Source organism: Edaphobacter aggregans DSM 19364 (genome assembly GCF_000745965.1).
GTDB classification, from domain to species: Bacteria; Acidobacteriota; Terriglobia; order Terriglobales; family Acidobacteriaceae; genus Edaphobacter; species Edaphobacter aggregans.
In genome coordinates this window covers 539,970-595,367 of the sequence record NZ_JQKI01000001.1, presented here as the reverse complement: position 1 = coordinate 595,367, position 55,398 = coordinate 539,970, and the positions used below count along the sequence as shown (strand labels likewise).

The following is a 55,398-nucleotide window of genomic DNA, read 5'->3' as shown; positions in this document are numbered from 1 at the left end:
TCCTTGTTTTTGTGGCGGAGGGCGTGGGAGATCTCGAAGGCTTCGAGGCAGGCGATACGGTTTTTGGCCTCCTGCCAGAGGGGCTTGAGGTCGGGGGAGTTGACGCGGTACTTGCCCTGGATCTGCTTGACCATGAGCTCGGAGTCGGAGACGACGCGGAGGCGGAGGTGGTTGTGGGCGAGGGCATACTCGAGGACGGCGAGGAGGCCGGAGTACTCGGCGTAGTTGTTGGTGCGGATCCCGAGGAACTCGCTCAACTCGGCGAGGGGCTCGCCGGAGGGGCCGGTGAGGACGGCGCCGTAGCCGGAGGGGCCGGGGTTGCCACGTGCTCCTCCGTCGCAGTGGGCGGTGACCCAGCCGGGGTCTTTCGCGGAGGCTCTGGGCAAGGAAGTGTCGGCGAAGAGGCTAGGGGAGGTGGAGCGGGGGGACATGATGGTGATTATAGGGATTAGGGATTAGGTTTGTTTCTTCGGTCGCCGGGCCATAGCCGGGCGTCGTGCAGGATGCGGAGGATCTGCACGGTACCGCGTGTGATGCGATAGGCGACGATGTACGGCGTGCGGCGAATGACCAACTCGCGTGTGCCTTCGACGCGGCCCGGACGGCCTATTTCGGGGAACCTTACCAGTTCTTTGATCTGGTTGCGGATGCGGTCGTCTGAGGTGATGGCGGCCTGCGGACTCTCTGTTTCCAGCTAGTCGAAGATAGCTTCGCGATCAAGCTGCGCCAGGAACGACCACTCGATTCTCGCCAACTAACGCGCCTTGCGCAGTGCGGCTGCACGGCGGCCGGCGAAGTGGGTTTCGACTTTTTCCTGAGGAATTGCTGGACGCTTGTCTTCGAGCGCCTCCTGTACCTTGGCGCGGAACCAGGCGTCATGGGCGGCGTCGCTGGCCAGGGCGAAGGGAAGAGCGCCTTCGTTTGCGGTGCGGGTGAGCAGGATGCGAACGGCCTCGGAGACGGTGATACCCAGTTCTTCGAGTACGGCTGCTGCGCGCTCCTTCACGTCAGGATCGATGCGTGTCTGTACCAGTGCGTTCGCAGGCATGGGAAACTCCTTCTGCATATTGTAATGCAGATGAAATACAGGATGAGTCGCTGGCATCTGAGCGTGTTTCACACGGATTTGACACTTTTGGGGCATGCGGGAGACACGCTGCTTACCTTCCGGGGTGGGGTGGGTCTATCTGGTTGTAAGAGTTGTTCTGGGCTCCGGAGTCAGAACTATGGATGCTGAAGCACTTGGGATGATCCACGGCGGGGAGTTGGTCACAGGGCCCCTTACTCCGCGCGGGCGGCGACCCAGCCCTTTTTCGCTGGGATTGCGTGACGGAGCGTCAGTTGGATCGCAGATGGGGGCGGTAGAATCGTTGCCAGCGATGGCGAAGGCAGCGACCCAACCCGGCTCCAGAGGCGGCAAGCTGACGCAGGCCCAGCTTGAGGCTCGCGCGCAGCAGCGCATCGAGGACGATGAGCTGATCCGTGAGGCCCAGAAGGGCAATCGCGGGGCGTTCGATTCGCTGGTGCGGCGATACGACCAGAGCGTGCTGCGGCTGGCGCTGCACATGCTGGGCAACGAGCAGGACGCCCAGGACGTGCACCAGGAAGCGTTCATCAAGGCCTATCGCCACCTGGGCAACTTCCGGTTCGAGTGCAGCTTTTATACGTGGCTGTACCGCATTGTGACGAACCTGTGCCTGGACCAGCTGCGGAGGCGCAAGAGCCGCAGGGAAGATCCGGCGACGGTGGTTGACGCAAGCGGGGATGAGATGGACCTGCTGGCAAACATCTCCGACGAACGGGCGATGTCGAACCCGGCGCGGGAGCTGGAGCGGAAGAGGATGGCCGAGCGGATTCACGAGGCGCTCGACAAGCTGACGCCGCGGGAGCGGATGGTCTTTGAGCTGAAGCACTACCAGGGGCTGAAACTGAGAACGATCGGCGAGATGTTGAACACGACGGAAGAGACGGCGAAGAACACGCTGTTCCGGGCCACGAGGAAGCTGCGGGCCAACCTGACGGAGCTGCGGGGAAGTTAGAAGCGGGGAAGTCAGAGAGAAGAGAATCGACGACGGGCAGACGGTACAGACCCGAGCGAAGAGCAGGACATTTGAGGCTGGTTGAGGTAGCAGAAATGAAGTGTGAGATGGCTAGAGACAATGTGATCCTGGCGTACTACGGCGAGCTGCCGGACGAACTGGCAGGGCCGTTGGAACAGCACCTGATGACCTGTGAGGAATGCCAGGAGGAGCTCAGGTCGATTCAGGCCTTGGAGCTCCCCCTGGCGGCCTTTCCGGTCGTCGAGCCTTCGCCCAATCTACTGGCGCAGTCGAGGATGCAGCTCGACGAGGCGCTGGACGCCATACCGCCACATGGATTCCTGACGCAGGTGAGGACGAACTTCTTCGCGTGGATGAGTCATGTGCGGACAGCGCCGGCGCTGGCGACGCTGCTGGTGGGCGTCGGATTTATCGGCGGGAATTTTCTGAATCGCTACCAGGTGGCGCACGAGCCGCGGCCGAAGTTGGGCCCAACGTACACCAATTCGACGGAGAGCGTGATTGCGAACGTGACCGGAATTGAGCGCACGCCGAACTCGGAGCTGGTGCAGGTTCACTACAACAAGATCGTTCCCGAGACCAAGGAAGGCTCGCTGGACTCGCCGGAGATCCGTGACCTGCTGATGAAGGGAGCCCTGGCGCCGGCGCAGGGGATTCGCGCCCAGTCGGTGAGCATGTTGGCGAACGAGTGCAAGGCGGGGCATGAGTGCGCGGCGAGCGAGGACGGCAAGGGAGTGCGCGGGGCGCTGATGGTCTCGCTGCGCTACGACAAGGACTCGGGCGTGCGTTTGAACGCGCTGGAGGGCCTGGAGCCTTACGTGAGCGAGGACCTGAGGGTTCGCGACGCTGTGCTGGAGTCGCTGGCTCACGACCCCGACGCGAATGTGCGGAGGGCGGCGGTCGATCTGCTGACTCCGGTGCAGCACGATTCGAGCGTGCGGCAGGTTCTGCGTCAGGTCTCGACGCAGGACGATAACCCCTATATCCGCACCGTGAGCTACAACGCTCTGCAGGGCTCGGACTCGATCCAGTAGCGCTTTGAGGCTCGTTTTCGCACGCAAGCAGAGATTCCTATGAGGTCGGCGATGATGCACCACGAATCGACGGAGTGCAGGAGAAGGCACGGCAGATCGTTTGGCGTAGTGGTTCTCGCGGCGGCGGTGGTCTTTCCGGTGGGCACAAGACTGTATGCGCAGTCCGGCGCAGTATGGAGCGGCACGCCCGCGTTGCTGGGCGGGGGGATGAGCAGCCGCAGCACGCAGGGATACCTGGGGGTGAATCTGCGGGACGTGAGCGGGGACCAGGTGGCTGCGCTGAAGCTGAAAGAGGCACGGGGCGCAGAGATTGTGGGCGTGGACCACGATGGCCCGGCGTGCAAGGCAGGCCTCAAGGTGCATGACGTGATCCTGCAGATGAACGGCCAGATGATTGAGAGTGAGGAGCAGCTGCGGCGGATGCTGCGCGAGACTCCTGCAGGCCGGCAGGTGAGCTTTGTGGTGAGCCGCGACGGCCAGCAGCGGACGGTCTCGGCGCAGATGGCCAACCGCGAAGAGGTGGAGCGGCAGGCGTGGGAGAAGCACTATACGGTGCCTGAGCCTGAGAGCTCGTCGGCCTTTACTCCGCGCGGCGGCAACTCGTTCTTCAAGTTGCCGCCTTCGGCAGCTGCCACGGGCGCGGTGAAGGGAACGCGCAGCCTGCTGGGAACGACGATGCTGGTCAGCTCGTCGTACACGGGAGCGAAGCTTGAGGTGATGGGGCCACAGCTGGCGGAGTTCTTTGGAGCGCAGGGAAGCGCGGGGCTGCTGGTTCGCCATGTCGATCCGAACACGCCGGCGGCGCATGCCGGAATGAAAGCGGGCGATGTCGTGGTGAAGGTGAACTCGATGCCGGTAACGAGCGGCACCGAGTGGACGAAGACGATCCACGAGAACCGCGGCAAGGAAGTGACGGTGGTGGTGCTGCGCGACCGCAAGGAGCAGACCCTGACGATGACTCCGGACTCGAAGAAGCGTTCGAGCGTGGAGCCGGGGATGGACCTGGAGGAGTTCTTCGGGGACTCGGACCAGGCCCAGCAGACGCGCGCGACGCTGGCGGAGCTGCAGCCGATGTTCGATGCCATGGCAGCGCGGATGCGGCAGCGGCTGGAAGAGGTTCGCATGACTCCGGAGATGGAGCAGATGATTGCGAAGCTGGATGCGTGGTCGTCGAACCCGGAGTTCCAGCACGAGATGGAGATGGCGCGACGCCAGGTGCAGGCTGCGGCTGACGCAGCGCGACTGCGGATGGACTCGCCGGAGTTTCGTCAGAAGATGGAAGAGCTGCGGTGCCAGATGCGGGACATGATGCGTCTGAACTAGCCCGCATTGCAGCTGAACTAGCCTGCGTAAACATTCTGCAAAAACTATCCTGTCCGCGCTTGACAGCTAGCAGCACTGCGGAGCAATCTGGCTTCGCATCAGGAGATCGCCTGCACGTGGACGCGTTGCTGTTGCGTCGTGTGCGCGGCGATCCCTTTTGTTCGGCCCCATCTGGTTCCAAATAACAATCTGCGTATACATAAACAGTTTCCGGGCCCCTTTTATTCCGAAAAGGAGACGTCCATGAGGCATCTTGCAGGTAAGGTCCTGACACTGGCAGGACTGGCTGTTCTTCTCGCTGGCATTCAACACAAGGCGCAGGCGAACGACGATTGGTTTCTTGGCAGCGATCAAAGCCGCATCGCGATCGGGTTCAAGATTGCGCCGGTGCCGCTGCATCTGGGGCACAGAGACCCGAGGCTCGTGGGCCTGGGCAGCTACCTGGTGAACGCGATGGGCGGCTGCAACGACTGCCACACGAACCCCTCGTACGCCGAGGGCGGCGATCCCTTCAAGGGTCAGAAGAAGGTGGTCAATGCGAAGAATTATCTCGCGGGAGGGCAGGCGTTTGGTCCGTTCATCTCGCGCAACCTGACTCCGGAGGGGCCGAAGGGACTTCCCGCGGGTCTGACCTTTGGGGAGTTCAAAAAGGTCATCCGCACGGGAGTCGACCCCGAGCAGCTTCATCCGCAGATCAGCCCGCTGCTGCAGGTGATGCCGTGGCCAACGTATCAGGACATGAGCGACAACGACCTGAGGGCGATCTACGAGTATCTGAGTTCGATTCCGCCTGCGACGCCCGGGTCCTGAGGCTGGGGCGCTGCAGGGTTGACAAAATGACGGATAGAGAGTGCCTCCGGAGGCGCGAGGGCATGGTGTGTGCATGGTCCGATCGCCGGGTTCGATATACTGAAACCTGACTATGTCCTCTGTTTCCATTGCAATTCCCAGGCGCCGGATGAGCGCACGGCGGCGCTGGAAGGCGGCTGTGCGCAAGGTGCGCGAACTGGCCTCGATCGGCCGCGCGCTGGTTTCTACCGGGCATCCGTACATGGCGCAGATTGTTCCCATGCGGCGGTGCAATCTGTCGTGCACGTACTGCAACGAGTATGACGACTTCTCGGACCCGGTGCCGCTGGACGAGATGCTGCGCCGCATCGACCATCTGGGAAGGCTCGGGACGAGCGTGATTACGATCTCGGGTGGCGAGCCGCTGCTGCATCCTGAGCTTGATCAGATCATCGCGAGGATTCGCAGGACAGGCGCGATTGCCGGCATGATCACGAACGGCTACCTGCTGATGCCAGACCGCATTCAGCGGCTGAACAGGGCGGGGCTGGATCACATGCAGATCTCGATCGACAACGTGATGCCGGACGCCGTGTCGAAGAAGAGCCTGAAGGTTCTGGACAAGAAGCTGCAGATGCTGGCCGAGCACGCGGAGTTTCACGTGAACATCAACTCGGTGGTGGGCGGAGGCATCGCGAACCCGGATGATGCTCGCGTGGTGAGCGAGCGTGCGCTGGGGCTGGGCTTCAGCTCGACGATCGGGATCATCCACGACGGCGGCGGACAGCTGAAGCCGCTGGGCGACGCCGAGCGCGTGGTGTGGGACAAGGTTCGCAACATGACGCGGCGCAGCTACTCGCGCTTCAACCACTTTCAGGAAGCGATTGCGAACGGCGAGACGAACGACTGGCGCTGCCGAGCGGGTGGGCGGTATCTGTACGTCTGCGAGAACGGACTGGTGCACTACTGCAGCCAGCAGCGCGGATATCCCGCGGTTCCGCTGGCCGAGTACACGACCGCCGATGTGAAGCGCGAGTTTGTTACCGAGAAGGGCTGCGCTCCGGGCTGTACGATCAGCTGCGTGCACCAGGTGAGCTACATCGATCACTGGCGCGCGCCGCAGAGTGACTCGGTGACTCCGGGCGGTTCGCACAAAGCAGGCGAGCCCAAGACCCGCGAGCAGGAGCTGGTGCAGATCCAGTAGGGCGTTGTGGAGGCGTGATGAGCGCTCGTCGTTTCTTGGCCGCAGTGCTGGTGTCGGTGGCTTTGAGCAGCTATGCGGTGTCGCAGGCCGCTCCGGCGCAGACGCAGCAACGCCAGGCGAGCAAGCCTTACACGGGCGACCTCTCGATCTTCGAGCATCCGGACCGCGACAAGAAGCTTCAGATCGACCGCGTGATGGACCTGCTGGGAATCACGGCGGGAAAGAACGTCGGCGATATCGGCGCGGGCTCGGGCTGGTTTACGGTGCGGGCTTCGAAGCGCGTGGGAGCGACGGGCGCGGTGCTGGCCGAGGACATCAATCCGCTGGCGATCGAGTACATCGGCAAGCGCGTGGTGAAGGAGAACCTGACCAATGTGCGCACGGTGCTGGGCCAGCCGGACGATCCGATGCTGCCCGCGGGCAGCGTGAATGCGGTACTGCTGCTGAAGGTCTACCACGAGATCGCGCATCCGGTGGAGTTCATGAAGAAGCTGAAGCCTGCGCTGCGCGAGGGCGCACGAGTCGGCATCATCGACAAGAACGGCAATGGCGCGAACCACGGCGTGAATCATGAGGTCGTCGAGAGGGAGATGGGCGAGGCGGGCTTTCGGCTGTCGGCGACGTACGACTTTACGAAGGCGGATGGTCAGGATTACTTCATGATCTTTGTCGTGAAGTAGGTCCGATTGACTACACAGGAACGCCCTGTCTGCATTTTTATAATTATACTTTTTACAGTATATACCCTTTGAGGTATAACAAAGGGAGTTTCGTTAGACCACGAAGCGAGGGCTTTTGTAGACCACAGAAGGAAGGAGCCTGCAATGAAGACCGAGAGATTCGTTTCAACGGAGCTTGATGAAGTTCAAAGTAGAGCTGGCCGACGAGTTTGTGCCGGAGCTGGAGTCGTTGTCTCCCGAGGTCCAGGACGAAGCGGCGGCCATGATTCGTCTTCTGCAGGAATTCGGGCCACAGCTTGGCAGGCCACGAGCTGATACGCTAAAGGGCTCCAAGCATGCAAATATGAAGGAGTTGCGATTTGACGCTGATGGCGGCGTCTGGCGTATCGCTTTCGCATTCGATCCGATCCGCAGTGCCATTCTCCTTGTCGCCGGAGACAAATCGGGTGGCAGCCAGAAGAGGTTCTACCGCGAGCTGATCCGCAAGGCAGATCAGAGGTTTGACGCACACCTGAAGCGCGTCAGTAAGGTTCGAGAGAAACATGCCAAAAAACGCAAATGAGTTCATTGGCGCTTTACCCGCCGCGCGACGCCGAAAGATCGAACGTCGTGCCCAGCAGCTGATTCGTGAAGAGATGACTTTGCAGGAGCTTCGACGAGCTCGAAAAAAGACGCAGGCAGAGCTGGCCAATAGTCTTGGGATTGCACAGAAGCAGATCTCAAAACTTGAAGAGCGCACGGACATGCACATCTCTACGTTGCGAAGAACGGTTGAGGCAATGGGCGGCCGGCTGACTCTCGTGGCTGAATTTCCAGATCGTCAGCCTGTGTCGCTTTCCGGCATTACGACTCAAGATGTGGTTGCACAGCCGTCGTTTCTGTCCAAGCCATCACACCGCAAGGGCGTGTCGAGAGGCGCTGCAGGTCATCCAAAATCTGGCGGAACAAAGACGAGACTTCGTGCGTGACTGAAGGTGACTGCGTTCCACCAAAGCCCGGTCTTATCCTGAGAGTTATGTCTACAAGATTTTTGTCGTCCGTGATGTTGTCGGCGGTGCTGCTTGCACCGCGAGTTGGCCACGCGGAGCAGCCGGTGAAGCTTCCGAGCTGGTCGCAGCAGATTGCGCTTCGCGAGGGGTGGCTCGCGAAGCGGCACGAGATGATTCTGCCGATGATGCGGCGGCACAACATCGACATGTGGGTGGTGGTGAACGAGGAGTTTCACAACGATCCGCTGACGGAGTACATCGCTCCGCCGCGGCCGTATACGGGCAACCGCGACATCTTTGTGTTTATCGATACAGGAACGGCGCTGCGTAAGGTTGCGATCACGGGGTATGCGGAAGAGAACGTGAACCGGTTCTTCGACGAAGAGGACGACCCGAAGCCGGCGGACCAGCAGCTTGCGGCGCTGTATCAGCAGTATCATCCGAAGCGGATCGGACTCTCGATTGACGCGAAGCGCGGCGTCCAACGCTCGCTGACGCGGGACAGCTATCAGTTCCTGGCGAAGAGCATGGGCGGCGATGCGGAGAGCCACTTTGTGAGCGCGGCAGACCTGATCGAGGAGTACTCGGACACGCGGTTGCCGGAGGAGTTTGAGACGTACAGGATGCTGGTTGCGATGACCGATCAGATCACGCGACGGGCGTTCTCGAACGAGGTGATTCATCCGGGGAAGACGACGGTCGGCGATGTGCGGCGGTGGCTGTATGACGCGATGGGGAACGCGGGCGTGACAACGTGGTTCCAGCAGGACATTCGCGTGCAGCGCAAGGGATCGACGAATGGGATGTCGCGCGGGTTTCTGGGTGTTGCGCCGGAGAGCACGGTGATTGAGCCGGGCGACCTCCTGCATGTGGACTTCGGGATTACGGCGATGGGCTTCAGCACGGACTGGCAGAAGATGGCGTATGTTCTGCGGCCGGGCGAGAAGGATGTCCCTGCGGGGTTGAAGCAGGCGCTCAAGAATACGAATGCGCTGCAAGAGGAACTGATGACGGACTCGCGGCCGGGGAAGCTGGCGGGCGAGGTCTACAACGAGATTATGGCGGCGATGACGAAGCGCGGCATCGAGGCGAAGGTGTACAGCCATCCGATCGGCTTTCAGGGGCACGGGTTGGGCGCGGCGCTGGATTATCGCGCGGCGCTGCAGGGCGCGAGCGAGGGAAAGCGGCTGAGGAAGGGATCGTATCTATCGATCGAGCTGAATACGACGACTGCGGTTCCGGAGTGGGGCGGGCAGAAGGTCTTCGTGATGGAGGAGGATGATGCTTATCTCACAGAGGAAGGCTTCAGGACGTTTCTTCCGCGGCAGACGAGCTTTTATCTGATCAGGCCTTCCTGAAAACGTTCAAAAAGCCAGCAGGCCCGGCCAAAGGCTGGGCCTCTCTGTTTCGGAACAGGGCGCAAAACAGAAGTACCCACCTAACTCTATTCTTCCGAAGACTTTGCACAAAAAGTAGGGGAGGGGCCACCCGCCGGAGCCGTCACAAAACTCTCGGAGAAATCACGGCGAGACCCTAAAATAGGTTCGCTGTCCCGACAGATGAAACGCTCCGCAAAAGTCACTGCGCCACTGCTCGCCTCCGTCGCCCTCGCCATCACCACCGGCTGCCGCAAGCCGGAGATGCAGCGCTGCGTCGACGAGAACAACAAAGTAGTCGACGACAAACTCTGCGCCAACCAGCCCCAGGCGGGAGGCCAGACCCAGAACCTCAACGGCCCCGGCTACGTCCCCTACATCCCCCTCTACCACTACTACTACGGTGGCTGGGGAGGCTACGGTCTTGGCACTCTCGCCGGCGGAGGCAGCACGACCCCGGCAGAGGGCCACAGTTACATCAACTCAAGCGGAGTCCGCACCGGAACCGTCCGCGGAGGCTTCGGACGCTCGATGTCCTCCGGCGGCTCCAGCGGAGCAGGAGAATAATGCAGCGCCTCCCCATCACCCCACGCGACGACTGGCAGGACAAAGTCTCCTCCCAGGGACTCACCTTCCACTCCCCCCAGCCCGAGGACTCCGACGCTCCCAAACCCGATCGCCCCTACTGGGACGAGACCGCCTGCTACGAGTTCACCGCCCGCGAGATCGAAACCCTCGAGGCCGCCGGCAACACCCTCCAGCAGATGTGCCTCGAGGCCGCCCAGCACATCATCGACAAGAAACGCTACGCCGAGCTAGCCATCCCTCCCGCCGCCATCCCCGCCATCGAGTGGGCCTGGAACGCCGAGCCGCCCGCCATCTACGGCCGCTTCGACATCGCCTACGACGGCCAAGGCCCACCGAAGCTCCTCGAGTACAACGCCGACACTCCCACCTCGCTGCTCGAGGCCGCCGTCATCCAGTGGTCCTGGCTCGAAGAACAGTTTCCCAACGACGACCAGTTCAACTCGATCCACGAAAAGCTGATCGCCAAGTGGCAGGATGTCGCCCCTTACCTCTCGAAGCCCATCTACTTCGCCGGCCTCGACAACGCCGAAGACCAGCTCACTCTCGCCTACCTCCGCGACACCGCCGACCAGGCCGGCCTCCCCACCCTCTCCATCTGGATGGAAGAGATCGGCTGGAACGCCGATCGCCAGGCCTTCGTCGACCCCGACGAGAACCAGATCTTCTCCCTCTTCAAGCTCTACCCTTGGGAGATGATGCTCACCGAGGAGTTCGGCCCCGCCGCGCTCGACACCTACCAATCCATGCGCTGGATCGAGCCCATCTGGAAGATGCTCCTCTCTAACAAGGGCCTGCTCCCCATCCTCTGGGACCTCAACCCCAATCACGATCTCCTCCTCGAGGCCCACTTCGAGGGCGCCTCCAGCTCACCGCGCAGCTACATCCGTAAGCCGCTCCTCTCCCGCGAGGGAGCCAACATCACCGTCGTCCGCGACGGCCAGACCGTCGCCTCCAGCGGCGGCCCCTACACCGGCCCCGCCATCCTCCAGGCCCTCGCCCCCACGAGCAGCTTCCCCGACAACCGCATCGACAAGCGCATCCCGGGCGCCCCCCGCCACCCCGTCCTCGGCCTCTGGATGGTCGACCAGGAGTGCTGCGGCCTGGGAATCCGTGAGTCCGGCGACCTGATCACCGATAATCTCAGCTCCTTCGTCCCACACTACTTCCGCTGATGCGCCGGGAAGCTTCGACAGCCGCCGCCCGCTAGCCATCGAGCCTTTGCTTGCCACATCCCTGCTCCCGCTAGAATAGAAGGCACATGAAGATCGTTCTCGCTGAAAAAGTCTCCCCTGCCACCCTCGCCGTCTTCCAGCAGGAGCCCGGCTGGAAGATCGTCACGCCGGATCAGATCAAGAACGGCCTCGCCGCCGAGCTGGCTGACGCCGACGCGCTCGTCGTCCGCTCCGCCGTCCAGGCCGACGCCCAACTGCTCGAGTCCGCGCCGAAGCTCCGCATCATCGGCCGCGCCGGCGTAGGCGTCGACAACATCGACACCGACGCCGCCACGCGCCGCGGCATCGTCGTCATGAACACCCCCGGAGCCAACGCCATCGCTGTCGCCGAGCTCACTGTGGGCCTCATGATCTCGCTCGCCCGCGCCATCCCCCGCGCCAACTCGACTATGCACGCGGCCAAGTGGGAGAAGAAGACGCTGCAGGGACAGGAGCTTCGCGGCAAGACGCTCGGCATCGTCGGCCTCGGACGCATCGGCCTTGAGGTCGCTCGCCGCGCACGCAGCTTCGGCATGGAGCTGATCGGCTACGATCCCTTCATCGCGCCCGTGGTTGCGCGCGAGAATAACGTCACCCTCGTCCCCATCGACGAGATCTTCCGCCGCTCCGACTACCTGTCGCTGCATGTGGGTCTGACGCCTCAGACCGAGGGCCTCATCAACGCCACCTCGCTCGCCGTCATGAAGAAGGGCGTCCGCATCATCAACTGCGCCCGCGGCGAGCTCATCGTCGAGCAGGCGCTCGCAGACGCACTCAAAAGCGGCCACGTCGGCGGCGCTGCCCTTGACGTCTTCCACCAGGAGCCGCTCAAGGAATCGCCCTTCTTCGAGCTCGACAACGTCATCCTCTCGCCACACATCGCCGGCTCCACCGACGAGGCCCAGGAGGCCATCGGCATCCAGCTCGCCCGCCAGGTGCGCGACTACCTCAAGCTCGGCGTCGTGCAGAACGCCGTCAACCTGCCCTCGCTCACCCACGAGGAGTACACCGAGATCTCGCCCTACATCGAGATGGCCGAGCGGCTCGGTCGCTTCCTCTCGCACGCCACGCCGGGCAACCTCGAAAACATCCAGATCAGCTACACCGGCCGCCTTGCCACCGGCAAGACCGACCTCGTTCGCAACGCCGCGCTTGCCGGCATCTTCGCCGGCTCTGAGGGCAACGGCGAGACGCGCAGCACCGCCAATCGCATCAACGCCGCCGCCATCGCGGAGGAGCGCGGCATCCGCGTTCAGGAGGACAAGAAGGAGTTCACGACCGGCGGCGCAGGCTCCGTGCTCAAGCTCGTCCTACACTCGTCTGAAGGCGATGCTTCCGCCTCGGCCACCGTGCTGCATGGCAACTCGCCGCGCCTGCTGACCTACGACGGCATCGACATCGAGGCTCCGCTTACCGGAACGCTGGTCGCCATCCGCAATCACGACGTCCCCGGCGTCATCGGCCGCATCGGCACCATCCTGGGCGACAACGCGGTCAACATCGCCAACTTCGCCCTCGGCCGCGCGCACGATCCCGCACGCGAAGCCAAGTCGCAGCGCGTACCGCAGGGACAGGCGCTCGCTGTCGTGCAGATCGACGTGCCTAACGCCGCGGTCGCCAACGCCGCCGTCGCCGCGCTGCGCAAGGTCGAGGCCATCGCCAGCGTCCGCCTCGTCGAACTGGGAAAGCTGTAAGGCCTATACTCTGAAAGCCTTGCGCTCACTGCGGACGCAGGGCTTCTTGCATCCGGCCCAGCCTTTCTCGAATCCAGGCTTTTGAGAATCGAAGCCTTTTACAATTGAATCAGGGAAGGCCGCGCGGGCCGCCGCCGCCCATGAAATCTATCGACCAGGAACCACCCGCCTATGCCGCTCTACGAATACGAATGCACCGAATGCCACGAACGCACCGAGAAAATCCAGAAGTTCTCCGACCCTGAGATCACCGTCTGTCCCCACTGCAGCGGACATCTCGAGCGCGTCCTCTCGGCTCCGGCAGTCACCTTCAAGGGAGGCGGCTGGTACGCCGACGGCTACGGCAACCCAAAGCCAAAGTCCAGCGACAGCAAATCTTCCTCATCGACCAGCGCCTCAAACACTCCCGCAACGCCCGCCGCCTCCACTCCCGCCCCCGCAGCGGCCTCTTCCTCTTCCGACAAGTAAGCCTTACAAATGAAAACGTCACGATGCAAGAGCTCTCCCGCTCACGCATCGTGACGCAAATCTAGCTCTTTTTGGGCGGAGGAGGAACCTTCTTCCCCTCCTTGCGGGCCTCCGAGAGCCCGATTGCGATCGCCTGTTTGCGGCTCGTCACCTTCTTGCCGCTGCGTCCGCTCTTCAGCTTGCCGCGCTTCATCTCGTGCATCTCGCGCTCAACGTTCTTGCCCGCTGAAGGACTGTACTTTCGGCTCGACTTCTTCGCCGTCTTCTTCGACGGGGCTTTTTTGCTCGTGCTCTTCTTCGCAGCCTTCCTCTTGATTGCCTTCTTCGCGGTTGCCTTCTTCGTTGCCATAACTATCCTCCCACCAGATTCAGAAGGCACGAATCATCGCAGGAGTTGCATCACAACACGGCCATAAACCTCGCATCAGTGGGCAGCGCGTCTGCGCCTCCACAGCACGAGCCACGCAAGCAGCAGCACCGCCGCTGCTGCCAGTGCACGCAGGATCATCCTTCGCATCCACGTCGGCGTGCGCTCGAGCGAGCCATCGTCCCATGCCGCCTTCACCCGCGTCAGATCCTGCGCCAGCCCCGGAACCGTGATCGAATTGAAGTCGTCCGCCGGCAGCGAGCCGAAGATCCTCTCCGGCGCCGGCGCTCCGCCCTCGTAGTCCTTGGGAATCGCGGCCATCATCGCGTTCACCTCCGCATCGCGCGGATCGTCGAACAGCGCAATATCCGCCGTATTCGGAAACAGCGTGTCGTGTCCCGTCATCTTCTTCTCGATCGCCGCCACGCCATCCTGGCAGACGCCTAGCGGATAGTACCCGCCAAATGGAAGATCGGGCCGCCGCATATGCTGATGCAGAAACGCGACGACCATCTTCCCCACCAGCCGCGTCACCTCTATCGCATCCTTGTCGCGATACGTGTGCGCATGACGTCCCAGCACCCAGGCCTGGTCCTGTGTATCCATCGTGCGGAACTCGCTCTTGCCGTCAATCCCGAAGTACCAGCTCACATTCGCATTGATGCCGGGCTTATCTTTCGGAGCCCGGATCTCCCACTCATACTCCGCATGGCTCACCGGAACCAGCAGCGAGCGCTTCGTGCCAGGAATCGCAATCTGCGAGTCCATCCAGAACGGCATCATCACGTCCTCGGCTATATCGGAGCCACGGCGCGTGAAGTGGAAGTGCCCGAAGTTCGCAAAGTAGCGCGCGTCGTAGACCACCACGCTGTGCCCGCTCGCCATCAACGCCTCAATCAGCTGCTCCGGCGTCGCCGACTCGTGCCCGCCGATCTTCGCCTTCACCGCAGCCGCTCCACTCAGCGCATTCGCGCTCAGCCGGTTCAGCGCATCCGCCATGCGCTGGCTCTCCGCACGCATCGGCGCAAGCGTCGGATTCGGTCCATCGCCGCGCACCACGCCCGCGCCCATATCGCTCACGATCCCCTCCGTCGTGAACCCCGGCAGCGTCGAAGGCTTATCCAGATCCACCACCTCAGCCTTCTCTAGTGTGTAAGGACCCAGGTCGATGAACGGCTTCACGCGCTCCGTCGTGATCGTTCCCGTCTCCAGCGGAGGATGCTCGTCCCCTCCCTGATTCACGTTGGCGCTGTCGTCCTTCTTCGCGACGTAGCGCCCTGCGAGTTTCACCGTCGGGTTGATCCCCGCCAGCGTCCACCCTGGAAACCGGTCCAGCCCCTGCCAGTCCTTGCCCAGGATCAGCTCGCGAAGCTGGCTGATCAGCTTCGGCGACATCAGCGCCGGCCCTTGCTTGTCGCCACCCAGCCTCGCCAGCAGCCCATCGACAAATCCCGGCGTCGCCGACAGCTCGCGCATCATCCCGGCCAGCAGGATCGTATTCGGCGGCATTGGCTCTTCGGGAACCACGTAGGCCTGATCTCCCTTGCACCCAATCAGCGCCAACGATACTACCGCACTCCAAGCCACCGCCCGCACAGACGACACACGCATTCGCATCCGCCCATTAAACCCCAGGCAGTTCCGCACGCCTAACTTGTTTCGTCACGAATGAGCCGTCCCGAGCATGCACCGTCCCGGAACACGCGCATACAACGCCGACGCTACCGCAGCCCGCGCAGCCTCCGGCACGCCTCTTCCAGGTCTTCGTCCTTCTTCGCGAAGCAGAACCGCAGCAGGTCCTCGCCCTTTCCCGCGCGAAAGAACGCCGAGCCCGCCACTGCCGCCACGCCGGTCTTCTTCAGCAGCGACCGCGATCTCTCGGCCGCGTTTGTTCCCTCCAGCACGTGCTCCAGACCGGCCGTAGAAGCCAGCACGTAGTACGCTCCATCCGGAACATGCGGCGTCATGCCCGCGTCCTTGAGAGCGCTCAGGATCATCGTGCGCTTCACCTCGTGCTCCAGCGCCAGCCGCGCATAGAACGTCTGTCCCAGCTGCTCGATTCCATCCGCCACGCCATGCTGAAACGGCGAAGGCGCGCACACATACAGCAGGTCGTGGAAGTACCCGATCGCCCCAACCCACTTCGCGTCGGCGATCACATATCCAATCCTCCATCCTGTCACCGAGAAGGTCTTCGAGTAGCCCGACATCACAATCGTCCGCTCCCGCATCCCCTCGATCACCGCCGGCGAGACATGCTTCGCGTCGCCGTACACAAAGTGCTCGTAGATCTCGTCCGTCAGCACAAACAGGTCATGCTCACGAGCCACCTCGGCCAGCGCCTCCAGCTCCGCGCGCGTAAAGATCTTCCCCGCGGGATTCGACGGCGTATTTACCACGACTGCGCGCGTCTTCGGTGTAATCGCCGCACGCACGCGATCGACGTTCAGCTTCCAGTCCGGCCCTTCCAGCTCCACCGCGACGGGCACAACACGCAGCGAGCGGAGCGTCCCCACGTGATACCCGTAGAACGGCTCAAAGAGCAGAACCTCATCGCCTGGATCGAACAGCGCCATCGCGACCGCATGAAACGCGCCCGTCGCTCCGCTCGTCACCAGCACCTCGCGCTCGGGGTCGACCACCAGACCCTGCATCCGCTCCGTCTTCTCCGCGATCGCGCGCCTGAGCCGGGGAATCCCATCGAGGCGCGTATAGATGTTGTGCCCATCTCGGATCGCCTTGATCGCGCCCTCGGCCACAACGTCCGGAACCTCCGTGTCGCAGACACCCTGCGCGAGGTTCACGCCGCCGACGCGATCGCTCTCCACGGTCATGGCGCGAATCTCCGACTGCACCACACGAGGAGCCAGCTCGCTCAACCCAAGCCCACGTCCCTTCGCCGCCTCAGCCTGCACCATAGCGCCCTCCATCCAGAGTGCTTCTATCTTACGTCCGCCGGGGCCGAGGTCGTTCTTTACCGCACCACAAATGCTCGTCATTCTGCCCCTGAGCGAAGTCGAAGGGGAAGAACCCCCGCATTTTGCTCGCGCGCCACAAATGCAAGCGCCTGTTATCCTCACCCAAATGCGCCACGTACTCTTAGCCGCAACCCTCGCGATCCCCACCACCGCAAACGCGCAGTTCCAGATCCAGGACTCGCATACGACCGCGAGCCTCCGCGGAATCCACTCCATCGGCAACGGAGTCGCATGGGCCAGCGGAACCGAAGGCACGGTTCTCCGCACCACTGATGACGGCGCAACCTGGCAGCGCTGCACCACTCCTCCCGACGCCGAAAAACTGGACTTCCGCGGAATCCAGGCCTTCGACCAGAACACCGCCATCGTCATGTCCTCCGGCAAAGGTGACCTCTCTCGCCTCTACAAAACTACCGATGGCTGCAAAACATGGAAGCTTGTCTTCACCAACCCGGACAAAGAAGGCTTCTGGGACGCTATTCAGTTTAGTAGCCGTGATAACGGAGTGCTGCTTGGTGATCCCGTCGATAACATTTTTGTCATAATGATTACTTTCGACGGCGGCTTGAAATGGGAGAGGCAAACGCTGAGAGCCACTGAAGATATCAACGGAGAGAGTGTCTTTGCGGCAAGTAACTCCAGTCTATTGCTGACGCACTACGCCGGATATCGAAGGTTCTGCACAGGCGGGCGCGGCGGTCCGCGTCTTATTTCATTCGTAGCTAGCCTCTCCAATGACACTCCCAACTATGAACCCGATAACTTCAAGCTTCATTACTTCCGCGGCCTAAACGCAGAGCGGTTTCAAACAAAAACTCCATCATTTGAATCTAGCGGCTGTTTTTCAATCGCAAGCGATGATCGGTTCGGCACGACTGTAGCTGTTGGAGGTAACTATCAGCAGCCAAACGATCGTGACGATACAGCATGGACAACTGCTTCTATGAGTCTGCGGGCGTCAGATTGGTCTATTTTTCATCCGGCCCAAACCCCACCGCACGGGTACCGCAGCGCCGTAGCCTACGACTCCACCAGCAAAACCTGGATCACCGTAGGTCCCAACGGAACCGACATCTCCCGCGACGACGGCCGCAACTGGACCGCGCTCAAACCTGGCGTACAGGACGCGCCCGACGCCGACAAGAACTGGAATGCTCTCTCGCTGCCCTTCGTCGTCGGTCCCAAAGGCCGCATCGGCAAGCTCCGTCCCGAAGCCCTCAAACCGTGAGCGGCTCAGGGTAATGTCGGCTAGCCGACATAGTCGGCCATCTCCCGTAAATAGATCTCCGTGTAGTCCAGATAATTCTGTGCGTACTTCAGGATCATCTTCCGGTCTTCGTCACCGAGCGTTTTTCTGATCTTGCCCGGAACGCCTGCGACGAGGGAGTTCGGCGGAATCACCATCTGCTCCGGAATGACTGCGCCCGCGGCGATGATCGAGCCCTCGCCTACGCGGGCGTTATTCAGGATCACCGCGCCAATTCCGACCAGCACAGCGTCCTCAAGCACACATCCGTGAACGGTGGCGTTGTGCCCGATCGTGACCATCTCGCCGACGATCACCGGATAGAGATTCCGCATTCCGTGCAGCACGGCGCAGTCCTGAACGTTCGACCTCGCGCCCAGGCGGATCGCGTTCACGTCTCCGCGCAGCACGGCGTTCATCCAGACGCTCGAGTGCTCGCCCAGCTCGACATCGCCGATCAGCTGTGCCGACGGATCGACGTAGCAGCTCTCGCGTACCAACGGCGTCTTGCCCTGATAACTCCTGATCATTCCCCGATTCTAAGCCCTGCTCTCCGGGTGCTTTCGGATCCGGCTTCCCACCGCTTCGACGCCACGCCCTCACGGGCCGCGCCCAGCGTCCAGAAGCTCGTCGCCGTGACCGAAGGAAAGTCTAAGGAAAATCTCAGTAGTTCCCCAAGAGACCCTCCCCCCCGGGGGTGTGTTTCGCTAAATTATCTACTTTCAATGTTTTATGCGTTTCCAACAGGATAAAGTATTGAAAGCAGAGGAGTTACAGGTAAAAATCTTGATTCGGAAAGACTTATCGGGGCAGCTATCCCATGACCGGCTAAGCTGGCCTAAATTTTCCCCACTGATTTAAGTATAGCAATTTCAAGTAATTAATCGGCACTTTTATGTTGCTGATAATAGGATAGTTGCACGATTTTGCTCTTGACAAAGGATTGTTGGGTGATTCTCGTGCAATTTTTCTTCCACCCGCAGCCAACCCCGCGCAAGTGGGAGTATTCTGATAGATATCCCTCTCAGGGAATGTTTGGAGGTGTTTTTTCTTGGCAGAGGTTCGAGTTCAGGAAGGCGAACCCCTTGAGAATGCTCTGCGCCGTTTCAAGCGCAAGGTGCAGACCGAAGACATCATCAAGGAAGTAAAGCGTCATTCCTTTTATCTGAAGCCGGGCGAAAAGAAGCGTGTAAAAGAAGCGCTCGCCCGCAAGCGCAATCGCAAGAAGGTCCGTAAGGAGCAGGACTAAAATCACAGCTCCAAACCAGGAGCGGCCATCTCTCCGACACGCATCGAGAGGTGGCCGCACAAAGCCAGCGACGGACTCCCGCTGTCGGCTGGCAGGTGGCGAACCTGAAGAGCAGGTTCGGCTTCGCCGCAGGTTGTCGTGAACCACTCCGCCTTGAAAGCGGCCCGGGCCCCCATTTAACAATCCGAGAAGCACAAACCTCGACAGGTTGATCGCTCGACAGGATAACGACGAACTGCTGAGCGCCCCAGCCTGTCCCGCAGAGACACGGGAGAAGCGGCTATGGAATTTGTGGATCGTCTATTGACCTGCGCAGACTGTGGTGGAGAGTTCATCTTTACCGCCGGAGAACAACTCTTCTTCTTCGATAAGCAATTCAAGAACGACCCGAAGCGCTGCAAGCCCTGCAAGTCGAAGCGCGCCGGAACGGCTGCTCGTGCCGCGGGCGCAGGACCTGCGGCGGCCGGCATCTCGCGCACCGAGACCAGGACCACCTGCTCGGAGTGCGGCATCGAGACCACCGTCCCCTTCAAGCCGACGCAGGGTCGGCCGGTTCTCTGCCGGGCCTGCTTCCAGGGCAAGCGTGTTGCTGTCCCCGAAGGGATGGCCGCGACGACCGCGCTGGTTCCCACGGAAACCGGGACGACCGCGCTGGCCGCCATGGCGTCAGCAGCCGATCTCCCGCCCATTACCCCGGGGATCATGAACGCTGCCGTTCGCGCGCAGCAGGTCTGACTCCAGCGGTTCGCCGTCGTCTCCTGCTCCGAGTAGGATGAGGAGGATGACGGATCGCCTCTTGATTGCTCCTCCTGAAGCTGCCGATTTGGTGCGCGCACGCACCGGGCTCGGCAGCTTCGAGCTGACTATCTGCACGGATGGAACCTACCGACTGGACGGCGGAGCGATGTTCGGCGTCGTCCCCAAGACGCTGTGGCAGAAGCGCGCCCCGGCGGACGAGCAGAACCGCATCCTGCTCGGACTGAACACGGTCGTCGTCCGCACCGGCCGGCACGTGGTGGTCATCGAGACAGGTATCGGCAACAAGCAGAACGAGAAGATGCGCGAGGTCCACCAGAATCAGGAGCTGCTGCCGCAGTCGCTCGCCGCCGCTGGAGTGCGGCCCGAGGAGGTCGACGTCGTCATCAACACGCACCTGCACTTCGACCACTGCGGCTGGAACACGACGCTCCACTCGGACGGCTCGGTGACGCCGACCTTCCCCAATGCGCGCTACTTCGCCCACCGGGGCGAGGTGGAGCACGGACACATGCAGTACGAACGCGACCGCGTCAGCTATTTGTCGCCCAACTACGATCCCCTGATCGAGAACGGCCAGATGACGCTGCTGACGACGGAAGGCATCGCGCAAAATCCGGAGATCGTGCCGGGCATCTCGGTCGAACTCTTCCCCGGGCACACGCGCCAGCTGATAGGGGTGCACATCGAGGCACGATCGCACGGCGGGGCGGCTGAGCACGCCTGCTACATCTCGGACCTGATCCCCACGACGGCGCACCTGGATCCGCCGTGGGTGATGGGGTACGACCTCGATCCGCTGGAGTCGATTGCGCAGCGCAAGCGCTTCTATCAGCGCGCGATTCCGGAGAGGTGGCTGGTTCTCTTCACGCACGACCACCAGACGCCGATGGCGCGGATCGAGCTAAACGACAAGGGGAAGCCGGTCGCCACAAGAGTGTGACCAGCGGCCGTGCGGTTCCGGATGTCGTGGATTAGAGTGAGAGAGCTGGTTTCGCAGCGCTCGTGAGATTGCACGTTGAGGTTCAGTCGAATGTGCCGAAACATCAGAATGCTCTTTAACTTCGATCCTCCGGTGACGGAGACGGAGGTTCGCAACGCCTCGTTGCAGTTTGTGAGGAAGATCAGCGGCTTCAACAAGCCTTCGAAGGCAAACGAAGCGGCGTTTGCGGCGGCCGTCGATGAGATTGCGGCAGTCTCGATGAAGCTGCTGACGTTACTGGAGACGACTGCGCCGCCAAAGAACCGCGAGGAAGAGGCCGCGAAGGCGAAGGCTCGCAGCGCCCTGCGGTATCAGAGCTAAGGCCGGATGATCAAGAAAGAAGGCTTCGGTAGACCTCTCGACGCAGTTGCAGTAGAATCCGTGGACACCACCGTCTGCGCAGTATGGCCCCTCGATTGCAATAGATCCGAACCATAAGGAGCGTTTTTAATGAAGAAGCCTCTACTAGCAGCGTTCGTATTTAGCGGGGTCGTAATGGCGGCCCATATCCCGGCGATGGCACAGGACGCCGCACAACAACCGGCGCAGAGCCAGAACACCCAGGCCACCGTCGATCAGAACATCGAGCTGATGCGAAAAGATATCCGTTCGCAGAAGAAGCAGCTGATCGCGGCCAATGTGCCGCTCACCGACGCCGAAGCGCAGGTGTTCTGGCCCGTGTACGACCAGTACACTGCCGATCTGACAAAGATCCATGATGGAAGAGTCGCTCTGATCAAGGAATACGCCCAGGGCTACGATACGATGACCGACGCCCAGGCAGATAACTGGATCAGCCGTGTCCTGAAGATGGACGCAGATGCAGCAGCTCTGCGGATGAAGTACCAGCCCAGCTTCCGCAAGATCCTGCCGGCGAAGAAAGCCGCTCTTTATGAGCAGGTGGAGCGTCAGGCGCAGATGATGATTGACACGCAGCTCGCCATACAGGTTCCGCTGGTCCAGCCATAGCGGACGATACGGCAAAACGAAGAGCCCTGCCAAAGCAGGGCTCTTCGTTTTTGCATTGATGCGATCGAGGTTACGCGATCGCGATGGGCTCGATCGAGACGAAGCGGCCGTGCTGGCCGCGATCCTGGAACTTGACCACGCCGTCGACCTTGGCGAAGAGGGTGTCGTCCTTGCCGCGGCCGACGTTGGCGCCGGGCTTCAGCGGGGTTCCGCGCTGCCGAACCAGGATGGAGCCGCCGGTGACGGTCTGGCCGCCGAAGCGCTTTACGCCGAGTCGCTGCGCGTTTGAGTCGCGGCCGTTTTTGGAAGAACCTAAACCTTTTTTATGTGCCATTTCGATTGCCTCGTTTTCGCGCCGCCGCTTATGCGTTGCGCTTGAAATCTAAAATCTGAACCTGTGCGCCGCGCTTACTTCAGCGACCGGCCGTTGACCAGAATGTCGTTGATCTTGACCTCGACGAAGTTCTGGCGGTGACCCTGCATCTTCTTGTACTGCTTCTTGCGCTTCAGCTTGAAGACGAGAATCTTGTCGCCGCGGCCCTCGCCAACGACCGACGCCGTGACCTTGGCGCCCGAGAGATCGCTCTCGAACTTGCCCTCGGAGCCGGAGACGGCGAGGACGTCGGAGAACTCAACCGAGCCGTCCTGATGGGCGGTGGTCTCGATCTTCAGGGTGTCGCCGGGAGCGACCTTATACTGCTTGCCGCCGGTGCGGATAACTGCGTACATGGCTCTAAAACCTCTAGCGTGCGCTATGGAGCGCTGACCGCTTCCTTCATGAATTGTGCTGCATAGGGGCGCAACAAGAGCGGTGTTCAGGCCGGTCAAAACAGGACTGCTCATCGGCTCGGCCCGGAGTCCCTGATGGGAGACACACTGGCTGCAGCGCCAAACTTAATGAGTTTACCGTGTTTTTGGGTTCAGGGTCAACGATTCGCCTCCTGGAGAATGGGAAACAGACGATTTGCATAGGCCACCCAAAAAACTGGACGGCCATATGTCACTGAGAATCAGCGAGATATGCTGCTCCTGGCCGGGCGTTGTTCGCCACCTGTTCGTAGATATCCTGTGCGCTCGGGCGCGCGAAGGCGGCGTAACGTAAATCGCTGCGTTGACTTTCTTTTCAGTCTGGCGATGATGCGCCGGTTGATGCAGGGGCCGACGCAGGGCGGCTCACTGGCAGCGCGACTGTTCGCGGCGGAGTATCAGCAACGACAGGAAGTTCGATAGGAGTGCGTGGTCTATTCAGCGCCTTGTGCGCCGCTTGCAGCAGTACGGAGGAGTCATCGTCGCCAAGCTGCCAGATCATGAGGCCACCGAGGCCGGCGTCTCGCGCATAGCTGGCCTTGAAGCCGACCGACACAGGATCGTCGTAGGTCCAGAAGGCGTCGCCGTCAAAGAGCCACGGCGCCTGCGAGACCTTGTCGCGGTAGACGGTGGAGCTGCCGATGATGCTCTGGATGTAGCGGTAGGGCCGATCGCCGTGAATTCCCTGCCCTTCCTGAAAGAGGCCGTCGGCGTCCTCCGGCACCTGGTGCCAACCGTAGGCATAGAAGGGCACGCCCATCAGCAGCTTCGACGTGGGCACTCCGGCCTGATGCCATGAGGCGATGGAGCGTTCGACGGTGCCGCCGCGGAACTCTGGCGTTGCCGAGAGCGGAGCAAGGAGGCCCGTGGTTCCGCTCCAGGGACCGATGAAGTCGTAGGTCATCACGCCGACCTGATCGACCAGCCCAGCGACAGCCGCGGTGTCGACCCCGCCATACATGTGCGGCGTGTGTCCGACCGCAATCGTGAGCCGAAGACCCGGACGAACAGCGTCCATCTGGCGGCGAAACTCATTGAGCAGCTCGATGAAGTTCTCGGCATCGGCGTCGTGCGGGTACTCCCAATCGACGTCGATGCCATCGAACAGGCGCGGAGCCTTGATGCCCGGGGCGAGATTTCCTTTGATGAAGATGTCGATGCACGAGGCGACGAAGGCCTTGCGGTTCTCGGGCTGCGCATCGTTCGCGAAGTCCGCGGCGCGCCCTTCGAGCGAGATGAGTACGCGAAGGTGCGGATACCTGCGCTTGAGCAGCTGAACCTGATGCATGTAGCCGCGAAAGGGTCTTGATGGCGAGTCCGCGACACCGTTGACGCTCTGCTTCGCGGTAAAGCGGAAGTTCAGGTCGGCATTGGGATCGGCAACCGAACAGCGGCCGTTGGTGACGAAGCCCTGGGCGTAGTTGATCTGGTCGACGAGCGGCGCCTTGCCGCCGGGCGAGATGAGGTCCTTCACAAGGTACGGCTCGTCGTCGTAGAGCGCCCACTGTGGAAAGTACCCAACGAGCGTGGGACGAGGAGCAGACGAGGTCTTGCTCTGTGCGTGGGACGGCGGAGCACCGTACGCCGCGAGGAAAAGAAGCGCGAGGCAGAGTCTCAGCAAACGTCCCATGCATTTGAGAGACGCCGCACAGTCGTTTTGGATGCCCGGCTCCGCTGGTTTCCCGCGGGATTTCGCCGTGCTGCAATAATGCGCTGCGTTTTTCAACGAGGCGAAATCCGATTGCCCGGCTTGGTAGAATCGACGTAAATATGTCGACCGCCACTGCGCTCTCGCCGGAGATTCTTGCCAAGTACCAGCCCGTCATCGGGCTTGAGGTTCACGTCCAGCTCCTTACGGAGTCGAAGGCTTTCTGCGGCTGCGTGAACCAGTACGGTGGCGAGCCGAACACGCACGTCTGCCCGACGTGCCTCGGGCTTCCCGGCGCTCTGCCGGTGCTGAACCGCAAGGCGGTCGAGTACGCCGTGCTCGCGGCGAAGGCGATTAACTGCGAGATTCGCGAGACCAGCATCTTCGCGCGCAAGAATTACTTCTACCCGGACTCGCCCAAGGGCTACCAGATCTCGCAGTTCGACAAGCCGATCGCCGAGCACGGCTGGATAGAGGTTTCCGCCTTCGACGAGAGCGGCGCGCCCATCACCAAGCGCATCGGCGTCACGCGCCTGCACATGGAAGAGGACGCGGGCAAGAGCATCCATGACGGCTTTGCGGACTCCATCAATCGCACCTACATCGACCTGAACCGCTGCGGCACGCCGCTGGTCGAGATCGTTTCCGAGCCCGACCTGCGCACTGCCGACGAGGTCTTCGAGTACCTCACGCGGCTCAAGGAGATATTGCTCTACACCGGCGTCAGCGACTGCAACATGGAAGAGGGTTCGCTGCGTTGTGACGCGAATGTGAGCGTGATGCTCAAAGGCGCGAAGCAGTTTGGAACCAAGGCCGAGGTGAAGAACGTCAACAGCTTCCGCTTCATCCGCGCCGCGGTGGAGTACGAGATCGAGCGTCAGATCGGGGTCCTCGAAGAGGGCGGCCGCGTCGTGCAGGAGTCGCGCCTGTGGAACTCGAGCGAGGGGCGGACGTACTCGATGCGCTCGAAGGAGCAGGCGCATGACTACCGCTACTTCCCGGAGCCCGATCTTCCGCCGCTCGTCGTGGGCGCGGAGTGGCAGGCCGAGATCATCAAGATGCTGCCCGAGCTTCCTGAGACGCGCCGGGCACGCATGATCGCCGACTATGGGCTGAACGAGCAGGACGCAGCGACCATCACGGCGACGCGCGACTTCGCCGACCGCTTCGAGACGGCAGCGAAGAAGGCGAAGTCGCCGAAGCGCGTGGCGTCGATCCTGCTCTCTGAGATCACGATGCGCCTCCGTGCTGCGGAGTTGAGCGACCATCAGTCGCCTGTCTCGCTCGACGGCATCGTCATGGCTGCGGACCTGATGGAGGACGGAACCATCAGCTCGAAGCAGCTGAAGCAGCTGCTCGATGCAAGCTTCGCCGAGAGCAAGGACTTCCCCGAGATCTACGAGCGCGACAAGCCGCAGCAGATCTCCGACGCCGGAGCGATTGAGAAGATGATCGACGAGGTCATCGCTGCAAATCCGAAGCAGGTGGAGCAGTATCGCGGCGGCAAGAAGACCGTCGCCGCCTTCTTCGTGGGCCAGGTGATGCGGCTGTCGAAGGGACAGGCGAACCCTGCTCTGCTGAACGAGCTGGTGACGAAGAAGCTCGACGCCTGAGCCTCACGCACCGGCTGCCAAAGCCGGTTCCGTGCCGAACTGCGGCGGAAGCGCGTCGCGATAACCCTCGTAGACTCGCGTAAAGACAGCATCCCAGCTACATGTCAGCGCGTAGGCGCGCGCGGCGGCGCGCATCTGCGTAAGACGATCTCGATCCCGTGCCAGCGTCGCGATCACCGAAGCAAAGCCTGCATCGGGCGCGATGAAGCCTGTCTCGCCCTCGCGGACGATGTACTTTGGTCCGCCCGAGGGGGTGACCACTGCGGGGACGCCGCTCGAGAGCGCCTCGAGGACGACGTTGCCGAAGGTATCGGTGTGCGAGGGGAAGACGAGCAGGTCCATGTTGGCGTAGGCCTGGGCGAGCGTCGCGCCGCGCAGCACTCCGGCGAAGTCAGCGCGGGTGAGTGAGGCGCGCAGCGCGGCCTCTTCGCTGCCATGGCCGACGATGAGGAAGCGGAAGTCCATGATGCCCAGGGCGAGCAGCTCGCGCGCGATCTTCGCGAGAAGCGAAACGTTTTTCTCAACAGAGAGCCGGCCGACGTAGCCGAGCACCAGCGTGTGGTTGTCGTCGGCGCGCGTGCGGTGTTGCGGTGAAAACTGCGCGGTGTCGACGCCGCGCTGCATCAGGTGGCAGGGCCGTCCCGTGGTGCGCTCGAGCATCGTGCACAGCTCCTGGTTGGGCGCGAAGAGAACGCGGGCCAGCGAGTAGAAGCGCGAGGTCGCCCAGAGCGCGCCATCCTCGACGCTCTGGGCGAGCGTGGCGGCAGATCGCGCTGCGAGGTGCCGCGTGAGCCAGTCGAGGCGGCGGGCAGCGTACTCGTGAACGTTGGTGTGCCACGAGGCCGCCAGAGGAACGCCCTGCCGCCAGGCAAAGTAGGCGCCGAATATCCCCAGCTCGCTGGGGCCGGTGATGTGAATCAGGTCGGGCCGGAAGCGCGCAAGCTCGCGCTCGATGCCGTTGGCGTGGCGCCAGAAGAGCGGGTCGAAGTCGAGGTCCTTCTCCATGCGGATGGAGACGCGGGAGCGGCGAAGCTCAAGCGTGCCAAGCTGCTCGGTCTGCTCAAACGTCTGCACGCGCGTTCCGGCGCGGACGCAGAGAAACGGCAGGCCATGGCGCTGGGCGTAGGCGACGAAGTTGCGGCTGGTATGCGCGACGCCGTTGACTTCGTGGAAGGAGTCGGGCAGGTAGGCGACGCGCGGCGCGGTCATGGCAACTACTTTACTTGAGGCTGTGGTGTCTGCAATGGGTCAAATTTCATCGCGGTATTTTTCGATGGCGAGCAGGACGAGCTGCGAGCGGGTGCGCACACCGGTCTTCGAGAAGAGCTGCTGGAGAGTTGCTTTGACGGCGCTCTCGGAGACGCCGAACTCGGCGGCTATTTCTTTGTTGGCCTTGCCTTGCAGGAGGAGGCGCATGGTGGAGCGCTCGCGCTCGGTGAAGCGCGGGAGCTCGGGTGGCTGTCCGGCGGCGACGATGGCCTGCAGGTACTCCTGATCGATAAGGACGCGACCGGCGGCGACTTCGAAGATTGCGCGGTGGAGGTCTTCTGGCGTGTTCTGCTTGTGGAAGATTCCCGAGATTCCCATACGGATGAGGCGAAGGGCGTCGGCGTCGGGAAGGCCGGCGGTGACAAGCAGCACGCGGCCCGTGAATCCTCGCTCACGAAGCGCGCCCATGAACTGCGTCGCGGTCTCGCTGCCGAGATCGTAGTCCAGGCTGAGGAGGTCAGGGGCGGTGGAGAGGATCTCGCTGAGCGCGGCGGAGGGATTGCCGCTCTGGCCGACCACTTCAAGGGCGGGGTCAGCCGCGAGCAGGCGCAGTAGGCCCTCACGGAAGAGCGCGTGGTCGTCGAGCAGATACATTCGGACCGGAGTTGTGGCGGTGTTTAGTGAGCTCATGAGGGCACGCTCACTTCATCGTCGACATCGGCGGTGGCGAGTCGAAGCACGACCTCGAAGCAGCCACCGTCTTCAACGAGGACGTAGCGCAGGTCGCCGCCGAAGCTTTTGGCCATGGCGCGGGAGACGTAGAGGCCGAGGCCGGAGCCGCCGCTGTCGTGGCCGGGACGAAAGGCCTGGAAGAGTATGGATGGATTGCGGACGCCGTGGCCGGTGTCGGAGATGCGGACAACGGCGAAGGCATCTTCAACGCGGGGCTCAACGATGAGTTGCCTTCGGTCGGAGTGCTCGACGGCCCGGAGGGCGTTCTGCGAGAGGTTGAGCATGATCTGCAGGAGGCCGTGGCGGTCGGCCTGGACGAGCGGGAAGAAGGGATCGATACGCCAGACGACCTCGCCGCCAGCTTCGCGCCAGTCCTGTCCGATGATGACGCGAAGCTCGTCGGCGAGATCGGCGAGGTCGACGGGAGCGAGCTGGGCGCGGCTCTGGTTGCGCAGGTCGAAGGTGGAGATGTGTCCGAGGCCGGAGACAAGCTTGCGCATGGCTTCGAAGTCATCGTCGCCGGCGAGGCTGGTGTGCTTTTCGAGATTCTGCTGAACGACGGCGATGGCGGCGCAGAGGTTACGGATCTCGTGGGAGACGGCTCCCGCGAAGACGCGGTTCTGGTGCACGAGGTCTTCATAGTGTGCCTGCTCGCGCTCGCGGACCTCGTCGGAGATGTCGACGACAATTGCGGCAAGGCGGCGGCCTTCTCCCTTGCCATAGATGGAAAACCAGGTCGCCGCGGGAAAGTGCGAGTTGTCGGCGCGCCGGGCCCAGGTGTGGGCCTGGGTGCGGATACCGCTGATCTCTTCGGGCAGGCGAAGGGCATCATCGAACATCGGCACAAGATCGCGTACCTGTCTGCCGGTGAGACCTGAGCCATTGGCGGCAAAGATCTCTTCCGCCGCGGCGTTGGCGGCGAGGATCTCTCCCAGCGCGCCTACGGTCAGGATTGCGGCGGGGCTGCTCTCGGCGAGTTGGCGAAGCTGCTCTTGAGCGTTGCGGCGCAGCGACTGTTCGAAGCGGAGGCGAGCGTAGTGGGCGAGCATGACGCGGCGCGATTCCGTGACCTGGTAGATGAGCAGACCGCAGCCGGTGTAGGCGATGGTGGCCATCACGAAGCGGAGCGTGTGTTCCAGCTGGGTCTCGTCGGCCGTGAAGAGGCCGCGGGTGTATGCGCAGAAGACGGCGGCAACTACGATTTGCGGACGTGTGAGCACGGAGCCGGCGATCATGACCGGGAAGACGTAGAGGATTCCGAGTGAGAAGTCGAAGTCGTAGCGCCACTCCAGCAAGACGAGGATCGCGACGATGGAGATACCAAGGAGCAGCATCCGGGGCTTGCTCGCCGTTAGTTTGCGCACGCGATTGCTCAAACGTATGCGGCGTCTTCGTCGGCGTGCTTCGGGTGTGGGCATCCTTACTACATTAGACGCAAAGCTATCGCAAGGCGCCACGAATGGCCGAAAGATAGGCTGCGCGATGTCGTTCGGTCATCGCCAAAGACAATCTGCAAGATAGGACGCGATTGCGGGGGATTGCCGCTCTAATCGCCATGGAGGGATTGAGAGCATGATCGTCCGCGACCGCATACCGCTGAAACGAATCTGGCCCTATGCGTGGAAGCGGCTACTGATCCTGCTGGTGTTCGACTGCACGATTGCAGTGATCTACTCGGTCTTTCACCATCAGTGGATCTCGTTGAACGGGCTGCCGATCGCTCCGCTGGCTTCGGCTCTGACGATCTTTCTCGCCTTTCGGACGAATGCTGCTTATGCGCGATGGTGGGAGGCGCGGAGTCTGTGGGGCTCGCTGATCAACACCTCGCGCTCGCTGGCGCGGCAGTTCCTGACGATGATCGAAGACGAGCCTGCGGTTGAGGGCAGGGTGTCCATCCGGCAGCAGCTGGTGCTGAACCAGATCGCCTTTGCGCATGCGCTGCGTTGCCATCTGCGGAGGCAAACTCCGTTTCCTGAGCTGGTGTGCGTGCTGGGAGAGGAGGCTACGGCTCGTCTGCGCAGCTACGCGAATGTTCCCGCAGCGATCCTGATGACGATGGGCAACCTTCTGCGCGAGGCGCACCAGAAGACGCTGCTCGATACGTTTCGGTGGACTGCGATCGATGAGAACCTCAATGCGCTCGCGAATATCCAGGGCGCGTGCGAGCGCATCAAGAACACCCCGCTGCCGCGGCAATTCGACTATCTTCCGCGCGTGCTGGTGGATGTCTTCTGCTGGCTGCTTCCGCTGGCCGTTGTGGAGGACCTGGGGTTGATGACCCCGCTGGCTTCGACGCTGATCTCATTCACGTTTATCGCGGCCGATCTGATGAGCCGCGAGATTGCGAATCCGTTCGACAACACGATTCACGACACGCCGATGACCGCGCTCTCAAGGACGATCGAGCTGAACCTTCGCGAGCAGATGCAGTTCGACGAGCGGCCGCTGCCACAGCCGGTTCCGTGGCCGCGGCTGCGCGATGTGCAGCCGGTCGACGGCTTTGTATTTTGACTTTTCCAACAGGAGATATCCAACATGCTGGACCGCACCGTTCATATCGTCTTTGCTACGAACTTCTCTGATGCCTGCCACTCAGCGATTCCCGCGGTGGCGCGATGGGTTGACCAGCTTGGCTGCCGGCTGACGATCCTGCATGTATACGACTCGCGGCGAGGGTTGTATCGCGATGCGCGCAGCCGGCTTGAGTCGTTCTTTGCGGAGGCGGACAACTATCCGAACTGCGATCGTCTGCTGCTTGATGGCGATCCGGCCCAGGAGATCGCGAGCTTCTGCGAGAACATGCGAGACACGCTTCTCCTGCTGCCCCCATCGGACCAGTCGGGATTGCCGCGACCGTGGCATCGCTCGCTACGGGCGAAGCTGATAGAGCAGCTGCCGATCCCTGTCTGGACGCTGGGAAGGACGCTGGTCGGCGAGCCGATTCCGGCGGGAGCGAAGCACCTGGCCGCGCTGGTGAGCAGCCCGGAGGAGGGAACGTCGCATCTTCGCTACGGAGCGCGCTATGCGGCGGCGACGAACGCGATACTGCACCTGATTCACGTGATTCCGAACGTCGATGAAGGCTCGTTGACCCACCCGCTGCGCAGCGCCGGTCCGCTGGGCGAGGAGTATGCCGAGGCGTGGATGCAGGACATCACGGCATCGCTGGAGTCCGCGCCGAAGATCGACCTGCACATGGAGCAGGGACCGGTGCGCCGGCTGCTGCCGCAGCTTTTCGAGCGGACTGGGGCGGACATGCTGCTGGTGAGCCGCCAGGCGGCGTGCGAGCCTCAGCTGCTGCGGGGGCCGGTCGTCAACCCGATCTTCCGGCGCCTGAGCGCGGGCATCCTCTCGGTCCCGCTGACTCCGGAGGTCGCGTCGCAGACGAAGCTTGGCGCGCTCAACCCTGGCTTCGTGCGAGCCTCGTAACCAGACTCAGGCGTCCTGTTTTGCCAATGCGGCGCGCATCTTGGCGGAGTCGTCCCAGGCCAGACGAAGCGTCCCGGAGAGCGGCGCCGCTCCCATCATCCGGACCGAGTGGATGAGGGCGCTGACCCAGACCGGGGCCCGCTTGGCCTCGGAGGCCCAAAGCTCTGAGAGCGGCCGAATGTTGCCGCTGGCGTCCGGGTGGTAGACCCGCTGGTCCCAGCGTTGCGTGCCCTCGGGAAAGTGCGGGTAGTCGTGGATGGCGTCGAGCGTGGACTGCAGGATGCGGTGCTTCCAGGGCTCGGCGTACTGCGGCATATAGAGGACGTGGCTCTGGCGCTCGCGGCGCACCTCGTTGACGAATTCCGTGAAGCTGGTCGCGCGCGTCAGGTTGACGTTCGCGTTGGGCTCGACGCCGTGGCGGTCGCCGCCCGAGATGACGAGCTGGTTCCACTTGCCGGCAAGCGTCGCGGCCTCGCGGTTCTCCTTCCAGTCGCGCAGACCGTTCAACTCCAGCGCGTGGATGTACTGCCCGTAGACGGCGAGGAACTCGTTCACCAGCACCTCGTGCCGCGCGTGGCCCACGCGATAGAGGTCCCAGATGGGGTGGTTGAAGACGATCATCACCTGCGGAATCTCGTCGAGCTCGGCGAGGATCTCGCGCAGCATTCCCGGAGCGCGCTCGGCCACGGGGATCGCCGTGAAAGCGCGCATCCGCTCCATCCACTCGATGCCAGTGGCCGAGGGAAGATTGTGGACGCCGATGTGGAAGGCGCTCTCGTAGAACGGCACGGTCCACTCGACCGAGACCGGAATATGGCGCGCCGACGGCACCGTGCGCAGCAGCAGAGGAGCGTTGATGTCGTCGTGGTCGGTAATGGAGACCAGCGCCGGAAGCTGCAGGCGGTCCTCGATCTGCTTGCTCTCGAGGTCGAAGGCAAGGCGCGGCGTCAGCGGTGGAGTCCAGTAGCTGTGTGCGTAGTCGGGACGGATGCCGGAGAGGCGATGCGACCGGCCCTCAGCCCAGCGCATGATCGGCTGCAGAAAGCCCCAGTCGCGCGAGAGCTCAGCGATGAAGTCCAGTGTCTCGTGGGATTGGTTGGTGTGACTGTGCAGTGAAACGCCGGTCGTGAAGCCCTTGGCGGCCTCGGGTTCGCGCCACAGATACGAGATAGTGGACTGGCTCATTCGCCCTCCGGGTTGTCTTAGCCTGCTCGGGGGCAGTATGAGGGCGAAATGTGACGAGGCGATGACTGCACCGAGAATGAGGCTTCAATATTTGCAAGCCGAGGTGACTTAGTAGGTTACAGACCCTGCCAGAAGGCTTAGCACGGATCGCTACGATGACACGGATTAAAGAGAGATGAATGAAGGCGAAGATCCAGACTGCGCCTGACGGTCAGGACCACTTCAACGCTGTTGATTATTACCTTGCTCTGAAGATCGGTGCGACCAGTGTCGATCCGTGCCAAGCCTCAAAAAACTTCACCGGGTCGAAGCGATATCCGGACCCATCATCTCCTGCGCCGTCGGTGCGGGGTCGTGCGGGATGTTGGCATCGGCGGCCGTGCGGCGGGCGCGCTCCTGCTGCTGCGCCCGCTCGTAGTCGGAGTTGAGGTGGTTCTCCGTGAGCCCCGCTTTGAGGATGTCGAAGGCCTGCTGGGGCGTATCGGCGTAGTGCAACAGTCCGAGGTCTCCGGGCGCAATGGCTCCCTTCTCGGCAAGCACGTCGAGATTGATGACGCTCTTCCAGTAGGGCGTTCCATAGATGACGACCGTGATCTTCTTCGCCAGCTTGTGCGTCTGCGCCAGTGTCAGGATCTCGAACATCTCGTCGAGCGTGCCGAAGCCTCCCGGAAAGATCACCAGCGCCTTCGCCAGGTAGACGAGCCAGTACTTGCGCATGAAGAAGTAGTGGAAGTCGAAGTTGAGCGAGGGCGTAACGTAAGGATTCGGCTGCTGCTCGAAGGGGAGTTTGATGTTCAGGCCGATCGTCTTCGCGCCTGCCTCGTAGGCTCCGCGATTGGCGGCCTCCATGATGCCGGGGCCTCCGCCCGAGGTGATGACGAAGCGGTGACGCGGTCCGGGCAGCGACTTGGCCCACGTCGCGAGCATGTTCGCCAGCTCACGCGCGTCCTCGTAGTAGGCAGCCATCTCGATGGCCGCTCCGGCGAGGCGCAGACGGGCTCCGGTCGCCTTACCGTGCTCCACCTCTTCGAGCGAGGCGGGCTGCTCGGCCGCAGGCTCGCGCGAGCCGGTGTTGGCCAGCAGCTCGAAGTTCGCCGCAGCAACATCGAGAGCGCGGAAGCGTGCCGAGCCGAAGAAGACGATCGTGTCCTGGATGCGCTCGCGACGGAAGCGCGAGAGCGGCTCCTGATACTCGGAAAGGATGCGCAGAATGCGGCCGTCGGGCGAGCCGAGGAAGTCATCATTCCGGTAGGCGAGCGGAGCGTTGGGAAGAGCCTCAGGAGTTGGGGGCACAGCCGGATTCTTGGAGTCGGTTGCCATTGTTCGCGGTCCTTAGAATGTTCGACGCGTCAACCGCGATAGTCGCGATAGTGCACGGCCTCGGAGATGCCGATCCAGATATCCAGCAGCCCCAGCCCGGAGATCATACCGCGGACCGCTCCGTTGTGCAGGATGGCCGCCAGCGTTGGATGGGAGAGGATGAAGAGGTTCTGGTCCCAGATGCGCGGCCACCACGGCAGCACCATCACCAGCACACCCAGGTACACGCAGAACAGCACCAGCACGAAGAGCGAGAGTCGCTGCAGCCAGACAGGAGTCGCACGCCGGGTCGCGTCAGGGCCGCTCGGGGGAGGAGGCAACACAGTGGGTTCGTGATCCGGGAAAAGTTGTGGCTCGCCTGTCATCAAACTCTCAAGATTGACCTTAGCAGAGCGATACGCCGTTGTCTCGCCCCACCACGTCCACGCCAGATGGCAACGCCGCGCCGCCAACTCCCGCAGTGGTGCTAGTGACTGCAACGCAAAAAGGAGAGCCAGGGACCGAAGTCCCTTGGCTCTCAATGCCGATGACGCACCTTTCTTTACTGCTGATTTCCCTGAACCTGGTCGGTTGCGACCGGGAACAGGTATCCGAAGAGGCCGTTGGTGCCCTGGTTGGGGCCGGCCGTGAAGTACAGCTCCGACGCCGGAGCCTCGTCCGGGTCGTAGCTGTTCGGTGTTGCGCTGTTGGCAAAGCTGATCGACCATATGCCGTTGATCGAGAGCGGCTTTCCGTTCACATCCTGGAGCAAGCCCTCGAACTTGCCCGTGTCGAGGTCGTAGGCCGAGATGAAGCCCGCCGACTGCGTGGTTCCGCCGGCGGAGAAGTTCGAGACCAGCAGCCGATGGCTGAACTTACCGAAGTCCAGCGGCGCCAGTGCAACGCCCCACGGCGCGTTCAGCCAGTCGCCGTGCTCGAGCCTGCGCAGCAGCTTGCCCTTTGAAGAGTAGATATCGACGAAGCCAAGCCCAGGCCCCGGCGTCTCAAACGGATCGCCGGCAAAGTGCAGCGCATACGTGACGACGATGTCGTTGCCGATCGCCTGCACGTTGAAGGGAACGTAGTTGCGCGGCAGACGCTCGTCCGTAAAGGGCTTCTCGTTGCCGCCAAAGAAATCGTCGAAGTCATGATCGTGGTCGCGGACGGCCTTCAGCTGCACTGGCTGAAAGCTGCTGTCGAAGACGTCGATACGCCCCTTGAGGAAGTTGGCGACGTAGAGATAGCGCTTGTCGTCGATGAAGGCCGAGGTAAGTCCCGTAAAGCTCTCGGAGCCGTCCTTCGTGTGAACCACAGTAACTGCATTGGTGGATGGGCCGGGAACGTTAGGCGTGTTGCCCACGGTCGGGTTCCACGCTGCAATGCTGCCGTCGAGCGTGGCGAAGATAAACGCCGCAGTCTTGCCCGGAGCGGCAGGAAAGTCGGTCGTGTTGCTGTTGGGAATCACCCCCGTCGGAGTGCCGTTGGGGAAGGTTGGATCGTTGGGGTCGTTCTTCGGGATCTTGACCACGAGCCCCTGCTTGGCTCCGGCCCCGTTGTAGAGGGTCGCTACTCCAGTGCCCTCGTCGGAGACCCACCAGAAGCTGCCCGCGCTGCGGGCCAGGCCCCAGCCGTTGATAAGTTGTGGATCAGGTGATTCGGCGGCGCCGGGAACGTTGGCGTCGAGGTTGACCTGCTCGTAGCGCTGTGCAAAGGCGGCGGACGATAACGATAAAGCAAGCGTTATGCCTGCTGCCATTCTCGGAGATACGTTCATTGTGTTGCTCCTTATGCTGGTTTGCCCCGCGGGCCCAGGGAGCGCCGCGCCGCAGGATGTGCCGCTGCGGCGCTCGGAACCAACAGCAGACGGGGAGGGCTGCGCTGAATCCTCGGTCAGCGTAGGTCGCGCAACGAGGCAACGTGTCAGGGCGTTGTCATCGCAAGGTCAAAAAAGATTAAGGTGTGACGAAGATGCGAAAATAGGGATAAATGCTGCAACTGATCTCGGCCGGCAAACGCTTCGGCCAAAAACTGCTATTTGAAGACGTGAACTGGCTGATTACGCCGGACGAGCGCACCGGCCTCGTCGGCGGCAACGGCACGGGCAAGTCGACGCTGCTCAAAGTCCTCGGCGGCATCGAGTCGCTGGACTACGGCGAGCTGACGCGCGTGCGCGGCACCACGATCGGCTACCTGCCGCAGGACGGCCTCGCGATGCGTGGTAAGACAGTCTTCGAAGAGTGCCTGTCGGTGTTCGATCACTTGTACGCGCTCGAGAAGGAGTCCATCGAGCTGACACACACGCTCTCCGAGGCCGATCCGAAGTCGAAGGAGTACTTAGCAGCTGCGGAGCGCTACTCCGACATCGCCGACCAGCTTCACGTTCACGACATCTACACGCTCGACTCGCAGGTGGGAGCCGTGCTCGGCGGCCTTGGCTTCACGAAGGAAGACTGGGAGCGCAAGACGGAGGAGTTCTCCGGCGGCTGGCAGATGCGCATCGCGCTCGCAAAGCTGCTGCTGCAGAAGCCCTCACTGCTGCTGCTCGACGAGCCCACCAACCACCTGGACCTCGAGAGCCGCAACTGGCTCGAGCAGTACCTGCACGACTACCCCAACGCCTTCATCCTCATCTCGCACGACCGCTACTTCCTCGACGTCACGGTCAACAAGACCGTCGAGATCTGGAACAAGCGCATGCACACGTATCACGGCAACTATGAGAAGTACGTGCAGCAGAAGGAAGAGCGACGCACACAGCTGATGAACGCGTACAAGAACCAGCGCGAGCGCATCGAGGCGCTTGAGGCCTTCATCAATCGCTTCCGCTACCAGGCCACCAAGGCCAAGCAAGTGCAGTCGCGCATCAAGGAGCTCGAAAAGATCGAGCGCATCGAGGTCCCCGAGGAAGAGTCGACGATCCACTTCACCATCCCGCAGCCACCCGCCTCGGGCCGCACCGTCATCGAGGCGCACAACCTCACGAAGGTCTATCCCACGCCCGACGGCAAGCAGAAGACCATCCTCGACAACCTCAACTTCACCATCGAGCGCGGTGACCGCATCGCTCTTGTCGGCGCGAACGGCGCGGGCAAATCGACGCTCATCCGCCTCCTCAGCGAACAGGAGGCTCCCACCTCGGGAGCCGTGCGCTACGGCCACAACGCGCTCGTCGACTTCTTCGCGCAGGACCAGTACAAGGTCCTCGACCCCAACGCCGTCATGCTCGACGACATCGCCGGCGCCGCCCCCAAAGTCCCCGTGGTCGAACTACGCTCGCTCCTCGGCTGCTTCATGTTCTCCGGCGACGACGTCTTCAAGAAGCTCGGCGTGCTCTCCGGTGGCGAGCGCAACCGCTACGCCATGGCGAAGATGCTCGTCTCGCCTTCGAACATGCTGCTGCTCGACGAGCCGACCAACCACCTCGACCTCCGCGCGAAGGACGTGCTGCTCGACGCCATCCGCAACTTCACCGGCACGGTCCTCTTCGTCTCGCACGACCGCTACTTCATCGACGGCCTCGCCACACGCGTCTTCGAGGTCGAAGACAGGCGCGTCCACATCTACCCCGGCAACTACGAGGACTACCTCTGGCGCAAACAGGGCGGCCCCGAGAAGGTAAAAGCCTCCCTCACCGCCGACCTCAAAGCTCCGCCCGCTCCCGCGCCCATCGTCGAAGCCCCACCTGTCGTTGAAGTCCCCGCCGTGGCCTCCGCTCCGACCAAGCGCGTCAATCCCATCAAGCTCAAACAGATGGAAGACCGCCTCAAGTTCGCCGAAGAAGAGATCCCACGCCTGGAATCAGAGATTGCCGCAGCTGAGGAGCGTTTGGGTAACTTCACCTCTGCGGAGCAATCGCAAAAAGACGCCGAGACACTCGATCGCCTGCGCGGCGAGCGCACGACCTTGTTAGCCGAGTGGGAAGAACTGGCAATGGCGTTGGAAGAGCAGCGGGCGTGAGTTTGAACAGCGCTCTTCAGGGAGCTATAAGCAAGACTTCGCGGTACCGATCGGTCCTCGGTAAGAGCGCTAGACACTCATTGAGAATAAGTCGTCAATCTTCGGTTTGCCGACCAACCGAGAGTGACTCGAAACGAAACGCCTGACTCCGCGAGCCAGGCGTGCACCTCAGTCCGCGACCATCAACTCCCCCGGCACAATGGGACGCGTCCGCGGCAGCGCCCCGCGATATGCCGCCAGCCCCATCAGCAGCAGCGCACCCACAAACACACACAGCTTCACGATGTTCGCCGTTCGTGTCGGTGGCAGTATCTGCCATAGTGCCAGCAGCAGCGTCTGCGCTACCGTCACCGCCCAAACCGAGCCGTAGAAGTACCGCCTCTCCGTGCCTTCGCCCTTGGTCGAGCGCCCCACACGCGGCAACGCGCCTGCGGCTCCCAGCAGTAGAACCGCTCCGCACACTGGCAGGTAGGCATAGTGGTAAATCTGCTTCATGTACCACGATCCGGTCGCCGCCGCGATCGCTAGCCCACTCAGGTTAAGCAGCGCAAAACTCAGCACCGCGTTCCACGCGAACGTATAGCACACCCGCCGGTAGAGCGGATTCGGCTTGGCCTCATCAAAGCGCAGGATGTATGGCCGTGGCTCCACGCCCGGCAACCGCCCAGACAAACCGGCCACGCCCGTTCCGGCCAGCACCACCGCCAGCCACGCCAGATTCCCCCCGCCAAACCCACGCGCAAACAGCGTAAAGGTCAAAGGGCCGGGTACCAGAAAAAAAACCCAGATCCATATAGGCCAGTGCGCCAATCGATAGAGATTAGTATTCCGCTCCCTTATCCTCCGCGCATGGGCATACTCCACCTTGCCGCTGTATCGCATACGCGGGAGTCTCGCAGAGCTGCCGCGAGCAAGTCAATCCGCAGGGCCCAGCGTTTATCGCTGATCATGAGCGGGATACGGGCAAATCCGGAAGTAATTCTCAATTGGCGATAACAAGGCCAAAACACGCATTGAGCGCCACTTGGGTCTAGCTCCAGAATAGGTACCGAAAACGCCGCCGCATTCCGCGATGCGACACTTCCAGATTATTGGCGCCTAGCCAACATTTCGTTATGAATCCTTGTGCAGTTTCGAGTGTCGTGTCTCGGGAGCCATTTCCCCTCGAAAGACGAATCGCGCTGTTCCGTTGCTCAGTTTTCTTTCACTTTCCTATGGGCAGCAGAAGTTCAACTTACTTTGCGTCTCCGACTGGCGCGAGCTGAGTTCTTGTTCCAGGCTTCGCTCCCATGCCGTCATTATCGAATGGCATCACCGCATGCGCACATACGCCGGGAACTTCGAGCGGTCACGCCTTGAGACTTTCCGTCATGTCAAGACGGAATCTATTGGTTGCAGGAATTCCGGGACCTCGTCGGCACCAATCGCTTCCAGCAGATTGATTTCTATCGTTCGGGCCAATGCTAGCAGCGGGAGCGCATTGACGTGGTCGCCAAACGGGTCTTCCAGTTCGTCCCCGAGTGCATCCAGGCCGAAAAACGCGTATGCTACGAGGCCCGTGAACAACGGTGTTGCCCATCCCATCGTGCCCGCGAGCCCGAATGGCAGGAGGAAGCAATATGCGTAAGCGGTTCGATGAATCAGTAGAGTGTAGGTGAACGGCGTCGGTGTTGAGCGTATGCGTTCGCACGCCACCTGGAAGTCCGTGAACGCTGTCAGCCTTTCTTCCAACAGCTTATAAACTGGTTCACCGATAACACCTTTCTCAAGCTGCGCAGCCACACGAAGGCCGAGTCTGCGCAGGATGTGGTCGGGAACATTGCGTGTGTTTGGAATCTCCGCAGACAAAGGACTCGGTCGCGGTGCCTTGCGTAGTACATACATGAGCTCATAGGTGTATGTAATAGCGTCGCGCACCAGCGCTTCAAGGTCCGTTTGATGGATTTTCGGCAAACTGACACAGATACGAGCGAACGAACGCATTTCGCCTATCATCCCGCCAAGCTGACGTCGGGCCTCCCACCAGCGGTCGTAGCACGCGCTGTTGCGAAAGCCCAGAAAGATAGACAGGGCCACGCCAAGCAGTGTGAACGGCGCGACTGTCCATCCCCGAAGTACCACGGCATAGCGACTGTCCACCCACGTCACGAGGCAGGACCACAGCAATATACTGACGATCTGAGGCGCAATGCGGCGTAGTATCGACAGTCGCCACATGCCGATCAGCTCCCAGAAAGTTGGCCTATCCCGAACGATCACCGAAGACTCCTCAATCGACTATAGCCAACTTGAGGGTTAGAAAAGCAAAGCTGCCCACGGCAGTCGGAGACTTGCGTGTATTGAAATCCTCAATCAGTTACGGCTCAATAATTGAGTACAGGAAGCCAGAGTATTCAGGAAGTCCCTGTCCAGCCAGATAGACATGGGCGCGATAAGGCGGGTGGAAACGAGCTTCGGCTGGCGCTACAGGCCAAAGGGTTAAAAATCCTGCCGAAGCGGATTTGCCGAATCGCAAGATAAGTCCTCAAAAACGATAGGACCCTATCAGGGCTGCCCCGGCCAGAGACACGTGGGGAGATCCGGGGTCGTATCTTCCGGGGCAGTTTTGATAGGGTCGTTTGAAGGAAGCCGCTGGCGTTTGCGGGGGATGCGGTCAGGCTATGGGAATTGAATCGACTTTCGCAGGCAACATGTTGAACGAATTAGAGTTAGCAAAATAGGCCGAAAGTCGATTCAGGACGCTTTGGCAGCCCATGATGTCCGGAGTATCGCACGCGTAGCGTCCGCCGCGCCAGCAGCTTCGTTCAAACGTTCTTATCGTCCCTCACGCAACCGAGCCGCCAGCTTCTCCGGCAATCCCGCCATCAGAATCCGTCCCTGCGCCGCCGTCAGGTCATAGGGCACGCGGCGGAAGATCACTTCGTTTGCAATGGTGTCATAGATCGCGAACGCCGCGCGCCAGTCGCAATCCCGAGGCTGCCCGATCGAGCCCGGATTGATCAGGTGGCGCGTGCTCTCCGGCAACGACAGCGTCCAGCTCTCGGCCTCGTTGCGCGTCTTGTACTGCGGACGAAGCTCGTGCCAATCCGGATCGCGCTGCGCGAAGCCTCCCTGCAGATGCGTGTGGCCGATGAACGTGATCGTCGTGCCGATCTGATGCAGCGGAGCCCACGCATCCCTCATCGTCAGGATGTACTGGTCCTCGTTCAGCGGCGAGCCATGCGCCAGCGTCACACTAGGCATCTCCGCCGGCGTGATGGGGCCCGCGGGAACCGCGGCCAGCCACTCACGATTTGCGGCCGTCATCTCGTCGCGCGTCCACATTGCCGCCGCACGCGCCACCGGGTTGAACCCCAGCGCCGAGGCGAGCCCGCAGCACACGCGATCGTGATTGCCACGCACGTTGATCTGCGCGCGCTCGCGCACGATGTCGATGACCTCGTTGGGGCTGGCGCCGTAGCCGACCACGTCGCCCAGGTTCCAAACCGTGTCGTACTCACCCGCCGCGTCCAGCGCGGCGTTGAGCGCCTCCAAGTTACCGTGAATGTCAGAGAGAATCAGGGCTCGCATGCGGTCCATCTGGCCTGCCGGCCCGTCGATAAGTCTACTTGCGTTTCGCGTTTCACGCGAGTGTGGCCAGCGGCCGCGTCCGGTCCGTCTGCATCGTAGGAGCCGACGCCAGCAGCCGGCGCGTGTATGCATGCTGCGGCGAGCAAAACAACTGCGCCGCCGGCGCCTGCTCCACGATGTGCCCGTGCTGCATCACCGCCACCCGATCCGCAACCTGCGACACCACCGCAAGATCGTGCGAGATAAACAGCATCGACAGATTGTGGCTCGCGCGCAGGCGGTTCAGCAGCGCAAGAATCTGCGCCTGCACCGTCACATCCAGCGCCGTCGTCGGCTCGTCCGCGATCAGCAGCCGAGGCCGGTTCACGATCGCCATCGCAATCAAAATCCGCTGCCGCTGCCCACCCGAGAACTGGTGCGGATAGTCGGAGAACCGCCTCTCAGGCTCCGGCAGCGCGACCTCGCGCATCGCCTCTACCACGCGCTCCCGCACGTCGCGCCCAGACAGCTCAGGATGGTGCGCCCGCACCGCCTCCGCGATCTGCGCACCCACCGGCATCACCGGATTCAGCGCCGTCATTGGCTCCTGAAAGATCATCGCCATGCTCCGCCCGCGATGCCTTCGCATGGCCTCCTCCGGCAGCGCAAGCAGGTCCTCCCCCGAAAAGCGGATGCGGCCGCTGACCGTAGCCGTCGGCGGCAACAGTCGAAGCACAGCCAGCGACGCCGCCGACTTGCCCGAGCCCGATTCACCCACCAGCCCCAGCGTCTCGCCCTCGTTGATGTGGAAGGAGATGCCCTCAACTGCCGGCCTGCCCTGAAAGGCAACCGACAGGCCTTCTACATCAAGCAAAGCAGAGTTCGGCATGGAGGACATTGACTGCAATACTAACGAATTCAGTCCCCGCCCCGACACCGGCGGCGACGCTACGCTGTCCCGGCGCGCGCTGCGTCTAAACTCGTGACGTATATGAAAACGACGATTCTCTTCGGCGGAACGCTCGCAGCTCTCCTCGCAGCAGGCACTTCCCGGGCCCAGACTCACAAGGTCACCTCGCCCGACACGGTAGTGCGCGCCGTCGGCGTCTACGAGTGGACGGGCGACCTCACCAAGCCCACTGGCAGCCGCCTGGTGCCGGTGACGGTCTTCATCGACGGCCAGTTGCAGGACGCCGGAGTCTACCTTCCCCGCCCGGTCCCCTTCGCCCTCGTCTCCGGCAACGTGTACGAGCTCGAAGATGCCGGGCTCGCCAAAGGACTGGTTGAGCTCGAGTCGGCCGTGAAGACGACGCTTCCCGACGGCGCGCCCGGCCCGGCCTTCGACGAGGGCTGGACGGGCTACGGCAGCTACAAGCCTCCCGCCGCGCAGCACAGAAGCACCGCCGCCACGCTCAAGCCCTCGAAGAACCTGCCCGTCATCACCAGCTCGAAGAACGACTCCGACCGGCCGCACTTCAGCAACGGTAGCGGCGACACCAACAAGCCCGCAAGCTCTACCGGAGCGAATTCGCCAACCGACACGTCGAAGAAGACCGACACATCCTCCACTACCGAAGACACCGACCGCCCGACAATGAAGCGCCGAGACACAAGCGATGCCTCGACAGACGGAGCCTCCAGCCAGACCCCTTCTACGACCTCTTCTGACGACGAGGCCGACCGCCCCACCCTTAAGCGCCGCTCCCCTGAAGACGAAAAGGCCGCCGCGAAGGAGCGTAAGAAGAACGACGTCGCCACCGTCACGGCCGCCGGCTCGCTCAATGACGATCCCGACCGTCCCACGCTGCATCACGGCAATGCCGGCGAGGGCAGCTCCGCCGATATGCCGAAGCTCCTCGGCATCCCCAAAGACCTGCACCAGATGGTCGCCGTCTCCGATGCCAAGAATCGCGCGCCGCACCCCTTCGCGCGGCCATGGGAGAGCACCGACGAACGCGCCACTGTCCTCGCAAAGATGCAGGCCTTCGCCCGCGCTAAACTCGCTGACTACGGCATCGTGCCGGGCATCACGCCTCCGTCCGCCATCGCATCCACCGGCACTGTTCCCACCACAACCATCACTCCCAGCGCCAACACCGACGGCGGACCTCCCACATTGAAGCGTGGAGTTCCAACCGCCGCGAAGACCGCTCCTGAGCCGACCGCGCCCGCTACGAAGACCCCCACTGCAAGCGCGAAACCCTCCTCGACCTCCACTGCAAAAGGACGCCGCGCCCCCGCGAAGGGACCCGCTCCCGTCACGCTCGCCAACGAAGAGTTGAAGGGCTATCTTCTCAGCTACGGCGGCGCCCCCACCTACGTCTACATGGCCCACACTGTGGAGCACGACTCCGTAATGCGCTACGTCACCGTCGTCGCGCAGGCCGACGCCATGGGCGAGGTGAAGGTCGCCATGGCAAGCGTCACCGACGCCGCGCACCTCGACCGCACACCCTGGATGCGCCTCATCGACGCCGTCGACGTCGAGGCGAGCAATCGCGCCAGCCTGCTCTTCGAGCTTCGCGGACAGTCCTCACGCCAGTTCGCGCTCTACCGCGTCATCGCAACCAAGCCGGAGCAGATCTTTGCGACGGGAAGTCCGCTGTAATCGTCGGGAGGTCAATGCCTTCCATTCGAGGCCTTGGCAGCTCTCCTGAAAGTTCCATTGCCCCCGCTGTCTCCCAGCAGAGACTCGACCATCAGAGTCGTCAGAATCTCAGCCGGCGCCGTGGGAAAAGCCGGACACGTGAGCTTCAGACTCACGATGCCATGAAGCCCCGCCCAGATCGTCTCGGCGAACTCAACCGCCGTCGCAGCGCGGGCAGGCTTGCCCACCTTCGGCAGCCGCCGGCCGGCGCGCATCACTGCCTCCGCCGCCTCCACCAGCAGCCCGTAGGCACGCGCTCCCGGATCGTCCGCCGCGGGACGCGCGAGAACGGCTGCGAGATACGCAGGGTCCTCCATGAAGATCAGTGAGTAGGTCTGCGGATTCTCCAGCCCAAACCGCACATACGCCTCGCACAAGGCACGAAGTCGCGAGGCCGCATCGCTCGGTTTCGCCGCGACCGCAGCAGACAGCGCGGCAAACAGATCGGCATACCCAGCCCGACTCACCTCGTGGGCAATCTCGTCGCGATTGCGGAAGTGCAGGTAGATCGCGGCCGGAGAGTAGCCGATCCGCTCGGCGAGCTTGCGCATCGTCAGTGCGCCAAAGCCCTCGTCGGTAATGATCTTCCGCGAAACGGTAAGAATCTCCTGGCGAAGGTTCTCACGTGCCTGTTCGCGGCGTTCCTGCGATCTCGTCACTTCTCCCTTGACAGGCATAGAAGGAAGTATAAACTGAACAGTGTTTAGTGAACATTGTTCATATTTATGAACTCCGTTCACAAAAGAGGCCCAAAGGAGAGCCCTCATGGGAAAGACAGCTTTGTTCGGAGCCGCCGGAGCCATCGGCAAGACCCTCGCCGACACACTCCACCAGCGCGGCCAGGAGTACCGCGTCGTAGGCCGCGACCGCGCACGCCTCGAAGAGGCCTTCGGTGGCCCAGTCGATTCCAGGGCACCGAAGCCCGAGATCGTCACCTGGGACCCCGACGACTCAGCCTCTGTGCGTGCCGCAGCGCGCGGCATCGACACCCTCATCTACCTCGTCGGCGTCCCCTATCACCGCTTCGACCTGCATCCGGTCATCATGCAGAAGACGCTCGACGGCGCTATCGCTGAAGATGTCCGCCGCATCCTCCTCATCGGAACCGTCTATCCCTACGGTCTGCCGCAGACCGCGAAGGTCACCGAAGGCCATCCGCGCAATCCCACCACCTTCAAAGGCAAGAAGCGCAAGGAGCAGGAGGACGTTCTGCTCGCCGCCGACGCCGCCGGAAAGATCGAAGGCGTGGTGCTGCGGCTTCCGGACTTCTACGGCCCGGGCGTGAACAAAAGTTTTCTCGATGGTGCCTTCCATGCTGCCGCGCACGGCGGCACCGCCAACATGATCGGCCCCATCGACCCGCCCCACGAGTTCGTCTTCGTCCCCGACGTCGGCCCCGTCGCGCTCGACCTCGCCGCGAAGCCCGAGGCGCGCGGACGCTGGTGGAACCTCGCCGGCGCGGGCGCCACCACGCAGCGCCAAATGGCCGAGATGGCCTTCGCCATCACCGGGCGCAAGCCGAAGATCCGCGTTGCCGGCAAGACCCTGCTGCGCGTGATGGGCCTCTTCAACCCGCTGATGCGCGAGATGGTGGAGATGCACTACCTGCTGACCACGCCCGTGCTGCTCGACGACTCTACACTCACAAACCTTCTCGGCCCACTCAGCAAGACTCCCCACCCCGAAGGTGTCCGTCGCAGCGTGGAGTACCTTCAGCGGCAGCCGTAGCCGCCTCGCGCAAGCTACTCCTTCTTCTCTCCGTTTTCGCCACCTCAGTGCGCATCCGCCACCGTGTCGTCGCGCGCAATCGCCCTCCGATAGCTCTCAATCGCATTGTCGTAGTCGCCCTTGGCGAAGAGCTGATCCGCCGAAGCCACCAGCGACTCCGCAGACTCGTTCAGCAGAGGCATCTTCTTCTTTCCGCTATTATTCGACTCGAATAATAGCAAGGATGACCAGCGCGACAAACAGCCCAACGATCACGCCCAGCACGCCCAGGATGACATTCCTCACGCGGTGCGAACTCTTCTTAGACGGCTCGATGCTTTGGGCGAACGCCACCGGCTGTCTCGCAGCGGGCGGAGGAGGAGGAGGCGCCTTGATCACATCAGCCGCAGCCGCCAGAGTGGCTGCCGTCTCGCGCTCGCGCCGAGCCCGCTCCTCACGCTTCAACTCCGCGCGGCGCTGCTCCTCGCGAGCCTCCTCCTCGTGCCTGCGCTGCTCCTCAGCCACGCTGCTCGCGGTGGCTCCGGCCGCGCAACTGGAACCGCAGCCGCCTGTGGCACAGCCTTCACCTCAGGCTTCGGCTCAACGACAGCAGCCCGCGCCCGCCGCTGCACCTCAAACAACAATCCATTCGGCGAGCGCAGCAGCCGCTGCTGGCACAGGCTCTGCGCCGCTCCCGAGAACGGGTCCTTATTCGACTGCCGCGCTCCCTCGCACGCATTCAGCACCGCCAGCCGCAGACAGTCATGATCGCGCAGCACGTTGCCCAGAAGCTGCCCCGGGATCGGATCGTTCATCCCCTGCGGACTCTCGAAGTGCAACACGCCATCGCCCGCAACCTCGTCGAAGCCACCATGCCCGATGAAGTGCAGGATGTGGACGGCTCGCCGCGCGCCCGCCGTCGCAGCGCATCCAGCGTCGCGCACGGCAGCCGCTCCAGCACAATCCACCCCGCCGCCTCCAGCGGCCCAAGCGTCTGCTTCAGCCGCTCCCACTCGCCCTCTGCGTCCAGCGCCGGCAGGTTGCGCGGCCCCGAGATCACCACCAGCACCCGCAGCGGAAGCTTCGCCCGCAGTGGCCCCACCGCCTGCGGCAGATCGAGGTACCGAACCATCGGCGTCGTCGTCGAGGTAGCCAGAAAATGATCCTGCTCCTGGTCGTACAGAAACTCCCACGGCAGCTCCGCCAGCTCAGGCACTCCCTTCAGCCGCAGCCGTATGCGCAGCCCATGCCCGCGCTCGCGCGCGTGGTCGATGCTCGAACGAAGCTGCCCCAGCAGTTCGCCCGTAAAGACGGAGCGAAACAACTGATCGCCAAACGCTTCGCCGCATCCACATCCGGAGCATCCGCGCGCGCCGCGTGATGCGCCGCACCTGCCCAATGCGGCTGTAAAAATTCGACAGCTCCACATGCGTGAACGGCAGCGCGAACTCTCCTCTTCCCTCCCCCGCCGGCGACCCCAGCAGTTGGATCACGTAGCGCTCGCCCGAAGGTTGAATCACAATCTCGAAGTCGTCATAGTGGCGGAGCATGACTCCTCCTCCCTCGGGTTCCCACTGTCTACGGCCGTGTAGTTCGCGCTCGCGCGAGTCCACTTCAGGTTGATCCTGAAGTTCGCCTCCGTCGCTGCCTTGGCAATCACCGCGCCCGTCTCGGCGTTCAGCTTTACTCCGAACTCGACCGCAACCTCGTCGGGAGGGCTGGCGAGTGAGGTGAGCCGCGCGAGCAGCCCCTCCGCTGCCCAGCGCACGCGATCCAGCGCCGACTCGAACGTCTCATTCGCCTTGACCACCATCTCCGACGAAGCGACAGTCCCACCGCGCATGATGCGCGAACTGTCGATGGACTCGTCGTCCACCTCGGCGACGATCGAGCTTCCATCCGGAAGAACGAACTTTGCCAGACGGGCCATACAACCCCTCCCCCTACTCCCTAAAGCGGGGCCCGGAGCCGAAACGTGCCAGCAAGTCGCGGCACGCTAACGGAGAAGTGAGGATGAGAGTACGCCCGAAACCCGCACGGCGTAAGGCGGTTCGCAGATACCGTCTATTTGCTCTTGCTGCGACTTCAAACATCGGCACTAGAAGATAATCTGCATCCTCGCGCCGAGAAGAGTCGTCGTGTACGCTTTCGTTGCGTAGGTAGGATGGATGGAGACCTCAAGATCCGGGCCAATGTTTACGCTTTGAGTGAGACGGAGGCGATAAAACGATTCGAACACGCTTTCATGACGTTTCCCCTGACTGGCTACGCTATAGTTGAACGCCATTGCGAACAGGTCTCCTCGACGTCCGAACGGACGCACCCGAGCCAGACCGATTCCCATGATCTGTTTGATAGCGGTCCCGGTGCTGGTGCTGACGCCAAACCTTCCGAACGGGGTCCAGCCATTGGAAAGTTCGTGGTCGAACCCAATGCCGCCTCCATAGCCGCTCCCGTTGTTTTTGGTGTCATCTCGCCACATGCCGATACGATAATGCCGGTACGTTTCACCCAGTGATCCTGATCTCCACCCCACCTCAACACCTTCCGCATACTTTCGATCGACCAGCGTCTCTATGTTTCTCTGTTGAGCTCCCTCCGTGTCCACGGTAATAGCATGAATGTAAACATGCCGGGTAGCTTGAAATTCAACCGCGCCGCCACCTGCATAGGTCCCATCCGAAGCAACTGCCAGATTGCCGTCGTTCGCCCCGTTTAAGAACTGTGTTCGTTCGTCGTTGTTGAACATGCTGAGACTCACAAACTCATTGGGATGGATCTTGCCCACATAAAAGGAAAGCCTCTTCCTCAGGAAATCCTGACGCCAGTAGAGGACGTTCAAGGTGATAGGCTCTTGCGGACCCCCGCCCTGCAGACAGTTCAGATACAGGCCTGAGCCAAGCCTGTCGCTGAGATTGAATTGCTGACTGATGCCGATGTTTGTGCCGGAACGCACGAGCAGGCTGATCGATCCGGCGGTGCTTCCATGATCGTACACAGACCATGCCCCCGTGAAATCGAGCCGTCCGCTGAGCTGGTTGTGCCTTGTACCGTCCGGCGTAATCGTCGCGTAGTGATTCAGAAACGTATAGGTTGCGCCAAACTTCAGGCGCTCGGATTGAACAACACGGTCAGTGAGCTTATCTACCGGCTGAAGGAACGGCGCCACGGGATCAGGCCGGATAAGCGGATCGGCCGGAATCTTCGACAACGCGGCTGCGTCTACGTCAAGCTGCTGTCTCAACTCGTCGGGCTCCCGCTTCACCGCAGCCGGCTCCTCGACTTGAGATGCTTGACTCGATTGAGGGGATTGGGCAGTGCTAATGTTGCGGTTCTGACCAGCGGCGAACAGGCTGGATGCGAGCAAAAGAAGGAGTGACCAGCTTCTCAAATACCTGCCTCCTTATTGCGACGTATCTTTTGCGTTGCCATTGGCGGGCTATCATCCCCTAATCATTGGACTATCCTTCCTTAAACTTGTTGCGTTGTCGCAGTAACACTTATCGAGGATCGATAAGCCCTGATAGAAAATCGGCTTGGGAATTCCGCGATATAACCGAGCGCCCTTCGGCGATCAGCTCGGGGCCGCGACGCCGAACTGCTTGGCTATGAGGCAGGTGCCGAGGCTCTTCCCCCTTTGGGAGAAGATATGGCCGGGAGCGGCGACGAAGCTAGTCGGCCCGCTTGCTGCTCGCTCGTTGGGGCTTCGGTTTGCTCCTGGCTTTGGCCTTGAGATTGAGATTGAGCGCCACTGCAGCGCGGATGAGATCCTTCAAGGCCGTCTCATCGACCTTGTCGCCTTCGTGGATGTCGATGGCGCGCCTGACCTTCCCCTCGAGGCTTGAGTTGAATAGACCGGAAGAGTCCTTCAACGCAGCTCCCTTGGCAAATGTCATCTTGACGACGTTCTTGTACGTCTCTCCCGTGCAGATGATGCCGTCGTGGGACCAGACGGGAGTCCCCGGCGATCTCGGCTTGACCCACTTCAACTCTTCGACGATCTCAGGGTCTGCCTTGTGGATGATCTCGCGCACCTTCGCGAGCGTCTTCCCGCGCCAGTCCCCAAGTTCGTTGATCTTCGCATCGATGAATGCAGAGGCAGATTCCGCGGGAACGGGCCTTTTCATGGACAGCTCCAACTTTCGCACCTAATTTAGCTGCGCTCAGCGTAATCTGCAACCTCCGCAAGGATCCGGCCGTATATATATTGTTAATGACAAACGGGCTCAATCCGATTATCCCAGTCGTTCATATCAACGAGCGCATGATCGCCGATGCACTCATCGAGGCTGGAGTAGTAACGGGAAGCGGCTTATTTAAGAGGGCCTCCCTAATCGGGAGGCCCCTCTATGCGTTCACTTACAGCCGCCCGAATCGGCCAGCCTTCAAATCAGTCACCGCCTGCATGATCTCCTCGCGCGTATTCATCACAAACGGACCATAGCTCGCAATCGGCTCGTTGATCGGCTCGCCGCTCAACAACACAAGCTGCGAGTCCTCCTTCGCCTCGATCGTCACCGCCTCGCCCTCGCGGCCCAGCGTCGCAATCTTCGCCTCGCCGCTCAGCTTTGCCGAGCCATTCACCGTCACATCGCCCTTGCGCAGAACGACCGCCGTGTTGTGGCCCTCCGGCACCGTCAGCTCAACCTTCTCTCCCGCTTTCAGGATCACATCCCAGACGTTCAACGGGGTAAACGTCTTCGCCGCGCCTTTCGCTGGAGCCAGCTCTTCTCCGTTCAACTCGCCCGCGATCACGCGCACATGCCCTCCGCCGGCAAGCTTCACCACCGGAATCTGCGCGCTCGTGATCGCCTGGTAGCCCGGCTTCGACATCTTGTCCTTCGCCGGCAGGTTCACCCAAAGCTGGATCATCTCGAAGACGCCGCCGTTCTTCGTGAACTCGGCCTCATGCATCTCCTCGTGCAGCACGCCCGAGGCAGCCGTCATCCACTGCACGTCGCCGGGAACGATCGTTCCCGCATTTCCCGACGAGTCGCGGTGGCTCACCGAGCCCTGGTACGCAATCGTCACCGTCTCAAACCCGCGGTGCGGATGCTCGCCCACGCCGCGCGGCGCAGTCGCCGGCTTGAAGTACTGCGGCCCCGCGTAGTCCAGCATCAGGAACGGCGAAACCTCCAGTTGAAGCCCGTTCGAAGGGAAGAGATTGCGCACAGGGAAGCCATCTCCAACCCAGTGGCTCGATCCCGGACCGTAGGTTCCCAGTACCTTTTTCTGCGTTGTGGTTGCGATGGTCGTTGCGATGGTCATTGCCTGTTACTCCTCTCGGCGCCCATCGGCGCCTGTGTCCTGCGGTAGTGCGTTGAAGTTCTGCTCCGCCGTGCGGCCAAGGCTGCGCAGCAGAGGAAGGAGCATGGTGCGCTCTCCTTCTGTGAATCGCTTGAGCGCCTGCTCCATCGCGTCGCGGTGGCAGGCAAAGGCGCGCTCGATCAGCTCACGGCCCTCAGGCGTCAGCTCGATAATCCGTGCGCGCCGATCGCGCGCATCGTCCCGGCGTACCACCAGGCCGCGCGCAGCCAGCCGGTCGACCGCCGCCGTCATCGAGCCGCTCGTCAGCAGAACCTTCTCCCCAATTTGCTTCACCGTCAGCGGGCCCTTGTGCAGCAGCGCCTCCAGCACGCCAAAGTCCGTCGCGACCATCCCAAACTGTCCGATGTTGCGAATCGCGTGCGCCTCCACGGCCCTCCAGGCCTTCCATAGAACAACCCAGAGGTGAACGGCGCTGGTGTCGGTCTGTTTCGTCTCACTCATATCGCGATATAAAGATGCTTGACATCAAGATAAAGATTCAAACGGCCCGCTCGCCCCTCTCGAGGGCGCCAGCCAAAACAAGGGCACCAACCGGCAAGGCCCCGGCGGGCACGACGTACAAGCGGCGGGAGCCGACGGGCTATCCGGAGATGATCGGCGCGATGTTCTGGACGGTCTACGCGGACCGGATGGGGAACTACAACTTCTCGAGCTGGGTGGGGCGCTGCTGCATGGTACCCCTCCCCCCTCAAAGTAGACAAAGTCTTGATTTTGCGTGGGTTAGGTCAGTGGGTACGGCGCGGAGGGGCTTGGCACGGATTTTTCGAAGTAATCTCGGGCAAATTTCGGAGCATGCGTTGGGACAGGAGCGCAGGCATGCATTGGATATCGATTCTGGGGTTCATCGTGGTTGCGCCGCTGGGAGTTTATTTGTGGACCGTTCCCAGTTCCGAGTTCTTCGAATATCAGCGGAAGCTGTGGAATTGGTTAAGGTCAAGCTGAGATGAGAGAGAGTGGTGGCAGCCCAGTCAACCGCAGATCCTTCGACTGCGTGGTTCGCGTTCGCGAATCACTTCGCTCAGGATGACACTTTCGATCGGAGTGGAGAAAGCGGTTCGAGCTTTCGCTCGAACGAACCCACATCTCAAAATCGAGATGTGGGGCACCCGGCAAAGAGGCGTCGTTACTTCGGCGGTTCTGCTCCGGATTGTTCGCTGACCATGTACTGGGCGTACCAGTCGGACCAGTTCTCGTCATACTTGCCGCCGGTTCGTTTTTCGTGCTCGCCGTGAGCTGCACCTGCGCGGCGGAGGGCGGCAGCAAGGTCGGTGACTGAGGCGAAGCTGGTCACGCCGGAGTCGATGCGGCCGGGGAGGCGAGTGGTGATCTCCTGGAAGAACCAGCCGTTGCCGTCTGGATCACGGAAGGAGGCGAAGGAGCGGTAGCTGCGATGCTCAGGATTCGGGCCGCTGACCCGGATCCGCCCGAAGAGGTAGGGCTCGTCCGTGCCGCCGTACCCGACAGCGGCGCCGTGGAAGATCTCGCTTACCTGGACGCCGCGACTGTTCAGTTCGGCACATGCGGCCTCGATGTCGGAGACGATGAGGTACAGGCCCTGCGCTGAGCCGGGTGGTGCGGCGGTGACGTTCTTGCCGAAGATGATCGAGCATCCGGAGCCAGGTGGGGTGAACTGGATGACGCGGAAGTCGTCACCGGCGGCGAAGTCGGCGTCGAGCCGCCACCCGAGCCTGCCATAGAACTCCTTCGCGCGGTCGACATCCGAGACGGGGATGACTATAACCTCGAGCTTCGTCGGTGAAGGGGAGAACGGAAGAGACGAGGGAGTGGCTTCAGGTTGTGGCATGGCTTGTGCGCTCCTTGAAGTATGGCCCGTTTACACAATCCGATGATGCGACGTGCGATTCAACCTTCGCCATTATGCCAGAGCAAGGGAGCAATTCGATTACAGTACGGCTGCTTTCTGGATTTCCTCCGCTGACAGGAACCGCTGGCAGCGTAAACGCTGGGCCGGGCTAGCTGGTGAGAATCTGTTCCAACCGCTGGAGGTTGGAACGCTCGCCCATCACGATCAGAAAGTCGCCAGCCGAGATCTCAAACTCAGGCGGCGGATTGAACGTCGTCACGCCACCCTTCTTTCGAATCGCGAGCACGATCACGCCCGACGTTCGCAACTCCAGTAACTGCCCCAAGGTCTTGCGGGTAAGTTCTGCGTTTGGAGTGACGCAGACCTGCTCCATTCTGAGCTCTGGCCCGATGTTACTTCTCCCGAAGTCCATGAACTCCACCACGTGGGGCCTTAGCAACGAATCGGCCAGCTGACGTCCCGTCATTGAATACGGAGTGAACACCGTATCGGCTCCCGCGCGCCGCAGCTTCTCCTCAGATTCTTCCTCGGAAGCCCGCGTGACAACGGTCAGCTTCGGATTGAATGTCTTCGCCGAGAGAATGATGAAGAGATTCTCGGCGTCCGAGGGCAAGGCAGCAATCAGGCCCTTTGCTCGCAGTACGCCCGCTTCGCGAAGGCTGTCGTCACGCGTGGCATCAGCAACAATCCCGAGCATTCCCGAGCTCGTCGCCTTCTCGATGCGCTGCTCGCTGCGGTCGATCACCAGAAAAGGAACGTTGGCCCGCTGAAATTCATACGCGGCGTTTCGGCCTACGCGCCCAAAGCCGCAGATGATGAAGTGGTCGTGCAGTTGTTCGATCATGCGTCTCTTTCTGCGTTTGCCATATCGGTCCTGCAACTCGAGTTCGATAATAGTCTGCGTCATGGCGCCAATCGCAAGGAACATCGCACTTACGCCAAACAGGATGAGGAACGAGTTGAAGACGCGGCCGGCACGGCTGAGACCCCGAATCTCCGCATAGCCCACGGTGGTTATCGTCGTGAGCGTCATGTAGAAGGCATCGAACCAGGAATAGGCTTCGATGAGCACAAACCCAATTGTGCCGACGACGAAAATGAAGGCCACCAATCCGACGATCAAAAGGACGCGGTGAAGCAGACGTCTTTGCATCGAGATCTTCCCTGTCGATATAGAGGGCCTGAATCAGTTCACCGCATCAGACGAAATCTCAGCCTGCTCTGGCAGCAACGCACGCCATATGGCGAGCCATTTGCCGTCTCTCCGTGCGAAGACGAAGATGTCATGCCCCCGCTCGGTATACTCCTGCCCATTCAACACGTAGGTCATCGTCCACTTGTATTGTGCTGTCGCAGTTTCACCGGCTACATCTATCTGAGGTTCATCCAGCAGGACGCTCTTCACCTCAGCCTGATTGACGAAGTCGTGATAGCTCTGGACGGCGGAGTCGCGACCCTTGCCGAGAAAGACGAAACCAGGGCCGCGCATCACGATCTCCTCGGCGAAACACTCGTTCAGGGCGGCCGTCATGGCCTCGCCTCGCAGCTTGCTCCACGCGCCGTTGATCCGGGCGAGCACGTCACGAATCTCTGCCTGCTCTTTCGCGATAAGTGGCCGATCGGTCATGGCTGTTTCTCGATCAAGCTTGCCTGCTCAGCAGTTCTGGTACTTCCAGTTGCGCTGCTTGCCTTCGGCGATCCATTCGATTGCCTGCACAATGCGCTTTTCTTTGGTCTCGGCGCGCTTGGCTTCGGTGATCCATTCGGCGTACTCGCGCTGGCAGGAGGGGCTGAAGTCGTTCCAGACTTTTTGCGCGGCCTTGTTCTTTTTGAGTGCGGCGGCTAATTCGGTGGGGGTCTCGGGGGCGGCGCGGGCGGCTTTTTTGGGGCGCTGCATGGTCCTGGCGCCGTCGTCGATGAAGGCTGCGGCCTGCTTGCAGTACGCGGTGAGCGTCTTGTTCGGCGGGAGGTCTTTGAGGCTGGTGATCTTGCCGATCGAGCCCATGCCGTTTTCGTCGATGCCCTGCTCCTTGAACCAGGCCTTCATGGCTCCGCCGAAGAGGCCGAAGCTGCAGTGCTGCTTGAAGGCGGCGAGGTTGCCGAACATCTGGCGCTTGTAGGTGAAGAAGGGCATTGACCATTTGATGCTCTCCTCGACGTCGGGAACGGCCTTGTGGACCAGCTCGCGCAGGTGCGTGAGGATGGGCTGGGCGAAGGGGGCGGACTTGTTGATGTAGGCGTCGATGCGCGGGTCGAAGTTGTCGGCTTTCATGGTGGCAGAAGTTTACAGGAGTTTGCAGGTTGTCAGTTGCAGGTTGTTAGTTGAAATGCGCGTGGCGGGCTCGGTGGCAGCACGAGTGAACTACTGAGATTCTTCGCCTCCGGCTCAGAATGACGGCGTGGAGATACGGGAAATGGCATCTAAACAACCTGCAACCTGCAACCTGCAACCTGCAACCTGCAACCTGCAACCTGCAACCTGCAACCTGCAACCTGCAAC

At 61.8% G+C, this 55,398-nt stretch carries 60 protein-coding genes (1 of these 60 cut by a window edge); 25 read left to right on the top strand and 35 right to left on the bottom strand.

All coding sequences use genetic code 11. From position 1 onward, the window contains the following. The 3 genes from Q363_RS02690 to Q363_RS02685 all read right to left on the bottom strand — a co-directional run. Positions 1 to 386, bottom strand: partial view of a ribonuclease HI family protein gene (locus tag Q363_RS02690; protein WP_035347797.1) — the 5' portion only. It extends 247 nt beyond the left edge of the window; the window shows 386 of its 633 coding nt (coding positions 1-386); the start codon lies at positions 384 to 386; its stop codon lies off the left edge, out of view. A 62-nt stretch (positions 387 to 448) separates the two neighbouring features. Continuing rightward, on the bottom strand, positions 449 to 694 hold the full coding sequence (locus Q363_RS37730; protein ID WP_211256108.1) for a type II toxin-antitoxin system RelE/ParE family toxin: 246 nt from the start codon (positions 692 to 694) through the stop codon (positions 449 to 451). Between the two features lie 60 nt (positions 695 to 754). Then, positions 755 to 1,048, bottom strand: a complete 294-nt coding sequence (locus Q363_RS02685; protein ID WP_035347575.1) for a type II toxin-antitoxin system RelB/DinJ family antitoxin — start codon at positions 1,046 to 1,048, stop codon at positions 755 to 757. Positions 1,049 to 1,226: 178 nt separating this feature from the next. Here Q363_RS02685 and Q363_RS02680 point away from each other — a divergent pair, with 178 nt between their 5' ends. From Q363_RS02680 to Q363_RS02620, 13 genes are all read left to right on the top strand, one after another. Next, positions 1,227 to 2,039, top strand: a complete 813-nt coding sequence (locus Q363_RS02680) for an RNA polymerase sigma factor (RefSeq protein WP_035347573.1) — start codon at positions 1,227 to 1,229, stop codon at positions 2,037 to 2,039. A gap of 107 nt (positions 2,040 to 2,146) precedes the next feature. Then, on the top strand, positions 2,147 to 3,094 hold the full coding sequence (locus tag Q363_RS02675) for a HEAT repeat domain-containing protein (protein ID WP_245631992.1): 948 nt from the start codon (positions 2,147 to 2,149) through the stop codon (positions 3,092 to 3,094). A 51-nt stretch (positions 3,095 to 3,145) separates the two neighbouring features. After that, positions 3,146 to 4,417, top strand: a complete 1,272-nt coding sequence (locus Q363_RS02670) for a PDZ domain-containing protein (RefSeq protein ID WP_169746909.1) — start codon at positions 3,146 to 3,148, stop codon at positions 4,415 to 4,417. 243 nt (positions 4,418 to 4,660) lie between these two features. Then, positions 4,661 to 5,227, top strand: coding sequence for a hypothetical protein (locus Q363_RS02665; RefSeq protein WP_051978264.1), 567 nt, complete (start codon positions 4,661 to 4,663; stop codon positions 5,225 to 5,227). A 148-nt stretch (positions 5,228 to 5,375) separates the two neighbouring features. Continuing rightward, on the top strand, positions 5,376 to 6,410 hold the full coding sequence (locus tag Q363_RS02660; RefSeq protein ID WP_245631991.1) for a radical SAM protein: 1,035 nt from the start codon (positions 5,376 to 5,378) through the stop codon (positions 6,408 to 6,410). A 17-nt stretch (positions 6,411 to 6,427) separates the two neighbouring features. Beyond that, positions 6,428 to 7,090 carry a class I SAM-dependent methyltransferase gene (locus Q363_RS02655; RefSeq protein WP_035347565.1) on the top strand — a complete coding sequence of 221 codons (663 nt, stop codon included), beginning with the start codon at positions 6,428 to 6,430 and terminating at the stop codon, positions 7,088 to 7,090. 178 nt (positions 7,091 to 7,268) lie between these two features. Continuing rightward, positions 7,269 to 7,652 carry a type II toxin-antitoxin system RelE/ParE family toxin gene (locus Q363_RS02650; RefSeq protein WP_035347563.1) on the top strand — a complete coding sequence of 128 codons (384 nt, stop codon included), beginning with the start codon at positions 7,269 to 7,271 and terminating at the stop codon, positions 7,650 to 7,652. A gap of 73 nt (positions 7,653 to 7,725) precedes the next feature. After that, positions 7,726 to 8,058 carry a helix-turn-helix domain-containing protein gene (locus Q363_RS02645; protein ID WP_245631990.1) on the top strand — a complete coding sequence of 111 codons (333 nt, stop codon included), beginning with the start codon at positions 7,726 to 7,728 and terminating at the stop codon, positions 8,056 to 8,058. A 47-nt stretch (positions 8,059 to 8,105) separates the two neighbouring features. After that, positions 8,106 to 9,437: a M24 family metallopeptidase gene (locus Q363_RS02640; protein ID WP_035347560.1), complete on the top strand. Its 1,332-nt coding sequence runs from the start codon at positions 8,106 to 8,108 to the stop codon at positions 9,435 to 9,437. Between the two features lie 201 nt (positions 9,438 to 9,638). Further along, the gene (locus Q363_RS02635; protein WP_035347558.1) at positions 9,639 to 10,022 is read left to right on the top strand and encodes a hypothetical protein; all 384 of its coding nucleotides are present in this window, start codon (positions 9,639 to 9,641) and stop codon (positions 10,020 to 10,022) included. Then, positions 10,022 to 11,215 (top strand): glutathionylspermidine synthase family protein, encoded by a 1,194-nt coding sequence (locus Q363_RS02630; RefSeq protein ID WP_035347556.1) that lies wholly within the window; start codon positions 10,022 to 10,024, stop codon positions 11,213 to 11,215. The genes Q363_RS02635 and Q363_RS02630 overlap by 1 nt, the downstream gene beginning before the upstream one ends. Positions 11,216 to 11,301: 86 nt before the next feature. Continuing rightward, entirely contained in the window at positions 11,302 to 12,948 is a 1,647-nt protein-coding gene (gene serA, locus Q363_RS02625; protein ID WP_035347555.1) for a phosphoglycerate dehydrogenase, read from the top strand. A 171-nt stretch (positions 12,949 to 13,119) separates the two neighbouring features. Beyond that, positions 13,120 to 13,416, top strand: a complete 297-nt coding sequence (locus Q363_RS02620) for an FmdB family zinc ribbon protein (protein WP_035347554.1) — start codon at positions 13,120 to 13,122, stop codon at positions 13,414 to 13,416. 61 nt (positions 13,417 to 13,477) lie between these two features. On the opposite strand, the gene Q363_RS02615 is transcribed toward Q363_RS02620, so the two are convergent. The 3 genes from Q363_RS02615 to Q363_RS02605 all read right to left on the bottom strand — a co-directional run bounded on the left by Q363_RS02615 (position 13,478) and on the right by Q363_RS02605 (position 16,713). Then, a complete protein-coding gene (locus Q363_RS02615; RefSeq protein WP_035347552.1) occupies positions 13,478 to 13,765 on the bottom strand; it encodes a DUF6496 domain-containing protein in 288 nt (95 codons plus the stop codon). Positions 13,766 to 13,840: 75 nt separating this feature from the next. Next, positions 13,841 to 15,394 carry a hypothetical protein gene (locus Q363_RS02610; RefSeq protein ID WP_035347550.1) on the bottom strand — a complete coding sequence of 518 codons (1,554 nt, stop codon included), beginning with the start codon at positions 15,392 to 15,394 and terminating at the stop codon, positions 13,841 to 13,843. 110 nt (positions 15,395 to 15,504) lie between these two features. Further along, positions 15,505 to 16,713: a pyridoxal phosphate-dependent aminotransferase gene (locus Q363_RS02605; protein WP_084079872.1), complete on the bottom strand. Its 1,209-nt coding sequence runs from the start codon at positions 16,711 to 16,713 to the stop codon at positions 15,505 to 15,507. A gap of 127 nt (positions 16,714 to 16,840) precedes the next feature. Between Q363_RS02605 and Q363_RS02600 the strand changes: the two genes are divergently transcribed. Next, a complete protein-coding gene (locus Q363_RS02600; protein WP_245631989.1) occupies positions 16,841 to 17,989 on the top strand; it encodes a beta propeller repeat protein in 1,149 nt (382 codons plus the stop codon). A gap of 20 nt (positions 17,990 to 18,009) precedes the next feature. Here the strand turns inward: Q363_RS02600 and Q363_RS02595 are convergent, their stop codons facing one another. Continuing rightward, on the bottom strand, positions 18,010 to 18,537 hold the full coding sequence (locus Q363_RS02595) for a gamma carbonic anhydrase family protein (RefSeq protein ID WP_035347546.1): 528 nt from the start codon (positions 18,535 to 18,537) through the stop codon (positions 18,010 to 18,012). A gap of 521 nt (positions 18,538 to 19,058) precedes the next feature. On the opposite strand from Q363_RS02595, the gene rpsU reads away from it, so the two are divergent. From rpsU to Q363_RS02570, 5 genes are all read left to right on the top strand, one after another. Further along, entirely contained in the window at positions 19,059 to 19,256 is a 198-nt protein-coding gene (gene rpsU, locus Q363_RS02590) for a 30S ribosomal protein S21 (protein WP_014267628.1), read from the top strand. 282 nt (positions 19,257 to 19,538) lie between these two features. Beyond that, positions 19,539 to 19,991: a zinc-ribbon domain containing protein gene (locus tag Q363_RS02585; protein ID WP_084079870.1), complete on the top strand. Its 453-nt coding sequence runs from the start codon at positions 19,539 to 19,541 to the stop codon at positions 19,989 to 19,991. Between the two features lie 46 nt (positions 19,992 to 20,037). Beyond that, positions 20,038 to 20,955 (top strand): MBL fold metallo-hydrolase, encoded by a 918-nt coding sequence (locus Q363_RS02580; RefSeq protein WP_035347544.1) that lies wholly within the window; start codon positions 20,038 to 20,040, stop codon positions 20,953 to 20,955. 90 nt (positions 20,956 to 21,045) lie between these two features. After that, entirely contained in the window at positions 21,046 to 21,315 is a 270-nt protein-coding gene (locus tag Q363_RS02575; RefSeq protein WP_035347543.1) for a DUF2277 domain-containing protein, read from the top strand. Positions 21,316 to 21,444: 129 nt separating this feature from the next. Next, the gene (locus Q363_RS02570) at positions 21,445 to 21,963 is read left to right on the top strand and encodes a hypothetical protein (protein ID WP_035347541.1); all 519 of its coding nucleotides are present in this window, start codon (positions 21,445 to 21,447) and stop codon (positions 21,961 to 21,963) included. Between the two features lie 70 nt (positions 21,964 to 22,033). Here the strand turns inward: Q363_RS02570 and rpmA are convergent, their stop codons facing one another. From rpmA to Q363_RS02555, 3 genes are all read right to left on the bottom strand, one after another. After that, complete coding sequence (rpmA, locus tag Q363_RS02565; RefSeq protein WP_035347539.1) at positions 22,034 to 22,297, bottom strand: 50S ribosomal protein L27; 264 nt, start codon at positions 22,295 to 22,297, stop codon at positions 22,034 to 22,036. Positions 22,298 to 22,371: 74 nt separating this feature from the next. Further along, positions 22,372 to 22,692, bottom strand: a complete 321-nt coding sequence (rplU, locus tag Q363_RS02560) for a 50S ribosomal protein L21 (RefSeq protein WP_035347537.1) — start codon at positions 22,690 to 22,692, stop codon at positions 22,372 to 22,374. Between the two features lie 394 nt (positions 22,693 to 23,086). Further along, positions 23,087 to 24,400 (bottom strand): glycoside hydrolase family 18 protein, encoded by a 1,314-nt coding sequence (locus Q363_RS02555; RefSeq protein WP_084079868.1) that lies wholly within the window; start codon positions 24,398 to 24,400, stop codon positions 23,087 to 23,089. Positions 24,401 to 24,540: 140 nt separating this feature from the next. On the opposite strand from Q363_RS02555, the gene gatB reads away from it, so the two are divergent. Further along, positions 24,541 to 26,031, top strand: a complete 1,491-nt coding sequence (gene gatB / locus Q363_RS02550) for an Asp-tRNA(Asn)/Glu-tRNA(Gln) amidotransferase subunit GatB (protein WP_035347536.1) — start codon at positions 24,541 to 24,543, stop codon at positions 26,029 to 26,031. Between the two features lie 3 nt (positions 26,032 to 26,034). Here gatB and Q363_RS02545 read toward each other — a convergent pair whose 3' ends face one another. The 3 genes from Q363_RS02545 to Q363_RS02535 are packed head-to-tail and all read right to left on the bottom strand — an operon-like array spanning position 26,035 to position 29,336. Beyond that, positions 26,035 to 27,240 (bottom strand): glycosyltransferase, encoded by a 1,206-nt coding sequence (locus Q363_RS02545; protein WP_035347535.1) that lies wholly within the window; start codon positions 27,238 to 27,240, stop codon positions 26,035 to 26,037. Between the two features lie 39 nt (positions 27,241 to 27,279). Then, entirely contained in the window at positions 27,280 to 27,930 is a 651-nt protein-coding gene (locus Q363_RS02540; RefSeq protein ID WP_035347534.1) for a LuxR C-terminal-related transcriptional regulator, read from the bottom strand. Then, entirely contained in the window at positions 27,927 to 29,336 is a 1,410-nt protein-coding gene (locus Q363_RS02535; protein ID WP_211256104.1) for a sensor histidine kinase, read from the bottom strand. Before Q363_RS02535 ends, Q363_RS02540 begins: the two co-directional genes overlap by 4 nt. Before the next feature lie 208 nt (positions 29,337 to 29,544). On the opposite strand from Q363_RS02535, the gene Q363_RS02530 reads away from it, so the two are divergent. Beyond that, on the top strand, positions 29,545 to 30,483 hold the full coding sequence (locus Q363_RS02530) for a bestrophin family protein (protein ID WP_035347532.1): 939 nt from the start codon (positions 29,545 to 29,547) through the stop codon (positions 30,481 to 30,483). A gap of 24 nt (positions 30,484 to 30,507) precedes the next feature. Then, positions 30,508 to 31,401 carry a universal stress protein gene (locus Q363_RS02525; protein WP_051978260.1) on the top strand — a complete coding sequence of 298 codons (894 nt, stop codon included), beginning with the start codon at positions 30,508 to 30,510 and terminating at the stop codon, positions 31,399 to 31,401. Positions 31,402 to 31,407: 6 nt separating this feature from the next. Here the strand turns inward: Q363_RS02525 and Q363_RS02520 are convergent, their stop codons facing one another. The 4 genes from Q363_RS02520 to Q363_RS02505 form a co-directional block, all read right to left on the bottom strand. Further along, on the bottom strand, positions 31,408 to 32,586 hold the full coding sequence (locus tag Q363_RS02520; RefSeq protein ID WP_035347530.1) for a hypothetical protein: 1,179 nt from the start codon (positions 32,584 to 32,586) through the stop codon (positions 31,408 to 31,410). 297 nt (positions 32,587 to 32,883) lie between these two features. After that, positions 32,884 to 33,906, bottom strand: coding sequence for an LOG family protein (locus tag Q363_RS02515; protein ID WP_035347528.1), 1,023 nt, complete (start codon positions 33,904 to 33,906; stop codon positions 32,884 to 32,886). 29 nt (positions 33,907 to 33,935) lie between these two features. Then, a complete protein-coding gene (locus tag Q363_RS02510; protein WP_245631988.1) occupies positions 33,936 to 34,385 on the bottom strand; it encodes a hypothetical protein in 450 nt (149 codons plus the stop codon). 62 nt (positions 34,386 to 34,447) lie between these two features. Next, positions 34,448 to 35,659 (bottom strand): TIGR03118 family protein, encoded by a 1,212-nt coding sequence (locus tag Q363_RS02505; protein ID WP_051978259.1) that lies wholly within the window; start codon positions 35,657 to 35,659, stop codon positions 34,448 to 34,450. Between the two features lie 212 nt (positions 35,660 to 35,871). On the opposite strand from Q363_RS02505, the gene Q363_RS02500 reads away from it, so the two are divergent. Next, on the top strand, positions 35,872 to 37,842 hold the full coding sequence (locus tag Q363_RS02500; RefSeq protein WP_035347522.1) for an ABC-F family ATP-binding cassette domain-containing protein: 1,971 nt from the start codon (positions 35,872 to 35,874) through the stop codon (positions 37,840 to 37,842). A 168-nt stretch (positions 37,843 to 38,010) separates the two neighbouring features. Here Q363_RS02500 and Q363_RS02495 read toward each other — a convergent pair whose 3' ends face one another. From Q363_RS02495 to Q363_RS02480, 4 genes are all read right to left on the bottom strand, one after another. Next, entirely contained in the window at positions 38,011 to 38,724 is a 714-nt protein-coding gene (locus Q363_RS02495) for a hypothetical protein (RefSeq protein WP_035347520.1), read from the bottom strand. Between the two features lie 486 nt (positions 38,725 to 39,210). Then, positions 39,211 to 40,101, bottom strand: a complete 891-nt coding sequence (locus Q363_RS02490; RefSeq protein WP_035347518.1) for a bestrophin family protein — start codon at positions 40,099 to 40,101, stop codon at positions 39,211 to 39,213. A 555-nt stretch (positions 40,102 to 40,656) separates the two neighbouring features. Next, positions 40,657 to 41,421 (bottom strand): metallophosphoesterase family protein, encoded by a 765-nt coding sequence (locus tag Q363_RS02485; protein ID WP_342667373.1) that lies wholly within the window; start codon positions 41,419 to 41,421, stop codon positions 40,657 to 40,659. Between the two features lie 43 nt (positions 41,422 to 41,464). Then, a complete protein-coding gene (locus Q363_RS02480) occupies positions 41,465 to 42,280 on the bottom strand; it encodes an ATP-binding cassette domain-containing protein (RefSeq protein ID WP_084079902.1) in 816 nt (271 codons plus the stop codon). A 102-nt stretch (positions 42,281 to 42,382) separates the two neighbouring features. On the opposite strand from Q363_RS02480, the gene Q363_RS02475 reads away from it, so the two are divergent. Then, positions 42,383 to 43,999 (top strand): hypothetical protein, encoded by a 1,617-nt coding sequence (locus Q363_RS02475; RefSeq protein ID WP_035347516.1) that lies wholly within the window; start codon positions 42,383 to 42,385, stop codon positions 43,997 to 43,999. A gap of 11 nt (positions 44,000 to 44,010) precedes the next feature. Here Q363_RS02475 and Q363_RS02470 read toward each other — a convergent pair whose 3' ends face one another. After that, on the bottom strand, positions 44,011 to 44,697 hold the full coding sequence (locus tag Q363_RS02470) for a TetR/AcrR family transcriptional regulator (protein WP_051978257.1): 687 nt from the start codon (positions 44,695 to 44,697) through the stop codon (positions 44,011 to 44,013). A 106-nt stretch (positions 44,698 to 44,803) separates the two neighbouring features. Between Q363_RS02470 and Q363_RS02465 the strand changes: the two genes are divergently transcribed. Continuing rightward, positions 44,804 to 45,766, top strand: a complete 963-nt coding sequence (locus Q363_RS02465) for an NAD-dependent epimerase/dehydratase family protein (RefSeq protein ID WP_035347514.1) — start codon at positions 44,804 to 44,806, stop codon at positions 45,764 to 45,766. 44 nt (positions 45,767 to 45,810) lie between these two features. Here the strand turns inward: Q363_RS02465 and Q363_RS40015 are convergent, their stop codons facing one another. From Q363_RS40015 to Q363_RS02400, 13 genes are all read right to left on the bottom strand, one after another. Next, positions 45,811 to 45,948: a tetratricopeptide repeat protein gene (locus tag Q363_RS40015; RefSeq protein ID WP_157466481.1), complete on the bottom strand. Its 138-nt coding sequence runs from the start codon at positions 45,946 to 45,948 to the stop codon at positions 45,811 to 45,813. Positions 45,949 to 45,964: 16 nt separating this feature from the next. Continuing rightward, complete coding sequence (locus tag Q363_RS02460; RefSeq protein WP_035347512.1) at positions 45,965 to 46,210, bottom strand: hypothetical protein; 246 nt, start codon at positions 46,208 to 46,210, stop codon at positions 45,965 to 45,967. Beyond that, complete coding sequence (locus tag Q363_RS02455) at positions 46,207 to 46,560, bottom strand: hypothetical protein (protein ID WP_035347510.1); 354 nt, start codon at positions 46,558 to 46,560, stop codon at positions 46,207 to 46,209. Before Q363_RS02455 ends, Q363_RS02460 begins: the two co-directional genes overlap by 4 nt. After that, on the bottom strand, positions 46,557 to 47,069 hold the full coding sequence (locus Q363_RS02450; protein WP_157466480.1) for a hypothetical protein: 513 nt from the start codon (positions 47,067 to 47,069) through the stop codon (positions 46,557 to 46,559). Before Q363_RS02450 ends, Q363_RS02455 begins: the two co-directional genes overlap by 4 nt. Positions 47,070 to 47,261: 192 nt before the next feature. Beyond that, complete coding sequence (locus tag Q363_RS02445) at positions 47,262 to 47,675, bottom strand: CU044_2847 family protein (protein WP_051978256.1); 414 nt, start codon at positions 47,673 to 47,675, stop codon at positions 47,262 to 47,264. A 168-nt stretch (positions 47,676 to 47,843) separates the two neighbouring features. Then, positions 47,844 to 49,010 (bottom strand): carbohydrate porin, encoded by a 1,167-nt coding sequence (locus tag Q363_RS02440; protein WP_245631987.1) that lies wholly within the window; start codon positions 49,008 to 49,010, stop codon positions 47,844 to 47,846. Between the two features lie 406 nt (positions 49,011 to 49,416). After that, positions 49,417 to 49,872, bottom strand: a complete 456-nt coding sequence (locus tag Q363_RS02435) for a DUF1801 domain-containing protein (protein ID WP_035347505.1) — start codon at positions 49,870 to 49,872, stop codon at positions 49,417 to 49,419. 232 nt (positions 49,873 to 50,104) lie between these two features. Then, on the bottom strand, positions 50,105 to 51,013 hold the full coding sequence (locus Q363_RS02430) for a pirin family protein (RefSeq protein WP_051978255.1): 909 nt from the start codon (positions 51,011 to 51,013) through the stop codon (positions 50,105 to 50,107). 6 nt (positions 51,014 to 51,019) lie between these two features. Then, entirely contained in the window at positions 51,020 to 51,514 is a 495-nt protein-coding gene (locus Q363_RS02425) for a MarR family winged helix-turn-helix transcriptional regulator (RefSeq protein WP_051978254.1), read from the bottom strand. A gap of 682 nt (positions 51,515 to 52,196) precedes the next feature. After that, complete coding sequence (locus tag Q363_RS02415) at positions 52,197 to 52,877, bottom strand: VOC family protein (RefSeq protein ID WP_035347502.1); 681 nt, start codon at positions 52,875 to 52,877, stop codon at positions 52,197 to 52,199. 169 nt (positions 52,878 to 53,046) lie between these two features. Further along, positions 53,047 to 54,051, bottom strand: a complete 1,005-nt coding sequence (locus tag Q363_RS02410; RefSeq protein WP_035347501.1) for a potassium channel family protein — start codon at positions 54,049 to 54,051, stop codon at positions 53,047 to 53,049. A gap of 33 nt (positions 54,052 to 54,084) precedes the next feature. Beyond that, complete coding sequence (locus Q363_RS02405) at positions 54,085 to 54,525, bottom strand: nuclear transport factor 2 family protein (protein ID WP_035347499.1); 441 nt, start codon at positions 54,523 to 54,525, stop codon at positions 54,085 to 54,087. Positions 54,526 to 54,552: 27 nt separating this feature from the next. Next, positions 54,553 to 55,170 carry a YdeI/OmpD-associated family protein gene (locus Q363_RS02400; RefSeq protein ID WP_035347498.1) on the bottom strand — a complete coding sequence of 206 codons (618 nt, stop codon included), beginning with the start codon at positions 55,168 to 55,170 and terminating at the stop codon, positions 54,553 to 54,555. Positions 55,171 to 55,398 lie beyond the last annotated feature (228 nt).

Bases quoted from the DNA above. Each gene is read 5' to 3' on its own strand.
- Q363_RS02685 (WP_035347575.1), bottom strand. From the start codon at position 1,048: ATGCCTGCGAACGCACTGGTACAGACACGCATCGATCCTGACGTGAAG.
- Q363_RS02680 (WP_035347573.1), top strand. From the start codon at position 1,227: ATGGATGCTGAAGCACTTGGGATGATCCACGGCGGGGAGTTGGTCACA.
- Q363_RS02675 (WP_245631992.1), top strand. From the start codon at position 2,147: ATGGCTAGAGACAATGTGATCCTGGCGTACTACGGCGAGCTGCCGGAC.
- Q363_RS02670 (WP_169746909.1), top strand. From the start codon at position 3,146: ATGATGCACCACGAATCGACGGAGTGCAGGAGAAGGCACGGCAGATCG.
- Q363_RS02665 (WP_051978264.1), top strand. From the start codon at position 4,661: ATGAGGCATCTTGCAGGTAAGGTCCTGACACTGGCAGGACTGGCTGTT.
- Q363_RS02660 (WP_245631991.1), top strand. From the start codon at position 5,376: ATGAGCGCACGGCGGCGCTGGAAGGCGGCTGTGCGCAAGGTGCGCGAA.
- Q363_RS02655 (WP_035347565.1), top strand. From the start codon at position 6,428: ATGAGCGCTCGTCGTTTCTTGGCCGCAGTGCTGGTGTCGGTGGCTTTG.
- Q363_RS02650 (WP_035347563.1), top strand. From the start codon at position 7,269: ATGAAGTTCAAAGTAGAGCTGGCCGACGAGTTTGTGCCGGAGCTGGAG.
- Q363_RS02645 (WP_245631990.1), top strand. From the start codon at position 7,726: ATGACTTTGCAGGAGCTTCGACGAGCTCGAAAAAAGACGCAGGCAGAG.
- Q363_RS02640 (WP_035347560.1), top strand. From the start codon at position 8,106: ATGTCTACAAGATTTTTGTCGTCCGTGATGTTGTCGGCGGTGCTGCTT.
- Q363_RS02635 (WP_035347558.1), top strand. From the start codon at position 9,639: ATGAAACGCTCCGCAAAAGTCACTGCGCCACTGCTCGCCTCCGTCGCC.
- Q363_RS02630 (WP_035347556.1), top strand. From the start codon at position 10,022: ATGCAGCGCCTCCCCATCACCCCACGCGACGACTGGCAGGACAAAGTC.
- serA (WP_035347555.1), top strand. From the start codon at position 11,302: ATGAAGATCGTTCTCGCTGAAAAAGTCTCCCCTGCCACCCTCGCCGTC.
- Q363_RS02620 (WP_035347554.1), top strand. From the start codon at position 13,120: ATGCCGCTCTACGAATACGAATGCACCGAATGCCACGAACGCACCGAG.
- Q363_RS02615 (WP_035347552.1), bottom strand. From the start codon at position 13,765: ATGGCAACGAAGAAGGCAACCGCGAAGAAGGCAATCAAGAGGAAGGCT.
- Q363_RS02610 (WP_035347550.1), bottom strand. From the start codon at position 15,394: ATGCGTGTGTCGTCTGTGCGGGCGGTGGCTTGGAGTGCGGTAGTATCG.
- Q363_RS02605 (WP_084079872.1), bottom strand. From the start codon at position 16,713: ATGGAGGGCGCTATGGTGCAGGCTGAGGCGGCGAAGGGACGTGGGCTT.
- Q363_RS02600 (WP_245631989.1), top strand. From the start codon at position 16,841: ATGCAAGCGCCTGTTATCCTCACCCAAATGCGCCACGTACTCTTAGCC.
- Q363_RS02595 (WP_035347546.1), bottom strand. From the start codon at position 18,537: ATGATCAGGAGTTATCAGGGCAAGACGCCGTTGGTACGCGAGAGCTGC.
- Q363_RS02585 (WP_084079870.1), top strand. From the start codon at position 19,539: ATGGAATTTGTGGATCGTCTATTGACCTGCGCAGACTGTGGTGGAGAG.
- Q363_RS02580 (WP_035347544.1), top strand. From the start codon at position 20,038: ATGACGGATCGCCTCTTGATTGCTCCTCCTGAAGCTGCCGATTTGGTG.
- Q363_RS02575 (WP_035347543.1), top strand. From the start codon at position 21,046: ATGTGCCGAAACATCAGAATGCTCTTTAACTTCGATCCTCCGGTGACG.
- Q363_RS02570 (WP_035347541.1), top strand. From the start codon at position 21,445: ATGAAGAAGCCTCTACTAGCAGCGTTCGTATTTAGCGGGGTCGTAATG.
- rpmA (WP_035347539.1), bottom strand. From the start codon at position 22,297: ATGGCACATAAAAAAGGTTTAGGTTCTTCCAAAAACGGCCGCGACTCA.
- rplU (WP_035347537.1), bottom strand. From the start codon at position 22,692: ATGTACGCAGTTATCCGCACCGGCGGCAAGCAGTATAAGGTCGCTCCC.
- Q363_RS02555 (WP_084079868.1), bottom strand. From the start codon at position 24,400: ATGGGACGTTTGCTGAGACTCTGCCTCGCGCTTCTTTTCCTCGCGGCG.
- gatB (WP_035347536.1), top strand. From the start codon at position 24,541: ATGTCGACCGCCACTGCGCTCTCGCCGGAGATTCTTGCCAAGTACCAG.
- Q363_RS02545 (WP_035347535.1), bottom strand. From the start codon at position 27,240: ATGACCGCGCCGCGCGTCGCCTACCTGCCCGACTCCTTCCACGAAGTC.
- Q363_RS02540 (WP_035347534.1), bottom strand. From the start codon at position 27,930: ATGAGCTCACTAAACACCGCCACAACTCCGGTCCGAATGTATCTGCTC.
- Q363_RS02530 (WP_035347532.1), top strand. From the start codon at position 29,545: ATGATCGTCCGCGACCGCATACCGCTGAAACGAATCTGGCCCTATGCG.
- Q363_RS02525 (WP_051978260.1), top strand. From the start codon at position 30,508: ATGCTGGACCGCACCGTTCATATCGTCTTTGCTACGAACTTCTCTGAT.
- Q363_RS02520 (WP_035347530.1), bottom strand. From the start codon at position 32,586: ATGAGCCAGTCCACTATCTCGTATCTGTGGCGCGAACCCGAGGCCGCC.
- Q363_RS02515 (WP_035347528.1), bottom strand. From the start codon at position 33,906: ATGGCAACCGACTCCAAGAATCCGGCTGTGCCCCCAACTCCTGAGGCT.
- Q363_RS02505 (WP_051978259.1), bottom strand. From the start codon at position 35,659: ATGAACGTATCTCCGAGAATGGCAGCAGGCATAACGCTTGCTTTATCG.
- Q363_RS02500 (WP_035347522.1), top strand. From the start codon at position 35,872: ATGCTGCAACTGATCTCGGCCGGCAAACGCTTCGGCCAAAAACTGCTA.
- Q363_RS02495 (WP_035347520.1), bottom strand. From the start codon at position 38,724: ATGCGATACAGCGGCAAGGTGGAGTATGCCCATGCGCGGAGGATAAGG.
- Q363_RS02485 (WP_342667373.1), bottom strand. From the start codon at position 41,421: ATGGACCGCATGCGAGCCCTGATTCTCTCTGACATTCACGGTAACTTG.
- Q363_RS02480 (WP_084079902.1), bottom strand. From the start codon at position 42,280: ATGCCGAACTCTGCTTTGCTTGATGTAGAAGGCCTGTCGGTTGCCTTT.
- Q363_RS02475 (WP_035347516.1), top strand. From the start codon at position 42,383: ATGAAAACGACGATTCTCTTCGGCGGAACGCTCGCAGCTCTCCTCGCA.
- Q363_RS02465 (WP_035347514.1), top strand. From the start codon at position 44,804: ATGGGAAAGACAGCTTTGTTCGGAGCCGCCGGAGCCATCGGCAAGACC.
- Q363_RS40015 (WP_157466481.1), bottom strand. From the start codon at position 45,948: ATGCCTCTGCTGAACGAGTCTGCGGAGTCGCTGGTGGCTTCGGCGGAT.
- Q363_RS02455 (WP_035347510.1), bottom strand. From the start codon at position 46,560: ATGAACGATCCGATCCCGGGGCAGCTTCTGGGCAACGTGCTGCGCGAT.
- Q363_RS02445 (WP_051978256.1), bottom strand. From the start codon at position 47,675: ATGGCCCGTCTGGCAAAGTTCGTTCTTCCGGATGGAAGCTCGATCGTC.
- Q363_RS02435 (WP_035347505.1), bottom strand. From the start codon at position 49,872: ATGAAAAGGCCCGTTCCCGCGGAATCTGCCTCTGCATTCATCGATGCG.
- Q363_RS02430 (WP_051978255.1), bottom strand. From the start codon at position 51,013: ATGACCATCGCAACGACCATCGCAACCACAACGCAGAAAAAGGTACTG.
- Q363_RS02425 (WP_051978254.1), bottom strand. From the start codon at position 51,514: ATGAGTGAGACGAAACAGACCGACACCAGCGCCGTTCACCTCTGGGTT.
- Q363_RS02415 (WP_035347502.1), bottom strand. From the start codon at position 52,877: ATGCCACAACCTGAAGCCACTCCCTCGTCTCTTCCGTTCTCCCCTTCA.
- Q363_RS02410 (WP_035347501.1), bottom strand. From the start codon at position 54,051: ATGCAAAGACGTCTGCTTCACCGCGTCCTTTTGATCGTCGGATTGGTG.
- Q363_RS02405 (WP_035347499.1), bottom strand. From the start codon at position 54,525: ATGACCGATCGGCCACTTATCGCGAAAGAGCAGGCAGAGATTCGTGAC.
- Q363_RS02400 (WP_035347498.1), bottom strand. From the start codon at position 55,170: ATGAAAGCCGACAACTTCGACCCGCGCATCGACGCCTACATCAACAAG.